Consider the following 56,335-nt stretch of genomic DNA (forward strand, 5'->3'; position numbering starts at 1 on the left):
TTCAGTTACGGCGAATACTGCGGCTACTACCCGCTGCGCGATACGCTGAGCCGCATTCTCAGCGCCCAGGGCATCCCCACGCAGGCCGAACAGGTGCTGATCACCAACGGTTCGCAGCATGCCATCAGTCTGGTGGTGCAAAGCCTGCTGGCGCCAGGTGATACGGTGATCGTCGAAGAGCCGACCTACGCCGAAGCGCTGGGCCTGCTGCGCCAGCACCGCATCAATATCGTCTCCGTGCCCGGCGATCGCCACGGCATGCTGGTCGATCGACTGCCCGAGCTGCTGGAACGCCACCGCCCTAAACTGATCTACACCATCCCCAACTTCCACAACCCGACCGGCCGCTGCCTGAGCGAGGCCCGCCGGCGGCGCCTGCTGGCGATCGCCCAACAGGCCGGCGTGGTGATCCTGGAGGACGACTTCGTCGGCGATCTGCGTTATCAGGGCAAACAGCTGCCGTCGCTGCGCGCGCTGGCGCAGCCGGGCGCGGTGATCTACGTCAGCACCTTCTCCAAAATGCTGCTGCCCAGCATGCGCATCGGCTATCTGGTGGCGGACAGCGAACACTATCAGCGTTTCGCCAGGCTGAAACACGTCGACAGCTTCACCAGTTCCAGCCTGATCCAGCGGGCGCTGGACGCGTTCGTCACCGTCGGCCGTTACGACAAGCAGCTGCGGCGCGCCGGGCGCGTCTACCGCCTGCATCTGGAAGTAATGATCGACGCGTTGCAGCAGCGGTTGCCGCCGGGGTGCCGTTTCGAAACGCCGCAAGGCGGCTTGTTTATCTGGCTGACGCTGCCGGAGACGGTGACCACCGCCGAGCTGATGCCGGTGGCCTGGCGACACGGGGTGACCTTCGCGCGCGGCGAATGCTTCTATGCGCAGGAACAGGTGGGCGCACACGGCCTGAGGCTGAATTTTGCCGCCAACTCGCCGCCGCAGATTGAAGAAGGTATCGCCCGGCTGTGCCGGGCGATTGAGGAAGTGATAGCGGAGAAAAGCGCCGGTTAGACGGCGGCCCACCACAGCCGCAGCTTCATCCCCCAGTAGCTGGTCCAGCCGGTGGTGCTTTGCACCACCTTGCCCTGCGAGATCACCACGAAGGTCGGCGTGACGCCAATCCGCCACTGCGCCGACAGCGCGCCGGCCGGATCGTTGACCACCGGCAGCGCCAGCCGTTTACGCGCCAGCCACTGCTTCACCTGGGCATCATCGCCCGATCGCAGCGCGACGGTCAGCACGTTGCCGCCCGCCGCCTGCAAGCGGGCGACGTCCGGCGTGGTGAAACGGCAAACGCCGCACCAGCTGGCCCAAAAGTAAACCAGCAGCGGCCGCTCATCGCTGAGCTGCGCCAACGACACGCGCTCGCCGTCCAGCGAGGTCAGCGTCTGGGCATCGAAGGCCGGCGGCGCCTGCGGCGCGTTCAGCCAATCCATCACCGTCACCACCGCCAATGCGATCAGCGCCAGCAACAACAACTCGCGCCCCCAGCGCTTGAGCTTAGCCATTGTTAGCCTTCGCCAGCTGCTGTTTCACCATCGCTTCCAGCTCTTCATACGACACCGCCCCCGGCAGCATTCGATCGCCGATCAGCGTCGCCGGCGTCCCTTGTACGCCCAGTTGCTCCGCCAACGCCATATTGGTGCGCAGCGTGGTCATGCTCTGTTCGCTGGGCGCCACCGCCTTGACGCCGGTTTTCTCTTGCGCGGCGGCGATGCTGGCATTGTCGTGGAAGCCCTTTTTCGCCATCAGCCGCTGGTGCAGGGCCCAGAATTGATCCGGGTGCTGTTGCCAGGTGGTGAGCGCCACGCGCGCCGAACTGACCGAGCTTTCGCCCTTGAACGGCAGCAGCTTCACCACCAGCGCCACGTCCGGGTATTGCTTGACGATCTTCTCCAGCATCGGATCAAAACGCTTGCAGTACGGGCAGTTATAGTCGGTAAAGGTCACCAGCGTCAGTTTGGCGTTGGCGGCGCCCAGGCGCGGGCTGGCCGGATCCTGGTACAGCGTTTTGGCGTTCTGCTTGATAGCCTGGCTGATTTGCTCGCCGGCGGTTTGCTGCTGCCAGGCGTCCACCGCCTGCGCCAGAATGTCCGGGTTGGACACCAGCGTTTCGCGGATCATCTCTTTGATGCGCGCCTCTTGCGCCGGGGTGAAAGGCTCGGCGGCCCACGCTGGGGCGGCGATGATCATCAGTAAAATCAGTAGTTTTTTCATTGTTCGGTTCCTTTGGCATGGGAAAGCGTTTGCAGCACGGCGTCACGGGTCAACAGCGGGGATAACACCTCGCCGTCCGGGCTGCCGGGGCCATAGACTTGGTTGAAAGGCACGGCGACGCTGCCGCGCTTTTGCAGGAAGGCGCTGATGTCGGCCGACGGACGGCTCCAGTCGCCGCGCAGCGCGACCACATCGTCGGCGCTCAGCGCGCGCTGTACGTCATCACGCAGCAGCACATTGAACTTGTTGGCTTTACAGGTCACGCACCAGTCGGCTGTCACGTCGACGAACACCCGCTTATGCTGCGCCAGCGCCTCGGCGATCGCTTGCTCGCTCAGCGGTTGCCACTGCACCCGATCCTGCAACGGTTGGCGCCACAGGCCGGCGGTCAGCGATCCGGCCAGCAGAACCACGCCCGCCAGCACCACAGTGCCTGCCGCCAGCTTGGCCGCCAAGCGTGCCCCCTGTTGGCGCCACACCGCCAGCAGCAACGCCAGCAGCGCCAACGCCCCCAGCCACAGCGTGGCCTGCACGCCGATATGGTTGCTCAGCAGGCTCAGCAGCCACAGCGACGACGCCAGCATCAGCAGCCCCATCGCCAGCTTGACGGTATTCATCCAACGGCCGGGGCGCGGCAAACGCAGCGCCAGCGATGGCCAGGCGGCGATCAGCAGCCACGGCAGGCTCATGCCGATGCCAAGCGCGATGAACATGCCCCACAGCACCGGCAGCGACGCCGCCAGCGCGAAGGCCACCGCCGTGCCGAGAAACGGCGCCGAGCACGGCGTCGCCAGCAGCGTGGCGAACGCGCCCTGCCAGAAATGGCCGCTCAGACCACGCCCGTTATGGGTCGCCAGCGAGGTATTCAGATCGGACGAGAGACGCAAATGGAACAGGCCGAACAGGTTGGCGCTGAACAGCAGCGTCACCAGCACCATAAAGCCGATAAACCACGGATTCTGGAACTGAATGCCCCAGCCGAGCGCGTGGTTGCCGAGCCGCAGCAGCGTCATCAGCAGGGCCAGCGCCATAAACGAGGCGACGATGCCCAGCGACGACGCCAGGAACTGCAGACGAACGCTGCGCCGATCGCGCCGCTCCACCTGCAGGATCGAACCGAGCTTGATGCCCAGCACCGGCAGCACGCATGGCATCAGATTGAGGATCACCCCACCCGCCAACGCCATCAATACCGCCTGCCACAACGGGAACGCCGCACCGGCGGGCGCGGCCAACGGATCGCCAATCGGCAGCGTAATCTGCTGCGCCATGCCGCCGTCGTCGATCACCAGCGTCAGCGTTTTGCCGCGCAGGTCCGGCGCCGCATCGCCCCAGCCATCGCTGACCGGGACTCGCGCCAACAACCGATCGCCGTCGGTTTCAACCTGCGGCTTGCCGAGATCGGCATCCGCCAGCGTATCGAAGAACAGCGCAGGCTGTTGCCAGCCGGCGGCGCGTTCGGCGGAAATCTGCAGCTCGCCGCTGCGATATCCGGCCTTGACGCTTTCCGCCAACCCGGCGGCGATCGGCACCTGCCCCATCGCCTGCGCGAAATCGTGATTAAACTGCGGATCGTTCGGCGCCGTCAGATCCAGACTGAACGGGTAGTCGGTCAGAATGCAAACGTTGCTGCAGGTGGACAGCGTCAGCGTACCCGCCAGCGGGCCGGATACCTGGCCTGACATCACGATCGGCAACGTGATCCGATCGTGATAGCCCTGGGTGGAAATGCCGGCCACCTCGAAACGCTGCGGCGTCGGCCAGTGCCAGGTCGCCGGCGGTGGGTTGCCTTGCCAGACGATAGCCGGCGCGATGCCGCCTTCGCCCGGAGAGCGCCAATAGGTTTTCCAGCCTTTTTGCAGCTCGACCGACAGCAGCAGGCGGGTCTCCCCCGGCTGTGACGTGTCGGCGCGCAGCCGCACCTTGGCATGATCGTTGGCCAGATTTTGCAGCCAGCCGCTGTCCGCCGCCTGCAAGGCAGGCAGCCACAGCATAAACAGGCAAGCGCAGGCCAGCCTGATGATTTTCAACATGTTAATTCTCCATAAATGATTAATTCACCACGAAAAACGGGCGATTAACTCATTCACGGAAGACGCATAATCGAAGGTGCACCCTGAGGGTGGGCGGAGAAATGGCGCGAGGAGGAGGAATGCGCAGACGCGCGGCAATGGTCGGCGCCAACAGCGCCAGCAGCAGACCCAGCCCGAACAGCACGGCTTCGAACATCACCGGCGGCGCGGCCAGCAATGACTTGGCGCTCAGCTCACAGGGCGTCGGCTGCGCTTCGGCGGCCTCATCGCCGGATTGAACGGCGGTGGCGGCCGGGATCCCCAGCGTTTGCTGCAGCGCATGCAGGCCCGCCATGCGCTGGGTCATGCACGTCAGCACCACCAGGCAAGCCAGGCATAAAAACCATTTTGCAATCCGCTGCCGTTTAACCATGCCATCCTCATGTTCAGATCTGGGGTTATCTTAGCGGCGCGGGCGCGATTAGCAACGTTTTGTCGGTAAAGAAATGTCTGAGCGGCGGTATTGATGGCGGCGATTTACAGGTATCATAGTGGGTAAGCCTGCGCTTTTCGCCGGGTATGATGACGATTCTCTCCTCCAGGCATTCTGCGGGGATACACAGCGAAGGACTGGTGATATGCAACCTTTGAGTGGGCCGGGCACCCCAATCGCCGGCGAACGCCCCCCCTCCCCGGGCAAAACGGCGGCCACTGACGATCAACCCCTCTCTCCGGCGCAGCGCACGACGCTGGAAAAACTGATCGTGAAAATCATGACGCTCAGCCCGGTCAAATCGGCGGAGATCTGGGCGTCTCTGCGTCACGATCTCGGCGCCGACAAAGGCGGCGAACTGCTGGCGCGCCATTTTCAACCGGCGGAACAGCTGCTGCAAACGCGCCTGACGCAGGCGCAACAAAACCATGCCGGGCGCCAACTGCTGCAACAGCTGGCCGAATTGCTGCCGCAGGGCAATAACCGCCAGGCGGTCAGCGACTTTATTCGCCAGCAGTTCGGCCATACGGTGTTGAGCCAACTGAGCCCACCGCAATTGCAACAGGTACTTAATCTGTTGCAGACCGGCGGCCTGACCATTCCCCAGCCGCAGCAAACCGCCACCAGCGATCGCCCGCTGCTGCCCGCAGAGCATCAAAGCCTGCAGCAGCAGATCACCAAACTCAGCGCCGCCACCGGCGAAGCGCCGGCTAAAATCTGGCAAACGCTGTTCGATCTGGCGGGCGTGAAAACCAACGATCCGCTGCCGGCGCGCCACTTCCAGCTGCTGAACCAGTTTTTACAGGTGAAGGTGGCGCTCAGCCCGCAGAACGCGCCGACGCTGAACAACCTGCTGGCGGCGCTCAAGCAGCCGGCGGACGAGCGAGAACTGCAGCAGATGAACGACTATTGCCAGGCGCGCTTCAACTGCGGCGCCAATGCGCCGCTGACGCATCCGCAAATGAGCGACGCCATTCATCAGCTGTTTGCCCGCCGTCTGGATAAAGCCGGCCAGGCGCAGCCGATCGCCAGCCACCCTGTCGAACCGCAGCCGCTGCTCAACCCGCTGATCGCCGCCTTGCCTCTGCCGCTGCAAAAAGCGCTGAGCAAGCCGGCCGTAGCGCTGATCCTGCTGCTGTTGGCGTTGGCGATCGTGCTGGCGCTGGTGTTTTAACGCCTCAGGCGCAGCCGCAGTCCTCAGCAGCCGCCCGATCGCGCAACGATCCCGGCTGTTCTCCGATGGCCAATGGATGGCCATCGCGCAGCCAGAAGTCCAGCCCGCCGATCAGCTCCTTCACCCTGAATCCCAGTTTCGCCAGCTTGTAAGCACCTTTGGTGGATCCGTTGCAGCCAATGCCGTCGCAGTAGGTCACATACACTTTCCGGCGATCCAGCTGCGCCGTGCCGGCTTCATCCATCAGGCGATGCGGCAAACTGAGCGCACCGGGGATATGCCCGGCGGCGTACAGCGCCTGCGCGCGGGTGTCGATCACCACCATCCCGTCCACGCCATTGCGCAGATCTTCCGCCACATCCCAGGCATCCGCATAGCGGCTCAGTTTAGCCGCCAGATAGGCCAGGCTTTCTTCCGGCGCCGCCGGCGGAAAAGCCAGCACCAATGATTCTTTCGACATATCACTTACTCCCGTGCATCAAGACAGATGACAATAGTGCCCCATTTTGGTCTTATGATTGATACCCATTATCCACAGATGATAAGACCCATTATGCGGCACACGCTGATCACGCTGTTTCAGCAATCGCCCCAGGCCGTCGGCACGCTGCGCGAACGTCTTTGTGCAGCATTGCGGCAGGCCATCCACCACGGCGCATTGAACATTGGGCAACGCCTGCCCTCCAGCCGAGTGCTGGCTGGGGATCTGAAACTCTCAAGGGTGACCGTCGAAGCAGCGTACGGCCAGTTGGAGGCGGAGGGGTATTTGCAGCGCCGCGTCGGCCAGGGCACATTTGTGGCTATCCGCATCGCCAAATCGCCGCCGCCGCCGCCTCGCACCGCCATGCCGCGCCTTTCGCAACGCGGCCAACAGATCGTGCAAACCGGCGGCTGCCGCGATCCGCAGCAGCCACAGGCGTTTGCCGCCGGCTCGCCGGATCTGCGCGCGTTTCCGCTAGCCTTGTGGAAGCAACTGACCGCACAGCGCCTGCGGCTACAGGGAGAAAGCCTGCTGCGCTACGGCGACCCGCAGGGCTATTTGCCGCTGCGTGAAGCGATTGCCGCCCACGTCAACCAAACGCGCGGCGTAATCTGCGATGCAAACCAGGTTATCGTGCTGACCAGTTCACAGCAGGCGCTGCAGCTGATCGCCACGTTGCTGCTGGACAGCGGCGACAGTGTCTGGATGGAAGAACCGGGTTACGCCGGGGCGAGAAACGCCTTTATCAGCGCCGGCGCCGCCCTGACGCCGGTGGCGGTAGACGGCGACGGCCTGCGCGCTGAGCCCTCCTTGCCCGATCCGCGTTTGATTTATCTGACGCCCTCGCACCAATACCCGACCGGCGCAGCGCTCAGCCTGGCGCGCCGCTTGGCACTGCTGACGCTGGCGGAAAAGCAGCAGGCCTGGATCATTGAGGACGATTACGACAGCGAGTTTCATTACGACGGCCTGCCGATACCGGCGATGCAGGGTCTGGATCGCCGTGGCCGGGTGCTGTACCTCGGCACCTTCTCCAAATCGCTGTTCCCTTCGCTGCGGTTGGCGTACCTGATCGTACCGCCCACGCTGGTTGAAGCGTTCGTCACCGCACGCACGGTGTATGACGGCCACAGCGCGCAGCTGATGCAGGCGGTCACCGCCGAATTCATCCACCAGGGGCACTTCGCCGCGCATATCCGCTACATGCGCCAACTCTACCATAGCCGGCGCGATGTGTTGCTGGCGGCAGTACGCGAAAAACTCGACCACTTCGCCACCCCCGCTCCCGCCACCGGCGGCCTGCAGCTCAGCGTCTGGCTGCCGCCCGGCCAGGAGGCGGCGCTAAGCCGGCAGGCGCGGCGGCTCGGCATCCTTACGCCCGGGTTAACAGCGCAATACCAAACGGTTCAGGCGCAGCGCGACGGGTGGCTGCTGGGCTTTTCGGCCCTGACGCCGGGCGAGATCCGCTGCGCCGTCGAGCGGCTGGCGCGGATCACCGTGGCTTAGCCTGGCCCCAATGGGACGCCGATCGGCTTATTGTTCGGTCAGGCGCATCTCCGCCACCAGCGGCAGGTGGTCGCTTACCGCCGGCCAATGCACGCCGTTCCAGTCGCCGCTGGCGTTCGGCACCGTCAGGCTGTCCAGATGCCAGCGCTGCGCGTTGCCGGTGAAGATGTAATCCACCTTGATCTCGGCGTTTTCCGCCGGCCAGCTGCGGCCGTCCTGCCCGTTGGGCATGATATCGTTCCAATAGCGGCTCAGCTCCAGCCAGGTGACGCTGCCCGGCACATCGTTCATATCGCCGAACAGCAGCTTGATGCCGCGCACTTCGATGGTGCGATCGTTCAGCTCCCGCACCTGATCCAGACGCATCGTCGGATCTTCCTTGGTATCGAGGTGGGTGTTGAACAGGGTGATCGGCGTCGGGAACTCCGGCACATCAACCTTGGCGCTGAAGGCGATGCGCTGTTCGCGCTGGCCGGACGGCAGCGGATAGATCACGGCATCGTGCAGCGGATACTTCGACAGAAACGCCAGGCCGTATTCACCGCCGTCGAAATCGATCGCCCGGCCGAACACCGCCTGCATGCCGGTCAGTTTCGCCAGTTCCGCCGCCTGATCGACCCGCCCGCTGCGGGCGGTGAGTTTATCCACCTCCTGCAGCGCCACCACGTCGACATTCATCGCGCGAATCGCCTTGGCGATGGCGGTCATGTCGCTGACCTTGCCGGCGGCGATATTGAAGCTGGCGACGCGGATCTTCGGCGCCTGCTCCAGTTCGTAGGTTTTGTTCTTCAGGCCGCCCAACGCGCTGGCCACTTCGCGGCTGTTGACGTTGCTGTTGGCGTGCCCGGTATCGGCAGACGACCAGGCGCTGTGAGAGATGCCCAGGGACAGTAAGGTGATAAGCAGAGCGTGACCGGTGTGCATGAATTCTCCTTGAGGGACAGATAAGTGTTATGTGGGCGCTTCCTGGCCCACAGCTAACACCGATTTTGCCGCAGAAACCTGCGACTATTTCCTAGTTGCACCGCTATTTTTCGTTTCTGCGCGATGCTTCGCATTCTGGCGGTTTACGCATTGCACCGTTGGACAAACGGCTGATTTCGTTTTAAAACCGGTAGATTGCCAACCGCGAGGAGTTCCGATGACCAGCCCGATTGCCGAACAACTTACCGAACGTTTCTTCCGCTATCTGGCGGTGACCAGCCAGAGCAACGCCGCCGCAGCCACCCTGCCCAGCACGCCGGGGCAGCATGAGATGGCGCAACTGTTGGCCGACGAGCTGCGCCGGCTCGGCCTGGCCGACGTGCAGATCGACGAGCACGCCACCGTCACCGCCCGCAAGCCCGGCACCCAACCCGGTGCGCCGCGCATCGGCTTCATCACGCATATCGACACCGTGGACGTCGGCCTGTCACCCGAGATTCGCCCGCAGCGCCTGCGCTTCACCGGCGAAGATTTATGCCTGAACACCGAGCAAGGCATCTGGCTGCGTACCGCCGAGCATCCGGAGATCCTGCCCTACCGAAACGAAGAGATCCTGTTCAGCGACGGCACCAGCGTGCTGGGCGCCGACAATAAGGCGGCGGTCACCGTGGTGATGACGCTGCTGGCCAACCTGACCGCGGCCGATCGCCACGGCGATATCGTGGTGGCGTTCGTGCCGGACGAAGAGATCGGCCTGCGCGGCGCCAAAGCGCTGGATCTGCAGCGTTTCCCCGTCGATTTCGCCTACACCATCGACTGCTGCGAACTGGGTGAAGTGGTGTACGAGAATTTCAACGCGGCGGCGGCGGAGATCCGCATCGAGGGGGTGACCGCCCACCCGATGTCGGCGAAAAACGTATTAATCAACCCGATACGCATCGCCAACGACATCATCAATCGATTCGACGTGCAGGATACCCCAGAGCACACCGAGGGGCGCGAGGGTTATTTCTGGTTCACCGATCTGGCCGCCAACGCCAATCAGGCGACGCTGAAGGTGTCGATTCGCGACTTCGATCGCGCGGCGTTCGAGGCGCGCAAGGCCCGCCTTGAGGAGACGGTGCGCCAGGTGGCGGCCAACTATCCGCGCGCCAACGTCAGCTGCAGCGTCAGCGACATCTACAGCAACATCAGCAACGCCATCGGCGAGGACCGGCGCGCTATCGATCTGATCTTCGGCGCCCTCGCCGCCCACGGCATCCCGCCGAAGGTGATCCCGATGCGCGGCGGCACCGACGGTGCGGCGCTCTCCAGCCGCGGCATCCTGACGCCCAATTACTTCACCGGCGCGCATAACTTCCACTCGCGCTTCGAGTTTTTACCCGTCAGCGCCTTCGTGAAATCCTATCAGGTGACCCGCAGCATTTGCCTGCTGGCCGCGCGGCAAAGCGGCCAACCGGCTTAGCTCATCACCCAACCGAGCAACGCGGCCCATGCCAACAGCGGCAGCGAATAATAGTGGAAGCGCAACCAGATCTTGCGCTCCCCCGCCATGCGCAACGCAATCAGGTTGGCGAGCGATCCGATCGCCAACCCGAAGCCGCCGGCGTTGACCGCATAGGCCAGCTGAGCGCTGGAAGGCACATAGTTGAGCAACAGTATGGTGGCCGGCACGTTGCTGACGATCTGCGACAGCCCGACGCCCAACGCATACACGCTCCCCTCGCTCAGCCCGGCGATGGCGGCGAACGCCGGCTGAAGCGGCGGCAAACGGGTAAACAGGCCGACATCGATGAACATGGCGGCGAACACGAAAATCAGGCTCCAGTCGATCTGCAACAGCACTCGGCGCGCCAGCAGCAAGAAACCGGCGAACACCGCCAGCAGCCCATACAACGGCAGATCGAAATCGAGACACAGCAGGAAAACCGCATACAGCCCTACACAGCTCAGCAACAGCGGCCGCTGGTAGGGATAGCCCTCGGTATTCGGCGTTTTCACGATGTCGCGCGCCGGGAAGCTGAACCAGGTCAGCGCCAGCAGGCTCAACATCATTGCGGCGCCAAACGGCGCCATCTGGCCGATGAAACCGAGGAAAGAGAGGCCGGAACGGCTCCACAGCAGGATATTTTGCGGGTTGCCGATCGGCGTCAGCAGCGAACCGGCGTTCACCGCCAGCGCCTGGAAGATGATCAGGCGGCCGACCGGCAGCGCCGACAGCTTTTTCAGCGTGATGGTGAGCGGTATGACGATAAACAGCGCTACGTCGTTAGTCAGAAACGACGACAGCAGCGCGGCGGAGAACACCAGGAACAGCGCCAGCCGCCGTTCGCTGTGCAAGCGGTTGATAATCTTGCGGCCGACAAAATCGAAGTAGCCGCTGACCTCCACCCCTTTGGTCAGCAGCATCAGCCCCAGCAGGGTGATGAGGGTACGGCCGTCGATAAAACCACCCAGCGCTGCCAGCGGCTGCGGATGAAAGGCGAACATCGCCACGCCGGCCAGCAGCAATGCATGCAAGAAACGGTCTTTGGCAAAGGGATGGATGAGCCGGGAAATGGCGGTTGAACTCATAGCGGCAGTGTGAACCTCACCGAAAAGAATGGGCAGACGTTAGCTCAGACGCGGCTTCAGCGCCAGCAAAATGCTATTTTACCTTTATCCGCTTTCCATTTGCCGCGCTTTACTTTATTTGTAGCGGCTTTCACGGTTTCAAAGGACATGTTATGGCTTCCCTGTTCGCCAAAGGAGCGCTGTTGAGCGCCTTATGCGCCCTGCTCGCCGCCTGCGACGACGCCTCCTCCCGCCCGCAAATCGATATTGACGGCAAAACCATGGGCACTTTCTACAGCGTAAAAGTCAGCGGTGACGTCGCGATCGGCAAACAAGAATTGCAGCGGCAGATCGACACGGTGCTCGAACGGGCCAACGACGACATCTCGACCTACCGCGCCGATTCGGTGCTGTCGAGGTTTAACCGCAATGTTAGCCTCGAACCGCAGCCTATCCCGCGCGGCATGGCGGACATCGTGTTGATGGCCCAACGCATCGGCCGCGATACCGGCGGCGCCATGGACATCACCGTCGGCCCGCTGGTGAACCTGTGGGGGTTCGGCCCAGACAAGCATCCGGTCAAGGTGCCGGAACAGGCGCAGATCGACGCGGCAAAGCAGCGCACCGGCCTGCAGCACCTGAAGCTGATCAGCGACAACCGCGGGGAGTGGCTGCAAAAAGATCTGCCGGGCATGTATGTCGATCTCTCGACGCTGGGCGAAGGCTATGGCGCCGATGAGCTGGTGCGCCTGATGAACCGTCACGGCATTACCAACTACCTGGTATCGGTCGGTGGTGCGGTCTCTTCACGTGGCGTCAACGGCCAGGGCAAGCCCTGGCGGGTGGCGATCCAAAAGCCGACCGACCGTGAAAATGCGGTACAGGCGCTGGTGGATCTTCACGGTTACGGCATCAGCACCGCCGGCAGCTATCGCAACTACTTTGAACAAAACGGCCAGCGCTACTCCCATGTCATCGATCCGACCACCGGCAGGCCGATCAATCACCGGCTGGTTTCCGCCACGGTGATCGCCCCGACCGCGCTCGAGGCCGACGGCTGGGATACCGGTTTGATGGTGCTGGGCCCGGAGAAAGCGTTGCAGCTCGCGGAAGAGAAAGGGCTGGCGGTCTACCTGATCAGTAAAACCGACGACGGCTTCAGCGCCGTGATGACGCCGCAGTTCAAAGCGTTTTTGGTGCAGTGAGATAAAAAAAGCCCGGCACGCAATGGCCGGGCTTGGTCCTGTTCCGCGCCGATCACTTGGTCAGCGCGATGATGCCAAGGGTCAGACCGGCAACCGCCGCCGCGCCGCCGGCGATCGCGCCCGCGGTTTCCCAGTTATCCTGAGTGGTACCCTTCATGCAGGTGTTGGTGTGCACCAGACGCCCCTGGTCATCATAGACCGGCACGCAGGGAGAATCGGTGGCGCATCCGGCCAACACGGCCGACAGTAACCCAACCGCAATTAACTTTTTCATACTTCTTGCCTCAATGTTCGATCACTTTAGAAAGCTACGCCGAGCGATAATCATGCTACCAGGCTATTGTATGCCCAACGCATGTAATGGCGAGGTAATGATGTGTCAGGGGATGTGATTTGGGAAAACTCCGAGCGCCCGTCAAGTGGGCTTAGCGCAGTAAAAAGCCCGCGAAAACGCGGGCTTGATGGCGAGGTGAGGCTCAGGCGGAATTATTTCGCCAGTTTGCGCATCACCAGGGTGGCGTTGGTGCCGCCGAAGCCGAAGCTGTTGGACATCACGGTGGTCAGCTCGCGTTGGGTCGGCTGAGTCACGATGTTCATGCCGACCGCCTGTTCATCCAGGGTTTCGATGTTGATGCTCGGTGCGATAAAGCCGTGCTCCAGCATCAGCAGGCTGTAGATCGCTTCCTGCACGCCCGCGGCGCCCAGCGAGTGGCCGGTCATCGCCTTGGTGGAGGAGATGGCCGGGGTATTGTCGCCGAACACTTCACGAATGGCGCCCAGCTCTTTCACGTCGCCTACCGGCGTAGAGGTGCCGTGCACGTTGATGTAATCGATCGGCGCATCCAGATCCTGCATCGCCATCTTCATGCAGCGCACTGCGCCTTCGCCCGAAGGGGCAACCATGTCGGCGCCGTCGGAAGTCGCGCCGTAGCCGACGATTTCCGCATAGATGTGCGCGCCGCGCGCCAGCGCGTGCTCCAGCTCTTCAACCACCACCATGCCGCCGCCGCCGGCGATGACGAAACCGTCACGATCGGCGTCATAGGTGCGAGAGGCTTTTTCCGGCGTGTCGTTGTACTTGGTGGACAGCGCGCCCATCGCATCGAACTCGCAGGCCATTTCCCAGCACAGCTCTTCGCCGCCGCCGGCGAACACGATGTCCTGTTTGCCCAGCTGGATTTGCTCAACCGCGTTGCCGATGCAGTGTGCGGAGGTCGCGCAAGCGGAACTGATGGAGTAGTTCACGCCGTGGATTTTGAATGGCGTCGCCAGGCAGGCGGAAACGCCGGAAGCCATGGCTTTGGTGACCACGTATGGGCCAACCGCTTTCAAGCCGCGCGGGCTGCGCATCGCATCGGCGCCGAACACCTGGAAGCGCGGAGAACCGCCGCCGGAACCGGCGATCAGGCCCACGCGCGGGTTGTTTTGATACTCTTCTTCCTTCAGGCCGGAAGAAGCGATCGCTTCTTGCATCGCCAGGAAGGCATAAATGGAAGCGTCGCTCATGAAACGCACCGCCTTGCGGTCGATCAGGCCGGTAGTGTCGAGCTTAACTTGCCCCCATACGTGACTACGCATGCCGGAATCTTTCAGCTCCTGGGAGAAAGTGATCCCAGAACGTCCTTCCTGCAGGCTTGCCAGGACCTCCTGCTGGTTATTACCAATGCTGGAGACAACTCCCAGGCCAGTAATCACTGCACGTTTCATTCAATACCTCTTCCACTATTTACCTACGGGATTTTGCATCGCACTTTAGCGTACAGATGTAAGCCGAACAAGTCCGATCAGCGTTTTTCAGCTTTATTGTCGTCCAGTTTGCGCCGGGGCGCCAGCGCCGTTAGAATTCGCGGCATCCCTTGAATTTCGAGCCATTGACCGTGAACCACGCCCCCATCCAAACCGCAACGCTAACCTGGAACGAACAGGGTACACCTGTTTCGAAACAGTTTGATGACGTCTATTTTTCCAATCAGGATGGGCTGGAAGAAACCCGCTACGTCTTCCTGCACGGCAATCGGCTGCCGCAGCGTTTCGCCGCCCACCCGCGCTCGCTGTTTGTCGTGGCGGAAACCGGGTTCGGCACCGGGCTCAATTTCCTCACGCTGTGGCAGGCCTTCGCCGGCTTCCGCCAGGCCGGGCCGGACGCGACGCTGCAACGCCTGCACTTTATCAGCTTCGAAAAATTTCCCCTGCAGCAGGCTGACCTGGCGGCGGCGCATGCGCGCTGGCCGGAGCTGGCGCCTTACGCCGACGAACTGCGCGCCCAGTGGCCGCTGCCGTTGCCGGGGTGCCATCGCCTGCTGTTGGCCGAAGGCCGCATTACGCTCGATCTGTGGTTCGGCGACGTCAACGATCTGCTGCCGCAGTTTGACGCCAGCATGAATAACCAGGTGGATGCCTGGTTCCTCGACGGTTTCGCGCCGGCAAAAAATCCCGACATGTGGACCGATCAACTGTTCGCCGCCATGGCGCGTTTCGCCCGGCCGGGAGGCAGCTTCGCCACCTTTACCGCCGCCGGCTTCGTGCGCCGCGGCTTGCAACAGGCCGGTTTTCAGGTCAACCGCTGCAAAGGCTTCGGCCAAAAGCGTGAGATGCTCGCCGGCGAGCTCCCGGCCGATACGCGGCCCGCCGCACATCCGGCGCCCTGGTATCGACGCCCGGCGGCGGACAACACCGCCGACATCGCCCTGATCGGCGGCGGTGTCGCCAGCGCGCTCACCGCGCTGGCCTTGCTGCGCCGCGGCGCCACCGTCACGCTGTACTGCGCCGATGAGCAGGCGGCCGAGGGCGCATCCGGCAACCGCCAGGGCGCGATTTATCCTTTGCTGAACGGCAGCGGCGACGCGCTGGAGAGCTTTTTCAGCGCCGCGTTTCCCTTCGCCCGCCGCCAGTACGATGCCCTGTTGCAACAAGGCGTCGCCTTTGATCACCAGTGGTGCGGCGTCAGCCAGTTGGCCTATGACGAAAAGAGCGGCGCCAAGATCGCCAATATGCTGAAAACCGACTGGCCGCAGGCCTTGGCGATGGCGGCCGACCGCGAGACGCTCAGCGAACGGTGCGGTGTTGATACCGGCTTTGGCGGCATCACCTACCCGCTAGGCGGCTGGCTCTGCCCGGCCGAGCTGACGCGCGGCGCTATCGCGCTGGCGCAGCGTCAGGGCTTGGTCTGCCACTACCGGCACGATGCACAGAGGCTGACGCAGGAAGAAAACGGCTGGCGCATCGATTTCGCCAACGGCGACAGCCGACGCCATGCGACAGTGATCCTGGCCAACGGCCATCGGTTGGCCGAACTGGCGCCGACGGAAGCCCTGCCGCTGTATTCGGTACGCGGGCAGGTGTCGCATATTCCGACCTCGCCGGCCCTCGGTCAATTGAAACAGGTATTGTGTTACGACGGCTACCTGACGCCGGTTAATGCCAACAACGGCCAGCACTGCATCGGCGCCAGCTATCAGCGCGGCGACACCGCCACCGACTACCGCGAGCAGGAACAGCAAGAGAACCGCGAGCGTCTGCTGCGCTGTCTGCCGGAGCAGACCTGGCCGCAGCAGGTGGACGTCAGCGCTCATCAGGCGCGCTGCGGCGTGCGCAGCGCCACCCGCGATCATCTGCCGATGGTCGGCGCGCTGCCGGACTATCAGGCCACGCTGGCGCAGTATCAGGATTTGCAGCGCCAGAACCAGCACGGCGAAACCGTCGCCGATGCGCCGGTCTATCCCGGCCTGTTCACTATCGGTGGGTTGGGATCGCGCGGGCTGAGCTCGGCGCCCCTGGCGGCGGAAATTTTGGCGGCGCAGCTGTTCGGCGAGCCGTTGCCGGGCGATGCGCGCCTGCTGGCGGCGTTGAATCCGAATCGGATGTGGGTGCGGAAATTGCTGAAAGGACGTGCGGTTTAATCAACCTTGAGGGGCGCGGCGACGCGCCCCGGCATGACGATCAGGCGGCAGGGGTTGCAGCCTGATAGAGGTTTTCCCACATGCCGCGCACCAGGATCTGATCCGGCGGCGAGAGTTCCCCAGCGGCGATCGCTTTGTGCAGGCTCTCCTCCACCCGCGCTTTCAGCGCTGCGGCGGTGTGTTCGCCCTGCTCTTCCGCCTCGGCCACCGCCAGCGTCAGATGACCGCGCAGGTAGCCACCGGCAAACAGTTCATCATCGCTGGCGTGCTCTACCATGTCATCAATCAGCGCCAAAATGCGCGCTTCAAATTCTGCGATCATCAAATTTCCTCATTAAATAACGGGCTGTGGCGTCAGTTGAGATCTTCCGGATACGGAAAGTGCTCGGCCGCCAACGGTGGCGTATTGTAGAACGATTGCAACGCCTGAATAAAGCGCGCAGGCCTTGTGGGTATTCCCTGCTCCAGCAGCGCCAATACCCGGGCGCGCACCTTGCGTTGGAACGCGATGCGATCCGGCTCGCAGTCGCCGTTCAGGTTGTCGCAGCTGACGTTGAACGGGAAACCGGCCGCCACGCAGAACATCCATTCCAGCGCCTGCGGTTTTATCTCCACGGCTTCGAATTCGCTCTGGGTCTGCGCGTCCCGTCCATCCGGGCAATACCAATAGCCGAAGTCCACCAATTGACGGCGCGCGTCACCGGCGATGCACCAGTGCGAAATTTCATGCAGGCCACTGGCGTAAAAACCGTGGGCGAACACGATGCGGTGATACGGCAGTTCGTCGTCGGCCGGCAGGTAAATGGGTTCGTCGTCGCCCTTCACCAGGCGGGTGTTGTAGTCATCGCTGAAGCAGCGATTGAAGATCGCGATCAACTGCTCATAGTGATGACGGGTCTGCGTGTCTGACATAAAAATTCTATAACCACAAAAATAAAGAGGCCATTATACCCGATAAGACAGGGCGCGTAAGCAGCGCACCCTCTTCATCTTTAACCGTGCACGAAGGCGGCCAACCACTGCTGAATCTCTGCGCCGTGATTGTCGTACAGCAGCTTGAGGCTCATCACCAGTGAGACGATCACGATCATCGGCCGAATCAGTTTCTGCCCGCGGGTCAGCACCATGTGCGCGCCCAAACGCGCCCCCAGCACCTGCCCCACCAGCATCACCAGACCGATGCTCCACACCACCTTGCCGCCGATGATGAACAGCGCCAACCCGCCGACGTTGGAGGTAAAGTTCAGCACTTTGGCGTGCGCCGTAGACTTGGCGAGGTTGAAACCGCACAGCGTCACATAGGCCAGCGCGTAGAATGAGCCGGCGCCGGGGCCGAAGAAACCGTCGTAAAACCCGACGCAGCCGCCGGCCACCAGCCCGAACGGCAAGGCGCCGAGGCGGCGTTGACGATCTTCCTCACCCAGTCGCGGCATCAGCAGGAAGTAGAGACCGATGCCGATCACCAGCAGCGGCAACATCTGCCGCAGCACATCGGCGCGCATATGCTGCACCAGAATGGCGCCGGCGATCGAGCCGATCAGCGTCAGAAAAATCGTCAGCTTCTGGTCATTGAGGTTCACCGCTCGCCGACGAATGAAGTACAGACTGGCGGAGAAGGAGCCGCCGACCGACTGCAGCTTATTGGTCGCCAGCGCCTGCGCCGGAGGAACCCCCACCGCCAGCAAGGCCGGCACCGTCAGTAATCCGCCGCCGCCGGCGATGGAGTCGATAAACCCCGCCAGCAGCGCTACCGCAAACAACACCCCGAGCATCTCGGGGCCAATGACGAACCAGTCCATGAGTTATTCCGCTGAGAAATGGTGATCCAGCAATGCCTGACAGGTCGGCGGTAACGGCGGCGGCACGGATTTGCCCGGCTTCGCGTTAGGCTGATGCGGCACGAACCAGCTCGCCAGTTCGGCGCCGCAGCCGTCGCCCGGCGGCGGCGTATCCTGCTCCTGGCACTCCAGGCTGCCGGCCGGGCAACGCAGGCGCACGTGCATGTGCGCACGGTGACCGAACCACGGCCGCACCTTGTGCAACCAGGCGCGATCGGCGCCGGCGTCCAGACACAGACGCTGCTTGATCGCCGGGTTGACGAAGATACGCGTCACCTCCGCATCCTGCGCCGCCAGCTTGATCAGTGACTCAATTTGCGGTTGCCATTGGCGCGCCACCACCTGCTTGCCGTCGCCCGACACCAGGTCGATCGGCTGCGGTTTCAGCAATTGCTGCGCGCTCCAGCGCTGGCGCGGCAGCTGCAGCCAGATGTCGACGTCGAGCCCCGACTGGTGGCTGGCGTGGCCGCTGCTGAAGCGCCCGCCGGCCGGCATCGCCATGTCGCCAATCAGCACCGTGCCCAGCGCTTTCTGGTTCGCCTGGCTGCTGAGGCGCTGAATGAACGCCAGCAGATCCGGGTGGCCGAAATAGCGGCGCTGGTCGGTACGCATCACCTGATAATCCGGTGAATTCAGCGGCAACGGCTGCGCGCCGATGACGCAGCCGTTGGCGAAACCGCCCACCGCCTGCGGCGCGCCGGCCACCGGATGATCGATTTTCTGCCACGGCGTCAGCGCCATGGCGGAGGCGGAGGCCGTCAGGGCCACCAGGCCCAACATCCAGTTTTTCATGGCGATTACCAGCGCGGTACGTCGGAAACCACATCACCGTTTTGCGCGCGCTGGCGCAGCAGGTGATCCATCAACACGATCGCCATCATCGCTTCGGCGATCGGCACGGCGCGGATGCCCACGCACGGATCGTGGCGACCGCGGGTGACCATTTCCACCGCTTCGCCCTGGCGATTGATGGTGCGCCCCGGCACCATAATGCTGGAGGTCGGCTTCAGCGCCAGATGCGCGATCACCGGTTGGCCGCTGCTGATGCCGCCGAGAATGCCGCCGGCATGGTTGCTCTGGAAGCCTTCCGGGGTGATTTCATCGCGGTTTTCGCTGCCGCGTTTGGTCACCACGGCGAACCCGTCGCCGATCTCCACGCCTTTCACCGCGTTGATGCTCATCAGCGCGTGCGCCAGATCGGCATCGAGGCGGTCAAACACCGGCTCACCCAGGCCAACCGGCACGTTTTCAGCAATCACGCTGACCTTGGCGCCGATGGAGTCACCCTCTTTTTTCAGCGCGCGCATCAGTTCGTCCAGCGCTTCCAGCTTGTCCGGATCCGGGCAGAAGAACGGGTTCTGTTCGACCTGATCCCAATCTTTCAGCTCGCAGGTCACGTCGCCGATCTGCGCCAGATAGCCGCGCACCTGCACGCCGAACTTCTGCTGCAGGTATTTCTTGGCGATAGCGCCCGCCGCGACGCGCATGGCGGTTTCACGCGCCGAAGAGCGGCCGCCGCCGCGATAGTCGCGCAGACCGTATTTCTGTTCGTAGGTGTAGTCGGCATGCCCTGGACGGAACACGTCTTTGATGGCGCTGTAGTCTTGCGAGCGCTGATCGGTGTTTTCAATGATCAGACCGATGCTGGTGCCGGTGGTCACGCCTTCAAATACGCCGGAGAGAATGCGCACCTGATCCGGTTCACGGCGCTGGGTGGTGTAACGCGAGGTGCCCGGACGACGACGGTCCAGATCGTGTTGCAAATCGGCTTCGGTGAGCGGGATGCCGGGCGGCACGCCGTCGACGATACAACCCAGCGCCACCCCGTGAGATTCACCGAAGGTGGTGACGCGGAAAATCTGCCCAATACTGTTTCCTGCCATCACGGCTCCTTACCGTTAGTCTTTTATCGTTATGCGGCCCGCCATGCGGGCCTTGGAAATGCGGCTTAGCTGCGATAGAGGCTGAAGTGTTCCTTGCAATCCACCAGCTGCTGCTTGGTCAGCATGAACACGCCGTCGCCGCCGTTTTCGAATTCCAGCCAGGTGAACGGGATGTCCGGATATTGTTCCATCAGATGTACCATGCTGTTGCCCACTTCACAAATCAGCACGCCGTCGTCGGTCAGGTAGTCCGGCGCGCAGGCCAGAATGCGGCGCACCAGCTTCAGGCCATCGCTGCCCGCCGCCAGGCCCAGTTCCGGCTCGAAGCGGAACTCCTGCGGCAGATCCGACATGTCTTCCGCATCGACGTACGGCGGGTTGGTGACGATCAGATCGTACTGGATCGCGGGAACGTCGCGGAACAGATCGGAACGGATCGGGATCACCTGATGTTCGACGCCGTGCGCCTGAATATTGCGCTCGGTTACCGCCAGCACTTCGCTGGAGATGTCCACCGCGTCCACTTCCGCTTCCGGGAAAGCGTAGCCGCAGGCGATGGCGATGCAGCCACTGCCGGTGCACATGTCGAGGATATGGCGCGGCGGGTGCGGGATCAGCGCGCTGAAACGATCGTTGATCAGCTCGCCGATCGGTGAACGCGGCACCAGCACGCGCTCGTCGACGTAAAATTCCATGCCGCAGAACCAGGCCTTGTTGGTCAGATAGGCGACCGGGATGCGTTCGTTGACGCGGCGGATCACGCGCTCAACGATGCGATGGCGCTCGCTGGAAGTCAGACGGGCGGTGTGCATGTCCTCCGGTATGTCCAACGGCAGGAACAGGCTTGGCAGCACCAATTGCACCGCTTCGTCCCACGGATTATCGGTTCCGTGACCATAATAGATATTGGCGGCGTTGAAGCGGCTTACCGTCCAGCGCAGCATATCTTGAATGGTGTGCAGTTCGTTCACTGCTTCGTCGACGAAAATTTTGTCCAATTTGCCCTCCGGCAGGCGCTGTGTTTCATGATTTAGCCGCATAGTTTGCCATGAAGCCCGCGACAAATCACGCTTGCCCCTCGCGCTTTTCACTCTGGCCCGAGTTTTGCGTCGACAGCGCTCATTCACAAGGTAAACTAGCGAAATAAACGATTTCCGGTGAATGAAGCATGAAGAACAAGCCCCCTCTGAGCAAAGACGAACAACAGCTCTTCAGAGAGTCGGTGGCGGGCGCGAAAAAGCTGCGCCAGGACACCATCGTCCACCGCCCGCCGAAGCCCAAGGTCAAACAGATTGCGCCGCAGAGGCTGCTGCAGGAGCAGGTCGATGCCAGCTATTATTTTTCAGATGAATACCAGCCGCAGCTGGAAGAGGAAGGCCCGACGCGCTACGTGCGCCCCGGCAGCAGCCCGTATGAGCTGAAGAAGCTGCGGCGCGGCGATTACTCGCCGGAGCTGTTTCTTGATTTGCACGGCCTGACCCAGCTGCAGGCCAAGCAGGAGCTGGGGGCGCTGATCGCCGCCTGCAAACGCGAGCACGTGCACTGCGCCTGCGTGATGCATGGGCACGGCAAACACATCCTCAAACAGCAAACGCCGCTGTGGCTGGCGCAGCACCCCGACGTGCTGGCGTTCCACCAGGCGCCGAAGGAATGGGGTGGCAACGCCGCCATCCTGCTGCTGGTGGAGCTGGCCGAGTAGCCCCCCTCAGAAACGACTCAGGGCGATGTCAGACATCGCCCTGAGTTTATTCCGCACCGCATCCGCGGTTCACACTTTGGCCATCACCTGCGATGGGCTGACCTGCCATTCAAACTTGCCGTAGCTGCCGTCCGCCGGCAGATCGACGTTGGCGATCGCCGAGGTCGCGAACATCGGCGGGCACTCGCCCGGACACAGTTCCGCCACCAGATACCCCACCAGCGGCAGGTGCGACACGATCAGCACCGAGCTCACCCCTTGCATCGCCAGCGCCTGCAGATAGCTGCCGACCTGTTCGGCGTTGCCGCCCGGCGTCAGCTCGGGCAGCACTTCTTCGCCCTCCGGCAGCGTCAAGGCTTCACGCACCGTCGCCAGCGTCTGTTCGGCCCGCAGATAGGGGCTGACCAGCACGCGTTCAATATCCACAGACTTGGTGTTCAACCAGGCCGCCATCTGACGGGACTCGTCGCGGCCGCACAGGGTAAGGGGCCTTACCGCATCGCTGGCTGCCTCGAGCGCCGCCTCTCCGTGACGCATAATCAAAACTTGCATATTGCACCGCTGTTGTTGACAAAGTAACGCTATACAGAAACGCCGTGCGTGCTGTACCGCCGAGTTTTCCAACCCAAAGCCAAAGCTTTAAAACGATAACGCGCCGTCTCTTTATGGCGGCCGGGCATTTTGCCTGAAAGTTTGCCTAAAGAAAACGCTGTTTTTTACAGCAACCCTCCCCGGGCAAACCTCGATTGCTCACAGAACAATCAATTCAACGGGTTAAATTTTAACCTTGCCGCCATGAAATTTATTGATGGCGGTCAAGCTAACTTACCGCTGCCTCAGCCTCGCTGTACAGCCTCACCGGCTGACGCTGTTGCAAGGAGTGATGGCGATCACAACGCGGCCCTGTTGCAACTATAGTGCAAATCGGGCCGCCCTGCGTTCAGCTCCCCAGCGGGTAAAAGCGCTCGCCCTGCTGCGCCATGCGCTGCAAGCGCTCGCACGGCGCGAAGTGCTCGCCGTGCTGCTGGCGCAGGTAGTCCAGCGTCTTCACCACTTTCTCGGCGCCGAGCTCGTCCATATAGCGGAACGGGCCGCCGAGGAACGGCGGGAAACCGATGCCGAACACCGCACCGATATCGCCGTCGCGCGCGCTGCGGATCACGCCTTCATCCAGGCAGCGAGCCGCTTCGTTCAGCATCATCATCACGCAGCGCTGGGCGACGGTCGCCGGCAGCATGTGCGCCTTCGGCGTGACGCCAAGCAACGTATACAATGAGGTATCCGCGCGTTTACGCCGCTGCCGCTGCTGCCCTTCGCTCGGGTAGAGATAGAAGCCGCGGCCGTTCTTGCGCCCTTTGCGCCCGTCTTTCAGCACCGCATCGAACGCGGCCGGCGCGGCGAAACGCGGCCCCAGCGCCTCAACCAGCACCGGAATGATCTTGGTGCCGACGTCGATGCCCACTTCGTCCAACAGGGTGATAGGGCCGACCGGGAAGCCGAAGTCCACCAGCGCTTTGTCCAGCGATTCAATGGGCTCGCCTTCCAGCAGGCAGCGCGCCGCTTCGTTGATGTACGGCGCCAGGATGCGGTTGACATAAAAACCGGCGCTGTCGCCCACCACGATGGCGGTCTTGCCCTGCTTGTGCGCCAGCGCTACGGTGGTGGCGATGGTTTGTTCGCTGGTGCCGGCGTGCGGGATCACTTCCACCAGCGGCATTTTATCCACCGGGCTGAAGTAGTGCAGACCGATCACCTGCTGCGGCCGCTGGGCCTGTTCGGCGATGTGGCCGATAGGCAGCGAAGAGGTGTTGGAGGCGAACACGGTATGCGGCGCGCAGTTCGCTTCGACCTCGGCCACCATTTTCTGCTTCAGCGCCAGATCCTCAAACACCGCCTCGACCACGATATCCACCTGCTCGAAGCCGGTGTAATCGGTGGAGCCGGAGATCAGCATCATCTGCTTTTGCCGCTCCGCCGGGCGCATGCGCTTGCTGCGTACCCGTTTGCCGAGCACGTCCCAGCTGTATTTCAGCGCATGATTGATGCCGGTTTCATTGATGTCTTTGATGCGCACCGGCAAACCGCCGCGCGTGGCGGTGACACAGGCGATGCCGCCGCCCATCAGGCCGCCGCCGAGAATGCCGACGCGATGCAGGGCATGCGGCTGAGCATTGCCGCCCCGCTCTTTTTTCAGCGCGGTGGAGGCGAAGAACAAGCTGCGCAACGCCGCCGACTGCGGCGTCATCGCCAGCTCGCCAAAGGCGCGCGCTTCGGCCTCATAGCCGCTGGCGCTGCCGTGATCCAGCCCGGTGCGCACCACCTGAATAATGCGCTCCGCCGCCGGGTAGTTGCCGTGGGTTTTCGCCAACGTTTTCTTGCGCACGATGCTGAACAGCAGATTTCTGCCCAGCGGGCCATTGAGCAGGCGATCCTGCCACGGCAGCTCGCGCTGATGTTTCCAGCCCTGTTTCACCCGCTCGATGGCGGTCTGCAACAGGATCGATTGCGGCACGGCGTCGTCCACCAGCCCCATGCGCAGCGCCTGGCGGGCGCGAATGTGCTTGCCGGTCAGGATCATGTCCAGCGCCTTGGCGGCGCCTATCACGCGCGGCAGGCGCTGAGTGCCGCCAGAGCCCGGCAGCAGGCCCAGCTGCACTTCCGGCAGACCGAGCGCGGTTTTGTCATCCAGCGAACAGACGCGGCCGTGGCAGGCCAGCGCCAATTCCAGGCCGCCGCCCAGGCAGGCGCCGTGGATGGCCGCGACCACCGGCACCGGGAAAGCGGCGATCTGCGCCAGCGTGCTCTGCCCTTTCTTGGCCAGCGTTTCCGCCTCTTTGGCGCTGGTGCAGGCGGCGATCATGGTGATGTCGGCGCCGGCGATAAACGAGTCCGGCTTGCCGGAAACGATCACCAGCCCTTCCAGCGCAGTGTGCTGCTGCGCCCGGATCAGCACGTCGTTCACCTGTTCGACGAACTCGGCCTTGAGCGTATTGACCTTGTCGCCCGGCACGTCGATGGTGATCACGCCGATGTTGTCGGGGCGGATCGTCAGTTGAAAGGCCGACGGTTTGGCGCGCTGTTCATGCAATGCGTTTTCGAAACTCATTATTCCACCTCCACGATCATCGCGGCCCCTAACCCGCCGGCGGCGCAGGCGGTGGTCAGGCCCAGCCCGCCGCCGCGGCGTTTCAGCTCACGCAGCGTCTGGGTGATCATGCGCGCGCCGGTGGCGGCGAACGGGTGGCCATAGGCGATGGAACCGCCCAGGACGTTGAATTTGTCCATGTCCACTTCGCCGATCGCCTGGCTGCGGCCAAGCTTCTCGCGGGCGAACGCTTCGCTGGCGAACATCTTCAGGTTGGCCAGCGTTTGCGCGGCGAAAGCTTCATGCATATCGATGAGCGTCAGATCGGCCAGACCGATGCCGGCGCGATCCAGCGCCAGCGGCGTGGCGTAGGAAGGCCCCAGCAGCATGTCTTCCCACACGTCGATGGCGGCGAAGGCGAAGCTGCGCAAATAGCCCAGCGGCTGCAGGCCCAGCTCTTTGGCGCGCGATTCGCTCATCATCAGTACCGCCGCCGCGCCGTCGGTCAGCGGCGTGCTGTTGGCCGCGGTGACGCTGCCATGCTTGCGATCGAACGCCGGTTTCAGCTTGGCGTAGGACGCCAGGCTGGAGTCTTTACGGATGTTGTTGTCTTCGGAAAGCTGCGCGCGGTATGGCGGCACGTAGGCGGTCATCACCTCATCGCGCAGCCACCCCTCCCGCCAGGCCTTGGCCGCCAGCTCGTGGGAACGGTGCGCCAGCGCATCCTGCGCCTCGCGGGTGATGCCGTGGCTTTTCGCCATCTGTTCGGCGGTATCGCCCATGCGCAGGCCGGTGGAATACTCCGCCACCGCCGGCGGCACCGGCATCAGATCGCGGAATTTCAGCCGGCTGAACAATTTGAGGCGCTGCGACAGCGTGCGCGCCTTGTTGACGTCCACCAACGTGCGCGCCAACGCCTTGCTGACGCCGATCGGCAAGACGGAAGAAGAGTCCGCCCCGCCGGCGATGCCGACGCTGATGCTGCCGGCCATGATGCTCTCCGCCACGTTGGCGATCGCCTGGAAGCTGGTGGCGCAGGCGCGCGACACGCTGTAGGCGTCGGTATGGACGCTCATGCCGGTGCCCAGCACGATTTCACGCGCGATGTTCGGCGCCTCGGGCATTTGCACCACCTGGCCGAACACCAGCTGCTCGATAAGCTGCGGATCGATACCGCTGCGCGCCAACAGCTCGCTCACCGCCGTTTTCCCTAAATCCACCGCCGGAATGCCGTGATAGGCGGTCGCCTGTTTGGCAAAGGGGGTACGCAGTCCATTCACAATCGCAATGCGGTCACCATGACGGGTCACCAACGGCAGTGCCTTACTCATAAATGCTCCTGAAGAAAATAACGTCAGCGCAATGGGCAGAAAGAGGTCTGACCTGATGAGGTCATTGTTAACCAAACGGTTACATTTGGCAAACCGGCAGAGATCAAAACTGCGAGCAGGCGCACTTTCTATCGGGAGGGGGTACGGGAAAGGAAATCCCCGGCGCACAACAGGCGGCACCGGGGGTAAAGCCGGGATTAACGCAGGCCGAGCTGGAAGATCAGAGTTTCCGCCTGGCAGGCGAAGGTGAAATCGGCCTCCAATTGCACGCCGCCGTCAACCGGTTTAATGCTACTGCTGATGTCACAAGGGTCGGATTCGACCGCGCGCGCCTTTTCGCTCAGGGCCGCCAACATCGCCTCCGCATCGTGTTGATTACTGAACACCTGGCTGTAGGATGCGGTGCAATCGGTGTTATCCATTACGGTGCCGACATCCACGCAGCAACACGCGGCGGTTTCCTGGGCGCTGCATTTATTAATTGCATCTGACATGATTGGTTCTCCTCAAGGGCCTCGGTTATCAGCCCAAATTGCCGTTTCACTCACCGGCACAAAGCCACAAAATTCTGCAGGTATTTTACGCTTCCGCGCCGGCAATCACTAGCACTTACTTTTACTGGGTGTTTTAAGTGATGGAAATCACAAATAAAAATGAGCGACTGCTAAGGAATGGTAAGAATTTTGTTATTTACCGCTGGCTTTTTGTTAAGCAGATCTCTTTTTTGATATCAGGTTGGAAATATTTCAAAAACAAACTTGCAACATTTTCACAGGTCAGACCTATACTTCAGCCACTGGTCTGATTTGTCTGAACGATAACGGACCCTACAATCCCGCGCTCCTTGTTACTTCGTGTAACAATAGTTTAAATAATAAACACATAATGAGGTTTTGGTCATGAGCCAGAAAAACCTATTGACTAAATCAGCTCTCGCAGCTGCAGTGGCAATTATTTCTTCAAACGTGTCTGCCGCAGGATTCCAGCTGAATGAGTTCTCATCAGCTGGTTTAGGACGTTCGTATTCTGGCGAAGGCGCCATGGCGGATACGGCGGCCTCCGCAAGCCGCAACCCGGCGTTGCTGATGATGTATACCCGCCCGGAACTCTCTTTCGGCGCAGTCTTCATCGATCCGGACGTCGATATCAGTGGCCAATCCCCTTCCGGCGCCAGTCTGGATGCGAAAAACATCGCGCCGACCGCCTGGGTGCCGAACCTGCATTATGTTCACCCGATTAACGATCAATTCGCCGTAGGCGGCTCGGTCACCAGCAACTTCGGTTTGGCGACCGAATACAACGACGGTTACGCGGCGGGTTCCATGGGCGGCAAAACCGACCTGGAAACCTTGAACCTTAACCTGAGCGGCGCTTATCGCCTGAACAAGAACTTCAGCTTCGGTCTGGGCTTTGACGCCGTTTATGCCAAGGCCAAACTCGAGCGCTATGCCGGCGATCTGCCAAAACTGATCGCCGGATCGGGCCAGTTACCGCCACAGTTGGCCGGCCCGGTTTCGCAGATCCCGGCAGATACCCAGATTTCGCACCTGAAAGGCGACGAATGGGGCTTCGGCTGGAACGCCGGTATTCTGTACGAAGTGGATGAAAACAACCGTTACGGCTTCACCTATCGCTCAGAAGTGAAAATCGACTTTGACGGCGATTACAAAAGCAGCCTGCCTTCAGCCTTCAACCCGTTGCTGGCCTCTAAAGGTCTGCCGTGGGGCACCAACGGCACCACCATTCCGGGTTCTCTGAGCCTGCACCTGCCGGAAATGTGGGAACTGTCCGGCTACAACAAAGTGGCGCCGCAGTGGGCTATCCACTACAGCCTGGCCTACACCAGCTGGAGCCAGTTCCAGGAGCTGAAAGCCACCGGCAACAACGGCCAGACGCTGTTCCAGAAGCATGAAGGCTTCAAAGACGCTTACCGCATCGCGCTGGGCACCACCTACTTCTACGACGATAACTGGACCTTCCGTACCGGTATCGCCTTCGATGACAGCCCGGTGCCTGCCCAAAACCGTTCGATCTCCATTCCGGATCAGGACCGTTTCTGGCTGAGTGCCGGTACCACCTATGCGTTCAACAAAGACGCCTCGGTTGACGTCGGCGTGTCCTACATGCACGGCCAGAAAGTCACCATCAATGAAGGTCCTTACACCTTCACCTCCGAAGGCAAGGCCTGGCTGTACGGCGCCAACTTCAACTACCGCTTCTAATCTCGCCTGAGATGGATGCCAAAGCGCCCCGCGGGGCGCTTTTTCTTTGCCTGCCGCTCGCCGCGGGCGTAAAAAAACCCGCCAGACGACGGGTTTTCATGGGCATAAGGCCGGTGGTTACTGCGAGTCGATCTCGTCCAGATCGCCCTGAATCGCCTTGGCGTTCGGGTTCTCTTCCGGCTTGAGCGAACCGCCGTTGGCGATGAAGTCGTGGCGCTGGAAGTAAGCTTCGCGCACCATGACATAAGGATCGGAGGAGTTGCGCAGCAGGCCGTCGGAATCCAGCAGTTGAGCGCGGGTTTCGATACCCTCGACCACCCATTTGCCCGCCGACATCCAGAAGGTCAGGTAACTCAGCATCGGATACAGCGTATCCGCAAAATCGCCGCCTTCGTCACGCAGCGTGAAGCTGCCGTAGCCCGGCAACATCACGTACGGGCCGTAACCCACATCGTAATGGCCCAGCGTGCTGCCGAAGCGGTTCGGTTCTTCGCGCGCCAGTTTCGGGTTGGCCATGCCGGCCACGTCGATCAGGCCGCCCATCCCGAGCAGGGTGTTCAGGAAGAAACGGTTGAAGTGGATCATCCCGCGGTAGGGATCGCCCTTCAGGAAGGCGTTGACCATGCTGGCCGGCTCTTCCAGGTTGGAGGTGAAGTTGCTGATGCCGTTACGCGCCGGCATCGGCACGTAGTCGCGCCAGGCCACCGCGACCGGACGCAGGATATAAGGATCCAGGACGTTGTAGTTGAAGTCGAACATCGTCCGGTTAAATCCTTCCAGCGGATCGGAACGCCCTTGCGGATCGTTGTCTGGCGCGCTGGCACAGCCCACCAGTAATACCGTTGCGAATGCCACCCCAGTCAGGCGAAAGTTCATATTTTTCTCCATAAAAACACGTTCGGTCTTATTTTTCAGGGACCTGCTTGTTTATCTGAACGCTAACCTGCTCTTTACCGCTGAATGTCTGCAGCGAGCTTTCGCCGAACCAGTCCCCCGGCTGCGGCGTGGCCAATCCGTCCTGTGAGAGGCGCACACGCACCTGCACCTGATGCTGCGCCGAGAGCAGACGCTCGGGCATCATGGCGTTGCTGTCATCCAGTGAGAAAGACAGCGGAAAACGGCTCAGCGGCAATTGTTTTACCGCGACCGGCACCGGGCTGACGCCGTCGGTGACCGAAATGACCAGCGTCCCCCGCGGCGGCATGGCTTTCGCCGCCTGCGGTGACAGCGCAACGGTCACATTCAGTTTAACATTTTCTCCGCCTGCCTGGGCTTTTGCTTGTGCAATACTGCGCTTTATCACTTCCGCGCGCGGATCGTTGGCCGGCAGCAGCTGCAGCATCACCTGCCAGGCGCCGATCGCCTGCTTGAAATCGCCCTGTTCGAAGGCATTGAACGCCAGCAGGCTCAGCACCCGCGGATCGCCGTGGTTTTCCGCGATCATGCGCCGCAACAGCTGTGCCGCCTGCTTGTTATCCTCCGGATCGTTGGAGCGCGTCAAGACCTCGGCATAGCCGAGCCGCACTTCCAGACTATTCGGATCCAATTGATAAGCATGAGCAAACGCCTGCGTAGCGGTGGTGGCATTATTCAGCGCCATGCCGACGCGCCCCAGCATCATCCAGTCACTGATGTTGCGATCGTCCTGTTGCAGCGCGGTGCGCAGCCCCAGCCCGAGGCGAGCAATCTCTTCCATGCTCAGCGGTTTGGCCCGCTCATTGGCAACGCGCTCGCGCAATTCCGGCATTTGCGCCTGCACCAGACGCCAGTCCAGCACCTGCGCCAGCCCGCCGGTTTTCAGATAAAAGCCAACGGTCACCGCCAGCAGTAACAGCACGCCCGGCACCAGCGCCCAGCGGTTGATCGGCTTCGCCTGCGCCATCTGCTCGGCCGGGATGTCGTTCAACAGGTTCTGTTGCAGCTCTTTGACCAGTTCCGGGCGCTCGGCTACCACGCCCTGCTGCTCATCCTGCTCCAACTCGCTGAGGCGATCCTGATAAAACGCCTTGTTCAGCGCATCGCGCGTGGCGGCGCTCTGCTTGCCGTGGCGCATCGCCGGCACCACCAGCGTTGCTGCGGCGCCGGCCAGCAACACGCAAATAATCAGCCAAAAAGCCATTAGGATTTCTTCCTGTCAGTCTCTTGCAACAGCGCCGCCAGGCGCTGCCGTTCCCGTTCGGAGAATGCATCGTCCACCGCCGCGTCGGGCTTGCGACGGGTGCGCAGGACCACCACTGCCCCGCCGATCAATACGAACAGCAGCGGGCCGATCCACAAGATCAGCGTCGCCGGCGTTACCGGCGGCTCGTAAGTGACGAAGTTGCCATAACGCGCCACCATGTAATCGATGATCTGCTGCTTGCTTTGCCCCTGCATCATCAGCTCGTACACCTTGGTGCGCATATCGGCGGCGATAATGGCGTTGGAATCGGCAATGCTGTTGTTTTGGCATTTCGGGCAGCGCAGCTGTTCGGTCAACTCGCGATACTGCTGCTCCTGCTCGACGGAGTTGAAGCGATAGGTATCGATCGCCGCGGCGGCGCTCCAGCTCAGCAGCGCGGCGCACAGCAGAACAATCAGCCTCATGCCTCACCCCCGTACTTTTTATACAGCGGCAGCACTTCCTGCTGCCAGACCCGCTCATTCATGTCGCCGGCGTGGCGATAGCGAATAATCCCCTGGCCGTCGATAAGGAAGGTCTCAGGCGCGCCGTACACCCCGAGATCCAACCCCAGCATGCCGTCGCCGTCGTACAGACTGAGGGCGTAGGGATTGCCGAGAGAGTTCAGCCAGGTCACCGCCTTGGCGCGATCGTCTTTATAGTTCAGGCCGACCACCCGCACGCCGCGCGCCGCCAGCGTATTGAGATACTGGTGCTCCGCGCGGCAGGTCGGGCACCAGGTCGCCCAGACGTTGAGCAATATCGGCTTGCCGTCACGCAGCACCGCCTGATCGTAGGTTTTGCCCGGCTGATCCAACGATTCCAGCCTGAAGGTCGGCACCGGTTTGCCGATCAGCGCCGACTCCAGCATGGTCGGATCTTCGCCGCCGGCGTTGCGCGTGAGCTGCACCATCAGGGCCGCCACCAGCAGCAGGAAGAGCGCCAACGGGATAAACAGCAGCTTACGCTTCATGATTGCGCCTCCAGTTTGCCTTCACGCTTGAGCTTTTTGCTCATGCGATAACGCGGGTCGAGAATGCACAGCAGGCCGCCGATCGCCATAAAGACACCGCCGAACCAGATCCAGCGCACGAAGGGTTTGTAATACAGGCGCACCGCCCAGGAACCGTCTTCCAGCTCCTCGCCCAGCGCCGCGTACAGATCGCGGCTGAACCCGCCGTCGATCGCCGCCTCGGTCATCATGCTGCGCGCCACGCTGTAGTAACGTTTCTCCGCGTGCAGCGTCGCCTCCGGCTTGCCGTTGCGCGTGACGTCGATGATGCCGACGCCGCCGCTGTAGTTCGGGCCGCGAATGTCGTGCACGTCGCGGAACACGAAGTGATAATTGTGGATGTCCACGCTGTCGCCGGCCTTCATCCGCACGTCGCGCTCCACGCTGTAGTTCTGGCTGAAGGCAATGCCGATCACCGTCACCGCCACGCCGAGGTGGCCGAGCACCATGCCCCAATGGCTGCGAGACAGCTGCCGCAGACCGCGCCAGAAACCGTGGCGGTGGGTGGCGCGCTCATGCAGCTCCATCAGCGTCAGGATGATCACCCACAGCGCCATGATCAGGCCCACCACCGTCATGCCGGCGATGCTGTCCTGCAGCAGCCACGGCAGCAGAATCGACAGCACCAGCGTCACCAGCAGCGCCACGCCGAGGCGGCGCCACAGCTTGCGCGGCTCATCGCGGCGCCAGCGCACCAGCGGCCCAATGCCCAACAGCAGCGCCAACGGCGCCATCAGCCAGGTGAACATGGTGTTGAAGAACGGCTCGCCGATCGAAATGCTGCCCAGCCCCAACTGTTTGTGCACCAGCGGCAGCAGCGTGCCCAACAGCACCACCAGCATGGCGGCGATCAGCAACACGTTATTGCCCAGCAGGAAGGTCTCGCGCGAGAAAGTCTCGTGCTGCACCCGGCTGCGCACCTGGCCGCCCTTGACCGCGTACAGCAGCAGCGAACCGCCGATGACGATCACCAGATAGGCGAGAATAAACATGCCGCGCGCCGGATCGGAGGCGAAGGAGTGCACCGAGACCAGCACGCCGGAGCGCACCAGGAAGGTGCCCAGCAGGCACAGCGAGAAAGCGGTGATCGCCAGCAACACCGTCCAGGCTTTGAACGTCCCGCGTTTCTCGGTCACCGCCAGCGAATGCATCAGCGCGGTGCCGGCCAGCCACGGCATAAAGGAAGCGTTCTCCACCGGATCCCAGAACCACCAGCCGCCCCAGCCCAGCTCATAGTAGGCCCAGGCCGATCCGAGCACGATGCCGAGCGTGAGGAACACCCAGGCGGCGGTGGTCCACGGGCGCGACCAGCGCGCCCAGGCGGTGTCGAGCCGGCCGGCCATCAGCGAGGCGATGGCGAACGCGAAGGCGACCGAGAAGCCGACATAGCCCATGTACAGCAGCGGCGGGTGGAAAATAAGGCCGATATCCTGCAGCAGCGGGTTGAGATCGCTGCCGTCGATCGGGAAGTTCGGCAGCGTGCGGGTGAACGGATTGGAGGTCATGATGATGAACAGCAGGAAACCGGCGGTGATCATGCCCATCACCGACAGCACCCGCGCCACCGCATCCTGCGGCATCGCCCGGCTGCACAACGCCACCGCCAGCGACCAGCAGCTCAGCAGCAGCACCCACAGCAGCAGCGAACCTTCGTGCGCCCCCCAGGTGGCGGCGATGCGGTAATACACCGGCAGTTGGGTATTGGAGTTGGTGGCCACGTAAGCGACGGTAAAGTCATTGACCACGAAGGCGTGCACCAGGCACAGGAACGCCAGCGCAATCGCCGCGAACATGCCATAGGTCAGCGGCCGGGCCACCGCCATCATGCGGCTGTCCTGGCGCGCCGCGCCCCACTGCGGGTAAATGCTCAGCAACAGCGCGATCGCCAGCGCCAGGCACAGCAGAAAACTGCCCAGTTCCGGCATCATGACTTGGCGCCCTCCGCCTGCGGCGCGTTATACGCTTCCGCCGGCCCTTTGTGATTCTCTTTCATCGCGTCGGCCACTTCCGGCGGCGTGTATTTCTCGTCGTGTTTGGCCAGCACTTCGCGCGCGTTGACCACGTTGCCCTCGCCCAGCACCCCTTGCGCCACCACGCCCTGCCCTTCACGGAACAGATCCGGCAGAATGCCGGTGTAGGTTACGCCGATCGCACCGCGCGCGTCGTAAATCTTGAAGCTGACCTGCAGCGTATTGGGATCGCGTTTCACCGAGCCGGGCATCACCATGCCGCCGATGCGCAACCGTTGGCCGACCTCGGGCTTCTCGTGGTTTTCGCCTTTACCCTGCAGGATTTCACCCGGGGTATAGAACAGATCGATGTTGGAGCGCAGCGCGTACAGCATCAGGGTTGCGGTCAGCGCGATGCCGATCAGCACAACGATCGCCAGATAAAGGCGGCTTTTACGACGTGGATTCACAATGATTTCTCCCGCGGTGCGGCGGATTTTTGTTTTGACTGTTGCGCATGGCGAATGCGCCGTTCGCGCGCCTGACGGCGGCCGATCTCGGCGAGCAACTGCCGCCGCTGCCAGACGGTGTGCGCCACCAGCCCCAACAGCGAAATCAGCGTGGCGGCGACCGCCAGCCAGACATAAAAGGCATAACCGCCCATGGCGAAAAACGCCGACCAGGAATCAAACGCGGCATTCATGACTGACGCTCCTTATTCACCAGCCCGGCGACCCACGGGCGCTGGCGCTCCTGGAACAGGATCAGATTGCGCAGGCGCATCAGCGTCAGCGTGACGAACAACAGCAGGTAGCCGAGGATTGCCCAGCGCAGCGGGGTGCGCATGCTTGGCGCGATGGATTGCTGCATATTGGTCGAACCCTGATGCAACGTATTCCACCATTCGACGGAGAAATGGATGATCGGGATATTCACTACGCCCACCAGCACCAGAATGCCGGCGGCGCGGCCCGCCAGGCGGCGGTCTTCGAAGGCGTTATACAGCGCGATGACGCCCATATAGAGGAACAGCAGCACCAGCTCGGAGGTCAGCCGCGCGTCCCATACCCACCAGGTGCCCCACATCGGCTTGCCCCAGGCGGAGCCGGTCACCAGCGCGATAAAGGTGAACACCGCGCCGATCGGCGCCATCGCCGCCACCACGGTATCGGACATTTTCATCTGCCACACCAGGCCGATAAACGCCGCCACCGCCATCGAGGCGTAGATGCCCATCGACCACATGGCCGCCGGCACGTGAATATAAATGATGCGGAAGCTGTCGCCCTGCTGATAATCCTTCGGCGCGAAGCCAAAGCCCCATGCCCAGCCAAGCAGCAGGCAGGCCGCCGCCGCCAGCCCCAGCCAGGGGATAAAGCGGCCGCAGACGTGATACAGCCGTTCAGGCCGCGCCAGTTGATGTAACCATTTCCACATTGTCGTCAGTGCTCACGGTAATTTTTATGCGTCGACCGCCTCGAGCGTTCGAAACGGCGAAAATCTTCTGCGGGGTACGCTCTTGCCGGCCTTGCCCCGTCTGTTCATTCAATTTGTTAGCTAGTGCACGCTCACTCGCAGCGCCGCTGCGGCGGCAAACGGCGCCAATGTCACGCTGCCCGCCAGCATCGCGCCGAGTATCGCCAGGTAACCATCAATCGGCATACCCATCGCGGCGGCGTCGATCGCGCCGGTGGCGAAGATCAGCACCGGGATATACAGCGGCAGCACCAGCAGGCTGAGCAGCACGCCCCCTTTGCGCAGGCCGACGGTCAGCCCCACGCCGATAGCGCCGATCAGGCTCAGCGTCGGCGTGCCGAGCAGCAGCGTCCCCGCCATCGCCAGCCAGGTTTGCATATCAAGCGACAACAGCAGCGCCACCAGCGGCGACAGGATCAGCAGCGGCAATCCCGTCACGACCCAGTGAGCACACACTTTTCCCAGCACCGTCATCGGCAGCGGCGTCGGCAGCAGCAACAGCTGCTCCAGCGAGCCATCGAGGAAATCGTCGCGAAACAGCCGCTCCAGCGACAGCAGCGAGGCCAGCAGCGCCGCCACCCACACGATGCCCGGCGCAATGCGCGCCAGCAGCTGCGGTTCAGGGCCAATCCCCAGCGGGAACAGCGTGATCACAATCAGGAAAAACCACAGCGGGTTGACGATCTCCGACCCTTTACGGCAGGCGATCTTCAATTCGCGACGCACCAGAGTCAAAAACATCACAAACTCCCCGCGTCGTGTTCCGCCAAACGAATTTTGCCCACCGTTTGGCTGACGCCGGCCAAATCCTGATGCGTGGTCAACAATACCATGCCGCCCCGCTGCGCATGTTGTTCAAAAAGGCTAATCAACTCGGCCACGCCCTGTTTATCGATTGCCGTCAACGGTTCATCGAGGATCCACAGCGGCGCCGCGCTGAGCCACAATCGCGCCAGCGCCACCCGTCGCTGCTGCCCGGCCGAAAGCTGCGCCACCGGCAGATCTTCGTAGCCCACCAACCCCACCTGCTCCAACGCGCGCCAGATGGCCTGCTGCTCGGCCGCGCCGCGCACCGCCTGATAAAACTGCAGATTTTCGAAGGGTGTCAATACGGCTTTGATGCCCGGTTGATGGCCGATAAACAGCAAATCTTGCTGATACGCCGCGCGATCGCGCAGCGTGTTGCGCCCGCGCCAGCACACCTCACCGCCGTCCGGCCGCGCCAGACCGGCGAGGATGCGCAGCAAACTGGTCTTGCCCGCGCCGTTCGGCCCTTCTACCTGAATGATATCGCCCGGCTGAACTGAAAAGCTTAGCTCGCTAAACAGGATGCGTTCATCGCGCACGCAACTCAGACTTTTGGCTTCCAGCATCGGGGAACTCATATTTTTCTTTGGGATAGCGAATCATAGCATAAGCCTTTCCCCACACGCAGCCTGCGGCGGGCGCGCCGGGGGGCCAATATGGCGAGCAGGATCAAGAATGCGCGGAAAAAAGCGGCGGATTTTAACTCTTGTTACCTTTTTCTGTATTTCGCCGCATTTAGGCTGGGCAACTACGCTTAATGACGTGACCTCACCCTTATTGAGCAGGAGCGACAGCATGAACGAACAGCAACGCCAGGAGCACGAGCAGGATGAGACGATGCGGGTAGAGAGCGAAGAGCAGGAACAGGGCAAGCGCGAAATCGAAGTCAGGGAAGAAAATCTGCCGTCGCGCGCGGCGGCGGTGCATGAACAGATCCGGATGGAAGGCGAAAAAGAGCTGGAGCGCGACGGGCTGGCATTGCTGTGGTCGGCGATCGCCGCCGGGCTGTCGATGGGCGCCTCGCTGGCGGCGAAGGGCATTTTCCACGCCCGCCTGCCGGACGATCCCAGCCGTTTCTTCCTCGAGAACCTCGGCTACACCTTCGGTTTTATCATTGTCATCATGGCGCGCCAACAGCTGTTTACCGAAAATACCGTCACGGCGGTATTGCCCATCATGCATAAACCCACGCCGCGCAACCTGCTGATCCTGCTGCGTCTGTGGGGCGTGGTGCTGCTCGGCAACCTGATCGGCACCGGGCTGGCGGCGCTGGCGTTTACCCATATGCCGCTGTTCGACGCCGGGACGCGCGGCGCCTTCATCAGCCTGGGCGAAGAGGTGATGCGCCATACGCCGGGAGAAATGTTCGCCAACGGCATCCTGGCCGGCTGGATCATCGCCACCATGGTGTGGATGATCCCGGCCGCCGGCGCGGCGAAAATCTGGGTGATCGTCCTGATGACCTACCTGGTAGCGATTTGCGATTTGACCCATATCGTGGTCGGTTCGGTAGAGATCCTCTATCTGGTGTTCAACGGCGCGATTGGGTGGCAGGAATTCGTCTATCCGTTCGCCCTGCCAACGCTGGCGGGCAACATCATCGGCGGCACCTTTATCTTTGCGTTGATAAGCCATGCGCAGATCCGCAACGATTTGAGCGCCCAAAAACGGGCGGAGCGGCAGCAAGAGGAAAAACGGCGCCACAGCGGGGAAAAACCGTGATCGCCGTCGGTCAGGCGAGGAAATTTCGGCGCTAACTGGCGAGGTATTGAGCAAACGCACCGCTAAGCGCTTATTCTGCGGGTAAAAAAAGGTATAATGCCCCGGCAGCTTCGGTTGCCAGCCCGCAGCGTCCCCGTAGTTAAACGGATATAACAAGCCCCTCCTAAGGGCTAGTTACTGGTTCGATTCCAGTCGGGGACGCCATTACCACATCTCAACACGTCCAAATAGTTCTATAAAATCCTTTTACAACACCAGTTTACCCAATGTTGTCTATGGTGACGTTTCACTTGCCGAAGCCCGATAAAAGCGTGATGAGGCCCGAAATCAATTAACTAATGGCATCAACCCTAGCGATGCACGTAGAGCAAATAAAATTGCCCTCGCCCACACCACCAACAATACCTTCGAAGCTATCGCGCGGGAATGGCACACTTCAAAATTTCCGATTTGGTCAACAGATTACGCCGATTATGTAATGCGCGGCTTTGAAAACAACGTATTCCCTTACATCGGTAAACGGCCAATCGATCAAATCGCCCCGTTGGAGTTGCTTACCGTTTTGCAAAAGATAGAAAGGCGTGGTGCACTGGAGCTAACAAGTAAGGTCAGAAGGCGCTGTGGTGAAGTTTTCCGTTACGCTGTAGTAACCGGTCGAGCTACCTATAATCCGGCACCAGATCTGGCTAGCGCGTTGAATAAGCCTAAGAACGGTCATTATCCTTTCTTAACTGAAAGCGAATTGCCAGAATTTATGCACGCACTCAATAGCTACCAAGGTAGTAAGCTCACGAAATATGCACACAACTGCTAATCCTAACCGGCGTTCGCACTATAGAACTACGCGCTGCCGAATGGTCAGAATTCGATTTTAAGAATGCATTGTGGGAAGTGCCAAAAGAACGGATGAAGAAACGTCGCCCCCACCTGGTACCGCTTTCAACCCAAGCTTTAGAGATCCTTGAAAAACTAAAAGTGCATACCGGACGCTATACGCTCTTGTTTCCTGGCCGTAACGATGCCCGTAAACCGATGAGTGAAGCCAGCATCAACAAAGTTATAAAGATGCTCGGTTATCACGGCCGGGCTACTGGACACGGTTTCCGCCATACAATGAGTACCATCTTGCATGAGCATGGTTTTGAGAGCGCTTGGATTGAAATGCAACTTGTGCACGCTGATAAGAACTCTATTCGTGGAACTTATAACCATGCGCAATATTTGGAAGGGCGTAGAAAAATGTTGCAATGGTATGCATTGTTCTTAACGAAAAAATAACTAGCCGATGTATTTTTGTATGCTAACAATCAAATCATCACCATATTTTACTTTCATTCTTTCTAAAAAAATAGGCTCAATATAATTAGCAAACCCCAATAATCCCTTTAACTCCAAAATATCATCATTGTTTAATAAACCTAATGAGTAGTAGTGGATTCTTGAACTTAAAAAACGTTTCTTATTGCGACCTAAAGATATATCACCGTTATTATTTAAAGTAATACCAGTAACATGTCGATTGAATTTCTTAGAAGAGAAAACAGTTTTCGAATTATTAATCTTGATCGTTTTAAGATCATTCATCTCAAGTGCTTTTTTAACCAATAAAGGTATATCCTTAAGAATGCCCTTAGTTTTCGTGCTGAATGTCAGATCATCCGCATATCGAGAATAATCCACGTCTATTTTTTTACACTCGGCACTCAAATATGAGTCAAAGAAATACATAGTAGCATTTGATATAAATGGTGATGATGGTGCACCAATGCTTAATCTTAAAGGGCTATTTCTTCTCAACTTCCAGAAAAATAGATTTGCTATAGAAAGTGCATCATCTTCACTAACAGCTATGCCATGCTTTGATAGCACATTTAAAAAAACTTCCGGCTTTATTGATAGGAAGAAGTTTTTAAAATCCATCTTTAGCAAATAGCTATTTTTTGCATGTAACAACGCATTTGCTTTTATATTCCTGCCACTTTGGTATGCATAAGCACATTCATGTATTGGTATGTATCTTTTCAATTCACTCAATACACTGACTTGCAATGCTTTAACTTGCTTAGCCGGCTGTGCAATTAAGCGCGGCTCTCCATTTCTTTTATCTATTGTGAATTGTTTATAACGTCTAGGCACTGTACGCAAGTAGTTCCGAACCTCTTGCTCTGGCATAAAAAATTTGTCAGATATAAAACTTACGATTTTCATGCCTGCTCCTTTCTCTGATTTGTTATTCTTGAAAGGACATTTCTTCTTTTTTTCTCATTTTCTGCCATGTCTTTATCATCAAATTTTATATAAGACTGAATGATAGCAATTCGCATATTTGGTGCATCCTTGATCTTGCCATTTTTAGTTCGACCAAATTTTAATTTACTTTCATTTTTTTTAGCATAGTAATAAGTTGCCTTGCTATATATAATACTTGAAATCAAGCCCATAGCCTCTAGTAAATATAGCAACCTTGACAAATCACTTTGAGCCAAATGAATATCCAGGCATAAAAGAACCCACTCTATTTCTGTTATTTTTATTGGTTCAGACAATAATATAATTTCGAAAATCAACATTGCTACGTGACCAGTATTTTCATGTCTGAATTTTTCAGTTTTTTGAACTGATCGTAACTTTTCGTCAATATCCCTAACAACATGCTCAATCTCTGGGTAGTCTATTTTAGACTTATCTGGCCAAGGATATACGCATACGGATGAATCATCACTTCGGCGTAAACTTTCTAGTGGCCCAAGAAATATAAATGATGAACGTGCTGGAACCTCATTTTCTTCATCCCCCTCTAACTCTTGGGCGGGAACAAATACTAAAAGCCTATGCCTCAATGCTGTTTTATTAACAAAAAGACCTAATTCAACTAAAGAACCAGCACTTTCTAAAAAAATAACAATTAGAGTTGATATATTAGCAATATCATCCTCAAACTGCATTAAATCAGCATATGCACCTTGCTTAAAATAGTCTTTGAAGTTTTCAGCAATAACTAATGAAGTATAAAGCTCCTCATTATTTTCAGATGAGTATCGAAAAACTCTTTCACGTAGACTTTCTGCGATTTGTACTGTTGGACCGCCGCAAACAAATACCATAGGGGGAATATATTGAACGGTAAAATTAGCAGGATTCAATTCCCCCCACTGTTCCAGAAGTGCGTTCCAAAAGTCTGAATCGTTATCCGAATCGCTCAACGTTATCACTCCATTGAAAAAAAACACCAAGGTGAGTTAACTCACCTTGGCATCTCATCTCTTTACCTAGAGGATGCGCTAAATACTTTTGGCGCGCTCCTGTGCTTGCTCAGGATCGTGCCAAAAGTATTTAGCGCAACCCAATTATTCGCAATAAGTTAGAGTCTGGCTAATCGCCCGACTAGGATAACAAATAATATATCCCACGCGTAAAGAGCCTTTTTATGATAGCAAATGATTACGCGACGTCAAGTGGTTCAAGTTCATTCATGTAATGCCGATCTGGCGGAAATGGCACTACACCGCACCCGCCTGCGCAATTTGGATCAGGAAATTTTTTCAGTTCTGATTTTCTACAAAACACCCCGCCGGGCCGTGCCACGCCTGAGGCTTTGTGAGCAATCCCAAACTGAAAAGATTGAAAAGAATTTCAGTATTTTTCAGTAAACCTCTCAAGTTAACCTCCCCCGCGAAATCACAACGATATGATTAAATGGATTTTTTTATTTTACGTGAGATAGCGCCTTTAAAATTACCTCCCGCAGCACAATGACGAAAAACGCAAAAGCCGCGCAGGGCGCGGTTTCGCTAGGTGTGGACGTAAACTATCCAACTGAAAAAGCTGTAATCTAAACTGCCGATGCAGCTCCAATGCCGTGGCTTGTAGTGACAGCCTGAGCCAGGCGTGCCGCCAACAAAGCCGCGTAATCAAACACACCATACTTGCCGGTGTCACTGGGGATCTGGATCACCCTGACCTCACCTCAGCGTAAGTTCGTTCCGCCACATTCACCGCATTTCAACCTGGGATAATTCACCGTTTGTACACCTTCATATCCTATGAGAGTTTTGAAGTGTTTAGACCAGAGACCTGTATATGCCACAACATGGAGCCTTTCGGGAGCAAGCCCCTCAGCAGCCTAAAAAAAACCCACGTTTATCTATGCGTCTGGAGTAACATCTCCGCGGCACTCCGGCCGATTTTTGTCGGCCAAAATCTCCTTCCACAATGCTCGAAACCGCCCCAATAAATCCGGCGATTTATCGGTAGTAACGCTCGCCTAAAACAGATTAAATACCGATAATTTTCTGTGCATGCATATGCATGGTTTTTCATGCCAGTTTGCACAATTTTAATCTCTTCGAGCACCAGTGCTGGCGTGGCCTCGGTGAGGTCATGTAGGTGCATTAAAAGCGTCCTGCGAAACGGGCAGGCGTGGCGGGGATAGCATTGCGCGCGAAGTCATAATTGAAGTGCGGAGCAAAGATGTTCCATGAGTTTATTTGATGCTACTATTTTTCACTGAAGGGGCTCTTAGACATCTCAAATGGCATAACGAAGCGACACCTCACGACCACGAACAACGAGGAAAGAAATATCGTGAAAAATGATGATGAAAACTATGTTAAATTGCTTACAGAGCGCATTTACCTTATAAAAGAAAAATTAGAGTCTGGTGAGTTAAAAATAGCGGCTCATCTATGGGAAGGTTTCAGAAAAAGTTTTGACTCTATAAGACTAAGAGACGATGGGTTGGTAGATCCAAATACTGTTGATGGTCGACTGAGGGCGATGGGAGCTGGGCTACATGGATTTGAAGAACGTAAACAATTAAAAGAAAAATTCTCAATCCATCAACTCCAAGAGGCTTACTTTCGAATTCTATTTAATGATTTCGGTGAAATATATGAGATGATGGTTCGTGCAGATAAATCCCCTCATCACGTTTCACAATTTTTATCCACGCAAAGTGAATTCGTTAATGATATAACAAACAACGCTAATGAGCTATATACACTTATAAAGGAATTTTGGGACACTGCTGCTGACATAGGTGTTTTTCATTTACAGGATGGGAAACAACTAAAAGCTACATTTGCCGGTGACTTATTCCCTGCATACTCAGAGAATGCGGTTTCAATTGGTGGGCTTTATATTGACACCATTGTATTACCTTGTCCAATACTTAGAATATTCCCATTAAAAGATCATATGAGCAAAGAGGCCTTTTCCGCTCTACTCATGAAGCATATTCTAACTTGCATGACTTACAGAGATGTAATTTTAGAGGAAATAGAAACACCAATAGCAATGATACTCCCACATGTCACAGATATTTCCCTAGATAAAAAACGGGACTTATTCGATACAACAACTCCATATTTATTAAAGCATATTGATAATATGTTTGGTGTTAGACTTGGAGGCATGGAAGAGTTAGAAGAGTATTTCAGCACTTTAACCACAGCCGACGCTGTATTAGATGCATTGGTTAAGCCAAGCCTACTAATGTTTGCTACCGAGTGGGGTAGGAGCGCAAAAGAACAGCTAATTCACCTATTAAAAAAAGAACATGATGTTAAAATATCCGATGATAACACACCAGTAGGGTTACAAGTTTTATATAATCTATCTGGAAGGTTTCCTCAAGCGTACGCTGCAAAAGAAAATGCCCTTACATTAGGAGGGGTACCATTCATCAACGCAGAGACTTCATGGATATATTACAATTGGTTACTTGAATATGATTCAAAAACAAAAGAAAAAGATCCCGGTTTAATACAAAGCTTACATGTTTCGCATGCATTATCTATTGACAACCAAAGTCAAATCTCTTGGCTTGGAAATGTCCCTGTAAAAACAGTTATTGAACTAAGAAGAAGGGATATGATGAATGAAGTAAGAGATTTGTTATCAAGCGGAATTAATGAGTTGATAGCAAATAATGAAAATGGTTATATTGAAACAACAAATAGGGTTATAGATAACATTGACAATGCATTTAAAAGACACCAATTGTTTATTAAAAAAGCGAAAAAAGATAAACTTAAAATTCTTGGTATTGACATTGGGCTTATGGTTGTTTCTGGTTCAATTGGCCTCGCTGCTGCCTACAAAGGAGATCCATCATTAGGGGTACTCTCTACTGGATTAGGGCTATATGGATTCCCCAATATCAAAGACATCAAATCAGAATGGAAAGAGCAAAAAATGCGAATGGATGCTTATAGAAATAGCCCCGTAGGAGTGCTTTTTAATCACATAAAGGTGTGATGTCTTCATCGAGCCTTGCTACAGATACCCACCACGTAATTTCTTGATAGTCAAAAATCACGTGGTGGGTACAAATACGGGTACATAAAAAAATCGTAAAAATACCAAATAAAAACAATCAATTGATATTAAATTCGATTCCAGTCGGGGACACCATTATTTATTATCAAGCCATTCCCCATCATCGGCACCCGCAATCCCCCTTCTCCACGCCTCAGATCCGATTTCCCCCGCGCGTTATGATGGGCGTTAATTAAAAAACTTAATATCCGTCGGCGTAGCAATCGTCGCCGCCTCGCCTCTGGCCTTCAACTCGCCCGTCTCATCATCGAAATCGAACAGCGTAACGGTATTGGTGAACACATTCGTGACATAAAGATGCTTGCCGGTGGCATCGAAAGCGAGCGCACGCGGTTCAATGCCGCCGGCCTCATAGCGCCTCGTCTCCCCTGGCAGCCCATCCCCACCAATTTTTAATATCAGCAAATGGTTATCGGCACCGCGATTGGTGGCAATAAGATATCTGCCGCTCGGGCTGAGGATAATGGCTCCGCCGCTTTTCGCCTCCGCTGAATCCTGCCCGCCGTTCAGTTTCACTTTCCCTTGTTGCGTCAATCGATGGTCGCTGACGGTAAACACCTCGATTTCACCCGCCATTTCGGTGATGACATAGGCATACTCGCCTTTCGGCGAGAACACCATGTGCCTTGGGCCGGCGCCTGGCGCAAAGCTGACATCGCGCGATGCGTCCGCCTGCAGCGGCTGTGCGCTATCCGAGCGATAGCGATAGGCGTGCAGCTTGTCCCCGCCGAGATCCGCCGCATACAGATATTTACCATCGCGGCTGAAGGTGGTTGAGTGCGCATGGCCCCCTTCCTGACGCCCCTGCACGGCGCCAGAACCTGATATAAACGGATAATGCTGCACCTGTTCACCCAGTTTGCCGTCACTGCCAATTGGCAATACCGTCATCCCCGCGCCGCCTTTGGCGACGGAGTAGTTGGCGACAAACAGAAACTTGCCATCCGGACTGAGGGTGGCATGCGTCGGCTGCTGGCCCGCACTGCTCACCGTATTCAGCACCCGCACGCTGCCAGCTTCGTCTATTGCCAAGGCGGTCACCGTTCCCGCGTTCTCCTCATTGGTGGCATAGGCGAAACGGCCATCGCGAGATTTTACGATCCACGATGGGCTGTTCATTTTAACCACGTCGAGCAGCGTTAACGTGCCGTCGCCATTAACCGCCAGGCGATAGAGCCCTTCACTGGGTCTTGCCGGTTTCTGCACCGCAGGCGCATTCGGAATATGGGTCCAGGTACCGACTAACGCTATTTGCTGATGTTCCCGATTATTGGCCATCGCATTTCCTGAAAACATGAGAGAAATTAACACCGCAGTTAATTGAATGGCTTGCCGGCCTGAGCCGGCAACGATTGTTCGACCAAGTTCAGACAATATAGAAGGTAGCATAAAGCGAGCTGGATGGCGCTTATTAATCGAGTCGAGAGTTTTTTCTCTATTCATGATGTCTTCTTGCCTCATCACTATGTCACAGGAATAAGTATATCGACATTGACAACCTTGCCATTTAGATCCTCTTGCCTATATAACTCTATAAAAAAACTCTCCCGCATTTTGACATTGATGGCAGGCAGATAAGCGTCATACATTACATCGAAAAAGTCAATATATTCTGAAAACTCCCCCGTAAAGGGGATGACAATATATTTACCCATAGGGATATAGAAGTTAAAGATGGAATGAAAAACCTCTTGCCCCTTGCTGTTGGAATGCCATTTATTACTCCTGTTCTTTTCCACATTACATGCCCCCCGCTGCTTGCTTAACCATTTCTCATTGGTCTGTGCAATGTCGCCGGCATCTCTGAATTTTCTTATAGAATGAAAAATCAGTGATTTGTAATGCTTTAACATCTCAATGTCATCCGGCATGACCGTGTGGTAGAAGTAGGGTTTCTTATCGTTGCCATACGGCGGGATCTGCGTGGAAAAATCCCATCCGCGGCTGTTTCTAAAGCTGTTGGGCGTTTCGCCAAAGAAACGTTTGAATGCCCGCGTGTAACATTGCTGAGAGGCAAACCCGGATGCCAGGGCGACATCCAATATGTTCCCTTGGTGCTGTTTAAGCAGAATAGCAGAGCGACTCAGTTTTCTATTCCTTATATAAGTCCCTAGCGTTATACCAAAATAATGCTTAAACAGCCGTTGCAAATGCCATTTAGAGTAACCTGATATAATGGAAACCTTTTCAACTGTCAGCCCCTCGACAATATTCTTTTCCATATACTCCAACACCTGCAAAAGAATATCTTTTCTGTAATCCATATGTGCTCCTTGCTTTTATAAGATTCGCGTCCTTTTTATTAAAATCGTTAACCAACCAAACCAAGTCATTAAGATTAATCCTAAAAAAAACCAGCCTGTCAATTCATTTTTTTCGGCATAGGAAAAACTATCGCATAAATAACTGAAAATGATCATGTTATATAAATCTCTCCGCAAGAAACCCATAAAACAAAATCAACTCGCGTAAAGTGCACTCATCAAAGATGCACTTGACACACCAGGCAGAATCACACTTTTTGCTAATTGTTTTACCTTAAAGTGTTTTTTTACAGCCAGATTGCATGGCCGAATAGGAATTTCATCATCACAAATGAAAACGCATTTTATATGCTTGGCCCGCCGATAAAACGTACTGCGAAAGAGATATAAAGTATGACCGACAGTAAAAGAAGACGGGAGGGATAAGCTCAAGGCTGAACATCGGTCTCAATAATCTCGCGTCGCAATAGCGCGTTTCTTTTTTATCGTTCCTGCGCAGAGAAAACGGATATTTTAACAAACCTTGCTCGATGCCCTGTTTTACAAACCACACCCATTGGGAACCCTGCCAACTCCCATGAATCGCCCATCTCTCCCCCGGTAAAATGCCGAGCCGACTCGCCCGCGCCTTGTTGTCAGAACGGCCTGCGGCCGCAAACAAAAAGCCCAGCACGCGAGGCTGGGCTTTTCATTAACGGCCTGATTAATCAGCCAGGTTGTCGATCTCTGCGGACCTGTGCTTGCGCAACAGGTACAGCAGCAAAGATACCCGCCGCTCGGTGCGTTCCGGGGTATCCGGCGGCAGGTTGTAGCGCAAGGTATAACGCTCGTTGTTCTCGTTGCAGAAATCGATGACGAGCACGGGAGCAGAGGCCCCCGCTACTTTTCGATAATTCAGCGAGATGCACGACAGGTTTTTTTTCATCTCAACTTACCGCGACAGTGCGGCGGGTTGATTCGGCAATCCGCCCCACGCCGGCGCTCAACGCAGCGCCCAACAGCAGCACCAACAGTGAACCCCACGCGGCGCGAGACAGCTGTTTGGCCGCTTCATCGGCCGCTTCACGCGCTTTCTGCTCGGCCTCGGCCTTGAGTTTTTCCACCTTCTGCACCGCCTGCTGGTAAGCCTGGGCGTAGTTATCGACGATTTGGCTCGCTTCATCGCGGCTCTTGCCGGTGCGTGCCGCAACGATACTCACCAGCGCGTCCTTATCGGCGGCGCTCAACGCCGGCTCACCGGACTGCTTGACGCGCTCGAACCACTGCTTAAGCTCGGTGGCGGTCTGCGTCGGATCGGCCGCGGCATCCACGGCCGACTGTTTGCCGTCGGCGGCCGCCCGATTGGCTTTCTGCTCCAACCGAGCAGGATCCAGCTCCGGCTTACCGGTCTGCTTAAGGGTGGCGTTCAACTGATTTTCCAGGCTTCCCCAGTCAAGGCTGATGCCCTTTTTATCCAGCTGTTGCTTGAGGCCTTCGCCTACGTTTGGCGCTGCCGCCGCCAGGCCGCTGCCTGCCAGCGAAAGCCCTTTACCCACCGCGCTTCCCGCCAGCCCCACTACGCCGCTCGCCAATGAAACCATCAGCCAGGTGGTCAACAAGGTGGTGATCGCCCAGCTCAGCAAGCCATGCAAGCCGCCGCGATTCGGTGCGGAGCGGCCGGCGACGAACGCGCCTGCGGCCAGCGATGCCAACGTTGAAACCAGCAGCCAGATCCCGGTGCCGGTGCCAAAGCCGCTCAGCGGGTTGCCCTTTTGCATCATATCCACGGCCTGGGCACCAATAGCCGTGCCCAGCACGCTGAAGGTCAGATAAGTCACCAGCGCCACGGCACTCCCGGCCAATATCGAGCCCCATGACACCTGAAACGCTAAGCGATTTGATTCATAGACAGTGGTCATCGTTGTTCCTTATATTTTCTGGACAAGTGATTGCACGCACGGCGGGTAACCGCGCAGACAAATTCAGTCTGCCGCGCGGCGTCGTCGGCCGTCCCGGTTCATTTGCATCAGAATGCCTGGTGCATTCACACCCTGCGAATACGCACGTTATGCACTAAGCTGCTCAGCGAATAGCGTAACCCGCGGCCCCCTTAAGAGGCCGCCCCCCCTTCTGTCTAGCGGAGAACACATGAGCCAATCCGTTTTGGCCAGCGAAACCCACAGCGGCCACCTGCAGCAAATCATCTCCGGCTTGTCCGACGGCGTGATCCTGACGGATACCGATCAAACCTTGCTATGGGCCAACGAGGCCGCGTTGACCATGCATGGCGTGAGTCATCAGAAAGCTCTGGGGGCCAATGCCGGCGAGTACGCGGCGCGTTTTGCCCTGCGCTATCGCAACAATCATCCGCTGGTTTTGGAACAGTACCCGCTGAACCGGGTTGCCGAAGGCGAAACCTTCACCGATGTGGTGGTGGAGGTTCGGCAGGTCGACGATCCGGACAGCTTCTGGGTGCACCGCCTGCGGAGCCTGATTATCACCGATGCGCAGGGGCAACCGGAGCTGCTGGCGCTGATCCTGAGCGACGCGACGGAGTGGGCCAGCGCCGAACAGCGCTTTGAAAAAACCTTCAACGCTAATCCGGCGCCGGCAGTCATTTGTCGGCTAAGCGACCTGCGTTACGTCAAGGTCAACCAGGGGTTCCTTGATATGACCGGTTACCAACGTGAACAGGTCATGGGGCGTTCGGTTTATGAACTCGACGTTTTGGAACAGGCGGAGCACAAAGAACTGGCCGTTCAGCGCCTGGGGGAAGGCGCTACCATTCCGCAGATGGAGGCCGAGCTGAAGCTGCCCGGCGGCGGAAGCAAGCTGGTGGTGGTTGCCGGCCAACCCTTGGATATCAATGAAGACGACTGCATGCTGTTCACGTTTACCGATCTCGAACCCCGGCGCCAGGCGGAATCGGCGCTGCGAGAAAGTGAAGAACGGTTTGCCAAGGCGTTTCGCCTGAGCCCGGTGCCGACGTTGTTATGTACCGCGCACGAGCGGCGCGTGCTGGATGTCAACGAAGCCTTCACCCGCACCACCGAGTACGACGCCGAAGACTTGATCGGCAAGACGGTCGGAGAGATCCCGTTTATTGACGATCCGGAGGCGAACCGCCGTTTGTTTGCCGCCCTGGAAAAAAGCGGCAACGTCGAAGGGCTGGACATCCGGGTGCGCAAGAAAGGGAGCGAGTCGATTGACTGTGTGGCCTCGGCGGATGCCGTCAGCATCCACAATGCGCCCTGTTATCTGCTGGTGCTCATGGACATTACCGAACGCAAACGCTCGGAGCTGGAGCTGGTAAGCGCCATCGAAGAAGTGATGCAGGACGCCTCCTGGTTCAGCCAAACCCTGATCGAAAAACTGGCCAACGTGAAAAGCATCAACCGGCCCGACCAGGCTGGATTTACCGCCAGCGACCTCACGCCACGCGAGCGCGATGTGCTGGAATTGATCTGCGAGGGGCTGCCGGACAAGAAAATCGCGGCGCGTCTCAATCTGGCGCTCAACACCATCCGCAACCATGTCGCGACGGTCTATTCCAAACTCGGCGTGCATAGCCGCAGCGAAGCCATCGTCTGGTCCAGAGAACGCGGGCTGTTTACCGGTGGGCTGGCCTTCAGGAATGGCAAGTAGCCTGCAAATGCACTACCCAAACCGATGCAAACGCCCCTTATAGGCCAAAAGTGAAGTGCATAACATGGCGGTGCAAATGCAGGCTTCCGTCCTGTGCGGAAGCCAAACGGATCGAACCTTAGGAGCGCATCACAATGAACAGCGAAAAAGCCAATGGCATGATGGAAAAAGTGGCGGGCAAGGCGCAGGAAATCGCGGGCGACGTCACCGGCAACGAACGTTTGCAGGCCGAAGGCGCCGCGCGCCAGGCAGCGGGCGTGCTGCAAGAAAAATACGGCGATGCCCTGAGCTGCGCCGGCAACATGATGAAGAAAAACCCCCCCGCCGCATTGGCCCTCATTGCCGGCGCAGGCCTGTTGACCGGCCTGCTGCTGCGCCGCCGTTGATACGCGCCGACAAACAAACCGCTTTTCCCTGAATGCCGCGCCCGGTGGGTAACCACCGGCCGCGGTTCTATCGGCCTGAGGGACGCAGTATTATCGATTGATGCCTCCGCTCGTTTGCCGCTGGGATTAACGCGTATTCTGTGTCGCCATGCGACGAATTGTTGCGGCGAAACCGCTATATCCCGCAGGGAACATGAGCCTTTATCGTTCAGGCTGCCGCACACCGTCTTTACTCGCTGCTTATACGGCACATCTTTTTATTATATTCGCCCTATTGCAGATTATCATCACCCTCTCACTCAACGCGCCCACCGCCTGTTATTTCCGGTTGTTATGCAAGCCAGTTAATTTCCCTTCAACATAACGATATTTCTCAGTGTAAAAACTGAATATATCAATCAGCCTGGGTTTATCCTCCGCGCCATTAAATGTTAATATTGCCGTATTATGCGCATGGAGAAATAGCATGTTCCCCAGTAAAAAACATTCGCAGCGGGCGACCCCGCTGACCAGCTATCAATTTTCCCGGCTGCATACTTTCGAATGCGTCGCACGTCATTTATCTTTTGCGCTGGCGGCACAAGAATTGTCGATCACCCCCAGTGCCGTGAGCCACCGCATTAATTTGCTCGAAAAGGAATTGGGGTTTCTGCTATTCCAACGCTTTCATCGCAGAATTACGCTGACGCCGGAGGGCGAGCGCATGCAATGGGCGCTGGACAGCTCCTTCAACACCTTGAATCAGGAAATCCTGGACATCAAAAATCGCGAGTTGACGGGGACCTTGACCCTCTACTCGCACCCGTCCCTGGTGCAATGTCTGCTGCTGCCGCGCATCGGCGACTTTATCGCCCAGCACCCCACCATTCACCTCAATATTCTGACCGGGCAGGAAATCATCAACCTGGCCAACCGCGGCGTGGATCTGGCGATGTACTTCGGCAAACTGCCCTCGGGGCGGCATCTGGACGAAGCCTTTATGCAGGAATCAATGGTGCCGATCTGCACGCCGCAGTACGCCGCCACGCATAACCTGTACGATGCGCCGGAAAACCTGGCCCACTGCACGCTGCTGCACGATCGCTACAACTCCGGCGAAGATGAGTGGCAAACCTGGTCGCAACACTTTGCGCTGGGGCTGGATACCGACAGTAAAAGCATGGAGTTCGACCGTTCCGATCTTGCCGTGCTGGCCGCGACGCGGCACCTTGGCGTCGCCATGGGGCGGCTCAATCTGGTGCAGGACTGGATCAAAAGCGGCGAACTTATCATTCCGTTCACCGACATGACCGTGCCCTGCGAGCACTGCTATTTTACCTCGACCATCTCCGAACGGCAGTGGCCGAAGATCCTCGCATTTAAGCAGTGGATCATGAAAATCTCCCCTCTGGTCTGATGGCCAGAGGATTATCGCCATACTTTGGGGGAATAAGAAAAATGCAGCGCGCAGGCGTAGAGCCGGCCGGCCTTTGAATAAGAGATATTTTTGCGGTTTTTATCCCAGGTCAGCAGAGAATTATTGGCAAAATAATAAACCTCCAATTGCATCCCATTAGCCAACCTCGACCAACCTCGGCTTCTTATCACGGTAAAATCACCGTTATCGCTGAGCGTAATCAGCGGCACGCCCCAGGCATAGCGGGATATTTGCAGCTGAATAATGAATTGGCTTTCGCAGCTTATTTGGTAGTTCTGTACATCAACATCCATAATTTATATTTTTGGTGCCACCCTTCGGTCAACATAAATAAGATATGAACAACTCACTACGACTAACCCCAGTACGATCAACACAGCACCCAATACAAATTCAATTTGCAACGGTTCGCCGAGAATGACGGCCCCCGCCAGGATGCCGAATACCGGCGTCATAAAGGTGAGAATGCCCAGCGAGGAAGCCTGATAACGGCGCAACAATGAAAACCAGATCAGGTAGCTGAAAAACGACACGATCACCGTTTGGAACAACAGGCTGCTCCACGCCACGGGGCTCAGGACGACGTGCAAATTGTCCGTCGCCAGCGCCAGCAGCGACAGCAGCACACAGGCGCCCGTCAACTGGAACAGCAGCGTCTGTTTGGCCGGGCACTCCGCCAGGCGCGTGGTACGGATCACCAGGGTAGAACCGCCCCAGGCGATCCCCGCCAGCAGGCCATAGAAATCGCCTTTCAGCCGATCGGTCCCGCCGCTGCCCTCGGCCATGCCCGATATGGCCAGCACCACACCGCCAAAGGCGATGAGCATGCCCAGCCACTGCACCGGCGACAGACGCTCCTGACGATTCAGGAAATGCAGGCCAAGGGCAGAAAACAGCGGCGCGGTGTACAAAAACACCGCCATATGCGAGGCGCTGGTATAGCGCAGCCCTTCGGAGACAAAAAAGAACTCCAGCGCGAACAATGCTCCCACGCTCAGACCGGCGCTCAGCGTGGCGCGATCCCAGGTGAAACACTCGCCGCGGCAACGCGCCAACAGGTATACCCCCAGCGCGGCGAGCCCCGAACGAATGGCAATTTGCAGCACCGCCGACACATCCGCCTCGGCAGCCTTGATCGCCACCTGCTGCATTCCCCAGATAGCGCAAAGCATCACCATGGCGGCGGCAGCCCTGCCGTCAATACCGATTCTTGCATTCATAATAGGGTTCTCGTCGCCGTTGAAATAATAACAGGCTGCCGTCGCGTTATTCTTTATACACCACGATTTCCTGATAAAGTTTAATAACCTCGCCGTCGCTGTCGACAGAGTCGGTATATTCAGTTTGCTGCGCCAAATGAATCACCTTCCATCCTTTGCGCGCCAGTTCCGGGATCGTCAGGCGCCCCACGCCGCGGCAGGAAAACAGGGTGTCGTCAGACAATCTGAGCTTACTAACCTCTGCATAATCATAAGCTTGAGAATGACAAACGTGCGATTCCGCCGCCATCGCCGGTAATGAAAACAGCCCCACCAACAACATTAACAGATTCCTCATGGCGACCTCCCAATCGCTTATTCCTGCCGACCGATTACGCAGAAAGCGGCTAACGTTAATACGGCGGTGACAGGCTTTAATTAATTATCTCTTGCACGGATAAAATTACAGGCTGACGCCGATGACTGACAAATGAAAAATATAAACCTTGGCGTTAGATGAATTCATCCGAATCGAAAGGCATGAAAAGCGGCCCTTTTCACCGCACGAAATGGTCAAAAACCGGCCAATAATTAGCAAGAAAAGTAATTATTTATTTTACCGTTTATGTTACAAATGCCGCCCGCCGCTAAAACACCAAAAAAACCGTCAAAATGCGTGAAAACGCAGCGTTCTGCGCAAAACATCGGCATGGCGGCGCTGATGGGGGCGGTCATACATAAAACAGGGATAACACATGGCAATGAAATTGCGCGTATTGACTCAAGCGGTGGCGCTGGGTCTGGCGATCGGCAGCGCGTCGTTCGCCGCTCAGGCGGAAATCACCCTGCTGAAGCAGGATCCGCAGGCTGGCGATCCGCTCAGCCGCCTGAACTTCACCGTTGGCGGCAGTATCCGTCCGCAGTTCAACAACATGACGGGCGACGGTGACAAGGGCTCCTACAAGCGTAACGGCTTCGACGGCGGCACCCGCTTCCGCTTCGCGGCGGACTACTACCTGTTCGACGATATCAGCTGGATCAGCTACTACGAGCTGGGCGTGAACATTCCGGCGCTGTTCGACTGGGATCACCACTATGCCGACGGCGCGAGAAACACCAGCCGCCGCATGCTGTACACCGGCCTGAAAAGCAACACCTGGGGCCAGATGACCTTCGGTCAACAGAACAGCGTTTATTATGACGTGGTGGGCGCCAAAACCGATATCTGGGACTACGACATGCTGGCCCAGGCACCGGGCAACGGCATCAACGGTGACTACGACGGCTCTTACCGCTCACGCAAAATGCTGAAGTACAAGAACCGCTTCGGCGATGCGGACGTTTACGCTTCGTACCTGTTCAGCGACAGCGACTATCTGCCGGGCAACGGCCTGCGCTACAAGCGCAAAGGCGGCGGCTCACTGGGCGTGGATTACCACATTACGCCGGACCTGACCTGGGGCACCGCCTGGAACTACACCCGCGCCGAAATGCGTAATCCGTCCACCAGCGGCAGCAAGAGCTATGACCAGAACATTTTCGGTACCGCCATCAGTTGGAAACCGGACAACTGGACCCTCACCTTCGGCGGCGGTTACTACAACGACTTCCTGACCACCAAGAAAGCCGACATCAATAATTACTTCGCCGGCGACGCATGGGGTATCGAATACCTGGCCGGTTATACCGTGCCGGTTGGCCAGTACGCGGTGAAATCGGTGATGCCGTACTTCATGGGCGACCGCCTGGAATACATCACCGGCCGCAACTACCAGCGCATCGACAACGGCCTCGGGGTTACCGTGCAGTTTGACTACGGTTTCCGCGTTGACGTGGAGCACGTGCTGACATCGAGCACCGACAACCTCGGCGATATGACCGTGGTGCGCCTGCGCTACGATTTCTGATTGCTCAGAACGCAAAAAAGGCCGCGCAAGCGGCCTTTTTCGTTTATTGACGCAGCGTCAGAAGCCGCCGCGCGCCGAGCGCCCGACCGCCTCGCCCAGCTGCCATACCGCCATGGCGTAATGGGTGCTGTGGTTATAGCGGGTGATGACGTAGAAGTTCGGCAGGCCATACCAATACTGGTAGCCGGTGCCGATGTCCAGCCGCAGCAGGCTGGCTTCCTGATTATCGCCGAGCGAGCCCTGCGGGCTTAGGCCGGCTTCCGCCAGCGCGGCAACCGAGTAGCGCGTCTTGAAGCCGTTTTCCAGCCCCGGTGCCTGGCCGTTGGCCTGAATGGCGACCGGTTCGCCTTTGGACCAGCCGTGCGCCTTGAAGTAATTGGCCACGCTGCCGATGGCATCGACCGGATCCCACAGGTTGATATGCCCATCGCCGTTGAAGTCGACCGCATAGCTTTTGAAGGAAGAAGGCATGAACTGCCCATAGCCCATCGCGCCGGCAAAGGAGCCGCGCAGTTCGAGCGGATCGTCGCCTTCGGTGCGCGACATCAGCAGGAAGGTTTCCAGCTCACCGGCGAAGTAATCGGCGCGGCGCGGGTAGTTGAAGGCCAACGTCGCCAGCGCGTCGATAATGCGGGTTTTACCCATTACGCGGCCCCAGCGGGTCTCCACGCCGATAATCCCCACGATGATCTCCGGCGGCACGCCGTACACCTGCCAGGCACGCTGCAGCGCATCCTGATATTGATTCCAGAACACCACGCCGTTTTGCACGTTATCCGGGGTGATGAACTTGTTGCGGTAGCGCAGCCAGGAGCCATTCGGCCCGGTTGGCCCCTGGGTAGACGGCGTCGGCGCCTGCCTGTCCATCAGCCGCAGCACCGAATCCAAACGCCGTGCCTGCGCCAGCACGTCGTGCAGCTGCTGCCGATCAAAGCCGTGTTCCTGCACCATCTTATCGATAAAGCGCGCGGTATTCGGGTTATTGGCGAAATCCCCCCCCAGCGGCGCGCCGCTGTGCGCCGGGCTCAGCAAAAAGCCGCCCTTTACCGGGGGGCTCTGCGGCGTAGCGGTGGTACTGGGTTTCGGCGTGCTGCTACAGGCAGCAAGCAAGGTAATCAGCGGTAAAAGCGCAACCAGGTGACGCATCGGATATCCATATAGCCATGCAAGAGATAAGTGGGAGTTATGTTAATGCATTGTTCAACGCGAACAAACAGGATTATGCCGCCAATTACCGCGCCAGGTAGCCAAACGTGCCAAATTGTGACGTTTTGCACGGTGAAGGGACGCCCGATGCGGCCGCGTGGAATCTCAACCGCAACTAAATGAGAAAAATTATCACCTTGACGCCCGCATTTACCCCGATAAAATGCCCGGCTGCTTGCCATCCGGCCACCGCCGGGCGGTCAATGATTATGACAACGGATTGTGATGGACTCTCTCGGACAACTCGCCAAAGACCTTTATCGTGGGCGCATCTCGCGCAAACCCTTTGTTTTTTCGCTGGCGATCTTCGCCGTTGGCATCGTGCTACTGTCGTTTCTGTC

The 56,335-nt window shown here is 58.2% G+C and carries 55 protein-coding genes, 1 tRNA gene and 1 pseudogene (2 of these 57 cut by a window edge); 18 read left to right on the forward strand and 39 right to left on the reverse strand.

The window, feature by feature from the left end; genetic code table 11:
- Positions 1 to 1,014 carry the 3' portion of a PLP-dependent aminotransferase family protein gene (locus tag MMS95_RS02845; RefSeq protein ID WP_242141368.1) on the forward strand. Its footprint begins 453 nt before the window's first position, so 1,014 of the gene's 1,467 nt are visible here — the last part of the coding sequence; its start codon lies off the left edge, out of view; its stop codon occupies positions 1,012 to 1,014.
- Here the strand turns inward: MMS95_RS02845 and MMS95_RS02850 are convergent.
- From MMS95_RS02850 to MMS95_RS02865, 4 genes are read right to left on the reverse strand one after another with little or no spacing between them, the layout of a single operon-like run.
- Entirely contained in the window at positions 1,011 to 1,511 is a 501-nt protein-coding gene (locus tag MMS95_RS02850; protein WP_033632487.1) for a protein disulfide oxidoreductase, read from the reverse strand. The two genes, MMS95_RS02845 and MMS95_RS02850, sit on opposite strands and share 4 nt — an antisense overlap.
- Complete coding sequence (locus MMS95_RS02855) at positions 1,504 to 2,220, reverse strand: DsbA family protein (RefSeq protein WP_015378605.1); 717 nt, start codon at positions 2,218 to 2,220, stop codon at positions 1,504 to 1,506. The genes MMS95_RS02850 and MMS95_RS02855 overlap by 8 nt, the downstream gene beginning before the upstream one ends.
- The gene (locus MMS95_RS02860) at positions 2,217 to 4,253 is read right to left on the reverse strand and encodes a protein-disulfide reductase DsbD domain-containing protein (RefSeq protein ID WP_242141369.1); all 2,037 of its coding nucleotides are present in this window, start codon (positions 4,251 to 4,253) and stop codon (positions 2,217 to 2,219) included. The genes MMS95_RS02855 and MMS95_RS02860 overlap by 4 nt, the downstream gene beginning before the upstream one ends.
- A 49-nt stretch (positions 4,254 to 4,302) precedes the next feature.
- A complete protein-coding gene (locus MMS95_RS02865; RefSeq protein ID WP_021505578.1) occupies positions 4,303 to 4,665 on the reverse strand; it encodes a hypothetical protein in 363 nt (120 codons plus the stop codon).
- A 205-nt stretch (positions 4,666 to 4,870) separates the two neighbouring features.
- Here MMS95_RS02865 and flk point away from each other — a divergent pair, with 205 nt between their 5' ends.
- Positions 4,871 to 5,899 (forward strand): flagella biosynthesis regulator Flk, encoded by a 1,029-nt coding sequence (gene flk, locus MMS95_RS02870; RefSeq protein WP_044030780.1) that lies wholly within the window; start codon positions 4,871 to 4,873, stop codon positions 5,897 to 5,899.
- Positions 5,900 to 5,903: 4 nt separating this feature from the next.
- Here flk and MMS95_RS02875 read toward each other — a convergent pair whose 3' ends face one another.
- Positions 5,904 to 6,359 carry a rhodanese-like domain-containing protein gene (locus tag MMS95_RS02875; protein WP_021505580.1) on the reverse strand — a complete coding sequence of 152 codons (456 nt, stop codon included), beginning with the start codon at positions 6,357 to 6,359 and terminating at the stop codon, positions 5,904 to 5,906.
- Positions 6,360 to 6,452: 93 nt separating this feature from the next.
- Between MMS95_RS02875 and MMS95_RS02880 the strand changes: the two genes are divergently transcribed.
- Entirely contained in the window at positions 6,453 to 7,886 is a 1,434-nt protein-coding gene (locus tag MMS95_RS02880; RefSeq protein ID WP_242141370.1) for a PLP-dependent aminotransferase family protein, read from the forward strand.
- 27 nt (positions 7,887 to 7,913) lie between these two features.
- Here MMS95_RS02880 and MMS95_RS02885 read toward each other — a convergent pair whose 3' ends face one another.
- Positions 7,914 to 8,810, reverse strand: coding sequence for an endonuclease/exonuclease/phosphatase family protein (locus MMS95_RS02885; protein ID WP_242141371.1), 897 nt, complete (start codon positions 8,808 to 8,810; stop codon positions 7,914 to 7,916).
- A 217-nt stretch (positions 8,811 to 9,027) separates the two neighbouring features.
- Here MMS95_RS02885 and pepT point away from each other — a divergent pair, with 217 nt between their 5' ends.
- Positions 9,028 to 10,275 (forward strand): peptidase T, encoded by a 1,248-nt coding sequence (gene pepT, locus MMS95_RS02890; RefSeq protein WP_242141372.1) that lies wholly within the window; start codon positions 9,028 to 9,030, stop codon positions 10,273 to 10,275.
- Here pepT and MMS95_RS02895 read toward each other — a convergent pair.
- Positions 10,272 to 11,384 (reverse strand): SLC13 family permease, encoded by a 1,113-nt coding sequence (locus tag MMS95_RS02895; RefSeq protein ID WP_060559993.1) that lies wholly within the window; start codon positions 11,382 to 11,384, stop codon positions 10,272 to 10,274. The genes pepT and MMS95_RS02895 overlap by 4 nt on opposite strands.
- A 152-nt stretch (positions 11,385 to 11,536) precedes the next feature.
- Here MMS95_RS02895 and apbE point away from each other — a divergent pair, with 152 nt between their 5' ends.
- Positions 11,537 to 12,568, forward strand: coding sequence for an FAD:protein FMN transferase ApbE (gene apbE / locus MMS95_RS02900; RefSeq protein WP_060559994.1), 1,032 nt, complete (start codon positions 11,537 to 11,539; stop codon positions 12,566 to 12,568).
- Positions 12,569 to 12,620: 52 nt separating this feature from the next.
- Here apbE and MMS95_RS02905 read toward each other — a convergent pair whose 3' ends face one another.
- Together MMS95_RS02905 and fabB are read right to left on the reverse strand one after the other, a co-directional pair.
- Positions 12,621 to 12,842 (reverse strand): hypothetical protein, encoded by a 222-nt coding sequence (locus MMS95_RS02905; protein ID WP_004936201.1) that lies wholly within the window; start codon positions 12,840 to 12,842, stop codon positions 12,621 to 12,623.
- A 212-nt stretch (positions 12,843 to 13,054) separates the two neighbouring features.
- Entirely contained in the window at positions 13,055 to 14,275 is a 1,221-nt protein-coding gene (gene fabB, locus MMS95_RS02910; RefSeq protein ID WP_004936203.1) for a beta-ketoacyl-ACP synthase I, read from the reverse strand.
- 170 nt (positions 14,276 to 14,445) lie between these two features.
- Between fabB and mnmC the strand changes: the two genes are divergently transcribed.
- Complete coding sequence (gene mnmC, locus MMS95_RS02915; protein ID WP_103085551.1) at positions 14,446 to 16,467, forward strand: bifunctional tRNA (5-methylaminomethyl-2-thiouridine)(34)-methyltransferase MnmD/FAD-dependent 5-carboxymethylaminomethyl-2-thiouridine(34) oxidoreductase MnmC; 2,022 nt, start codon at positions 14,446 to 14,448, stop codon at positions 16,465 to 16,467.
- 40 nt (positions 16,468 to 16,507) lie between these two features.
- On the opposite strand, the gene MMS95_RS02920 is transcribed toward mnmC, so the two are convergent.
- The 6 genes from MMS95_RS02920 to prmB form a co-directional block, all read right to left on the reverse strand.
- Positions 16,508 to 16,789 (reverse strand): YfcL family protein, encoded by a 282-nt coding sequence (locus MMS95_RS02920; protein WP_004936209.1) that lies wholly within the window; start codon positions 16,787 to 16,789, stop codon positions 16,508 to 16,510.
- A 32-nt stretch (positions 16,790 to 16,821) separates the two neighbouring features.
- Positions 16,822 to 17,379, reverse strand: a complete 558-nt coding sequence (locus tag MMS95_RS02925; protein WP_033632477.1) for an elongation factor P hydroxylase — start codon at positions 17,377 to 17,379, stop codon at positions 16,822 to 16,824.
- An 80-nt stretch (positions 17,380 to 17,459) separates the two neighbouring features.
- The gene (locus MMS95_RS02930) at positions 17,460 to 18,266 is read right to left on the reverse strand and encodes a sulfite exporter TauE/SafE family protein (RefSeq protein WP_048324550.1); all 807 of its coding nucleotides are present in this window, start codon (positions 18,264 to 18,266) and stop codon (positions 17,460 to 17,462) included.
- 3 nt (positions 18,267 to 18,269) lie between these two features.
- A complete protein-coding gene (gene mepA, locus MMS95_RS02935; protein ID WP_166730216.1) occupies positions 18,270 to 19,097 on the reverse strand; it encodes a penicillin-insensitive murein endopeptidase in 828 nt (275 codons plus the stop codon).
- Between the two features lie 5 nt (positions 19,098 to 19,102).
- Positions 19,103 to 20,188 (reverse strand): chorismate synthase, encoded by a 1,086-nt coding sequence (aroC, locus tag MMS95_RS02940; protein ID WP_004936219.1) that lies wholly within the window; start codon positions 20,186 to 20,188, stop codon positions 19,103 to 19,105.
- 65 nt (positions 20,189 to 20,253) lie between these two features.
- On the reverse strand, positions 20,254 to 21,186 hold the full coding sequence (prmB, locus tag MMS95_RS02945) for a 50S ribosomal protein L3 N(5)-glutamine methyltransferase (protein ID WP_028127753.1): 933 nt from the start codon (positions 21,184 to 21,186) through the stop codon (positions 20,254 to 20,256).
- A gap of 170 nt (positions 21,187 to 21,356) precedes the next feature.
- On the opposite strand from prmB, the gene smrB reads away from it, so the two are divergent.
- On the forward strand, positions 21,357 to 21,887 hold the full coding sequence (smrB, locus tag MMS95_RS02950; protein WP_004936226.1) for an endonuclease SmrB: 531 nt from the start codon (positions 21,357 to 21,359) through the stop codon (positions 21,885 to 21,887).
- 69 nt (positions 21,888 to 21,956) lie between these two features.
- Here smrB and sixA read toward each other — a convergent pair whose 3' ends face one another.
- The 4 genes from sixA to MMS95_RS02970 form a co-directional block, all read right to left on the reverse strand.
- Positions 21,957 to 22,439, reverse strand: coding sequence for a phosphohistidine phosphatase SixA (gene sixA, locus MMS95_RS02955; RefSeq protein WP_004936230.1), 483 nt, complete (start codon positions 22,437 to 22,439; stop codon positions 21,957 to 21,959).
- Positions 22,440 to 22,827: 388 nt separating this feature from the next.
- Positions 22,828 to 24,993: a fatty acid oxidation complex subunit alpha FadJ gene (gene fadJ / locus MMS95_RS02960; protein ID WP_242141373.1), complete on the reverse strand. Its 2,166-nt coding sequence runs from the start codon at positions 24,991 to 24,993 to the stop codon at positions 22,828 to 22,830.
- Positions 24,993 to 26,303, reverse strand: a complete 1,311-nt coding sequence (fadI, locus tag MMS95_RS02965) for an acetyl-CoA C-acyltransferase FadI (protein ID WP_004936237.1) — start codon at positions 26,301 to 26,303, stop codon at positions 24,993 to 24,995. Before fadI ends, fadJ begins: the two co-directional genes overlap by 1 nt.
- A gap of 197 nt (positions 26,304 to 26,500) precedes the next feature.
- Positions 26,501 to 26,797: a YfcZ/YiiS family protein gene (locus tag MMS95_RS02970; protein WP_004936240.1), complete on the reverse strand. Its 297-nt coding sequence runs from the start codon at positions 26,795 to 26,797 to the stop codon at positions 26,501 to 26,503.
- Between the two features lie 405 nt (positions 26,798 to 27,202).
- On the opposite strand from MMS95_RS02970, the gene fadL reads away from it, so the two are divergent.
- Complete coding sequence (fadL, locus tag MMS95_RS02975; protein ID WP_033632473.1) at positions 27,203 to 28,525, forward strand: long-chain fatty acid transporter FadL; 1,323 nt, start codon at positions 27,203 to 27,205, stop codon at positions 28,523 to 28,525.
- A gap of 117 nt (positions 28,526 to 28,642) precedes the next feature.
- Here fadL and mlaA read toward each other — a convergent pair whose 3' ends face one another.
- The 10 genes from mlaA to ccmA all read right to left on the reverse strand — a co-directional run bounded on the left by mlaA (position 28,643) and on the right by ccmA (position 36,496).
- On the reverse strand, positions 28,643 to 29,401 hold the full coding sequence (mlaA, locus tag MMS95_RS02980; protein WP_044030769.1) for a phospholipid-binding lipoprotein MlaA: 759 nt from the start codon (positions 29,399 to 29,401) through the stop codon (positions 28,643 to 28,645).
- A gap of 28 nt (positions 29,402 to 29,429) precedes the next feature.
- The gene (ccmI, locus tag MMS95_RS02985) at positions 29,430 to 30,644 is read right to left on the reverse strand and encodes a c-type cytochrome biogenesis protein CcmI (RefSeq protein WP_242141374.1); all 1,215 of its coding nucleotides are present in this window, start codon (positions 30,642 to 30,644) and stop codon (positions 29,430 to 29,432) included.
- On the reverse strand, positions 30,644 to 31,111 hold the full coding sequence (locus MMS95_RS02990; protein ID WP_156865818.1) for a cytochrome c-type biogenesis protein: 468 nt from the start codon (positions 31,109 to 31,111) through the stop codon (positions 30,644 to 30,646). The genes ccmI and MMS95_RS02990 overlap by 1 nt, the downstream gene beginning before the upstream one ends.
- Entirely contained in the window at positions 31,108 to 31,659 is a 552-nt protein-coding gene (locus MMS95_RS02995; protein WP_048324567.1) for a DsbE family thiol:disulfide interchange protein, read from the reverse strand. Before MMS95_RS02995 ends, MMS95_RS02990 begins: the two co-directional genes overlap by 4 nt.
- A complete protein-coding gene (locus MMS95_RS03000) occupies positions 31,656 to 33,626 on the reverse strand; it encodes a heme lyase CcmF/NrfE family subunit (RefSeq protein WP_016926841.1) in 1,971 nt (656 codons plus the stop codon). Before MMS95_RS03000 ends, MMS95_RS02995 begins: the two co-directional genes overlap by 4 nt.
- Positions 33,623 to 34,117 carry a cytochrome c maturation protein CcmE gene (gene ccmE / locus MMS95_RS03005; RefSeq protein WP_004936264.1) on the reverse strand — a complete coding sequence of 165 codons (495 nt, stop codon included), beginning with the start codon at positions 34,115 to 34,117 and terminating at the stop codon, positions 33,623 to 33,625. The genes MMS95_RS03000 and ccmE overlap by 4 nt, the downstream gene beginning before the upstream one ends.
- Entirely contained in the window at positions 34,114 to 34,350 is a 237-nt protein-coding gene (gene ccmD / locus MMS95_RS03010; protein ID WP_004936267.1) for a heme exporter protein CcmD, read from the reverse strand. The genes ccmE and ccmD overlap by 4 nt, the downstream gene beginning before the upstream one ends.
- On the reverse strand, positions 34,347 to 35,084 hold the full coding sequence (locus MMS95_RS03015) for a heme ABC transporter permease (protein ID WP_004936270.1): 738 nt from the start codon (positions 35,082 to 35,084) through the stop codon (positions 34,347 to 34,349). The genes ccmD and MMS95_RS03015 overlap by 4 nt, the downstream gene beginning before the upstream one ends.
- A 120-nt stretch (positions 35,085 to 35,204) precedes the next feature.
- Positions 35,205 to 35,864: a heme exporter protein CcmB gene (gene ccmB, locus MMS95_RS03020; RefSeq protein WP_015378625.1), complete on the reverse strand. Its 660-nt coding sequence runs from the start codon at positions 35,862 to 35,864 to the stop codon at positions 35,205 to 35,207.
- Positions 35,864 to 36,496, reverse strand: a complete 633-nt coding sequence (gene ccmA, locus MMS95_RS03025; protein ID WP_004936275.1) for a cytochrome c biogenesis heme-transporting ATPase CcmA — start codon at positions 36,494 to 36,496, stop codon at positions 35,864 to 35,866. Before ccmA ends, ccmB begins: the two co-directional genes overlap by 1 nt.
- Before the next feature lie 229 nt (positions 36,497 to 36,725).
- Here ccmA and MMS95_RS03030 point away from each other — a divergent pair, with 229 nt between their 5' ends.
- The 3 genes and pseudogenes from MMS95_RS03030 to MMS95_RS03040 all read left to right on the forward strand — a co-directional run.
- Positions 36,726 to 37,652, forward strand: coding sequence for a formate/nitrite transporter family protein (locus MMS95_RS03030; RefSeq protein ID WP_044030764.1), 927 nt, complete (start codon positions 36,726 to 36,728; stop codon positions 37,650 to 37,652).
- 129 nt (positions 37,653 to 37,781) lie between these two features.
- Positions 37,782 to 37,856: transfer RNA gene (locus MMS95_RS03035), tRNA-Arg, on the forward strand.
- Between the two features lie 67 nt (positions 37,857 to 37,923).
- Positions 37,924 to 38,930: pseudogene (locus MMS95_RS03040) on the forward strand (tyrosine-type recombinase/integrase); the annotation flags it as partial.
- Here MMS95_RS03040 and MMS95_RS03045 read toward each other — a convergent pair.
- Together MMS95_RS03045 and MMS95_RS03050 are read right to left on the reverse strand one after the other, a co-directional pair.
- Positions 38,931 to 39,860, reverse strand: a complete 930-nt coding sequence (locus MMS95_RS03045) for a retron St85 family RNA-directed DNA polymerase (RefSeq protein WP_242141375.1) — start codon at positions 39,858 to 39,860, stop codon at positions 38,931 to 38,933.
- Entirely contained in the window at positions 39,857 to 40,855 is a 999-nt protein-coding gene (locus MMS95_RS03050; protein WP_079450318.1) for a retron St85 family effector protein, read from the reverse strand. The genes MMS95_RS03045 and MMS95_RS03050 overlap by 4 nt, the downstream gene beginning before the upstream one ends.
- A 234-nt stretch (positions 40,856 to 41,089) precedes the next feature.
- On the opposite strand from MMS95_RS03050, the gene MMS95_RS03055 reads away from it, so the two are divergent.
- Both MMS95_RS03055 and MMS95_RS03060 read left to right on the forward strand, forming a co-directional pair.
- A complete protein-coding gene (locus MMS95_RS03055; RefSeq protein ID WP_079450319.1) occupies positions 41,090 to 41,302 on the forward strand; it encodes a hypothetical protein in 213 nt (70 codons plus the stop codon).
- A 934-nt stretch (positions 41,303 to 42,236) separates the two neighbouring features.
- A complete protein-coding gene (locus MMS95_RS03060; protein ID WP_135638429.1) occupies positions 42,237 to 43,910 on the forward strand; it encodes a hypothetical protein in 1,674 nt (557 codons plus the stop codon).
- 249 nt (positions 43,911 to 44,159) lie between these two features.
- Here the strand turns inward: MMS95_RS03060 and MMS95_RS03065 are convergent, their stop codons facing one another.
- The 4 genes from MMS95_RS03065 to MMS95_RS03080 all read right to left on the reverse strand — a co-directional run bounded on the left by MMS95_RS03065 (position 44,160) and on the right by MMS95_RS03080 (position 48,153).
- Positions 44,160 to 45,434 (reverse strand): lactonase family protein, encoded by a 1,275-nt coding sequence (locus MMS95_RS03065; RefSeq protein WP_242141376.1) that lies wholly within the window; start codon positions 45,432 to 45,434, stop codon positions 44,160 to 44,162.
- A gap of 20 nt (positions 45,435 to 45,454) precedes the next feature.
- Positions 45,455 to 46,255 (reverse strand): helix-turn-helix domain-containing protein, encoded by an 801-nt coding sequence (locus tag MMS95_RS03070; protein ID WP_048324580.1) that lies wholly within the window; start codon positions 46,253 to 46,255, stop codon positions 45,455 to 45,457.
- A 703-nt stretch (positions 46,256 to 46,958) separates the two neighbouring features.
- Positions 46,959 to 47,180: a hypothetical protein gene (locus tag MMS95_RS03075; protein ID WP_004936288.1), complete on the reverse strand. Its 222-nt coding sequence runs from the start codon at positions 47,178 to 47,180 to the stop codon at positions 46,959 to 46,961.
- Position 47,181: 1 nt separating this feature from the next.
- Positions 47,182 to 48,153 (reverse strand): hypothetical protein, encoded by a 972-nt coding sequence (locus MMS95_RS03080; RefSeq protein WP_060559999.1) that lies wholly within the window; start codon positions 48,151 to 48,153, stop codon positions 47,182 to 47,184.
- Between the two features lie 229 nt (positions 48,154 to 48,382).
- Between MMS95_RS03080 and MMS95_RS03085 the strand changes: the two genes are divergently transcribed.
- From MMS95_RS03085 to dsdC, 3 genes are all read left to right on the forward strand, one after another.
- Positions 48,383 to 49,879 (forward strand): helix-turn-helix transcriptional regulator, encoded by a 1,497-nt coding sequence (locus MMS95_RS03085; RefSeq protein WP_156865815.1) that lies wholly within the window; start codon positions 48,383 to 48,385, stop codon positions 49,877 to 49,879.
- Between the two features lie 134 nt (positions 49,880 to 50,013).
- Positions 50,014 to 50,265: a CsbD family protein gene (locus MMS95_RS03090; protein WP_242141377.1), complete on the forward strand. Its 252-nt coding sequence runs from the start codon at positions 50,014 to 50,016 to the stop codon at positions 50,263 to 50,265.
- 466 nt (positions 50,266 to 50,731) lie between these two features.
- Positions 50,732 to 51,661 (forward strand): DNA-binding transcriptional regulator DsdC, encoded by a 930-nt coding sequence (gene dsdC / locus MMS95_RS03095; RefSeq protein ID WP_004936301.1) that lies wholly within the window; start codon positions 50,732 to 50,734, stop codon positions 51,659 to 51,661.
- Between the two features lie 11 nt (positions 51,662 to 51,672).
- Here dsdC and MMS95_RS03100 read toward each other — a convergent pair whose 3' ends face one another.
- The 3 genes from MMS95_RS03100 to MMS95_RS03110 are packed head-to-tail and all read right to left on the reverse strand — an operon-like array spanning position 51,673 to position 53,239.
- Positions 51,673 to 51,975, reverse strand: coding sequence for a hypothetical protein (locus MMS95_RS03100; protein WP_015378633.1), 303 nt, complete (start codon positions 51,973 to 51,975; stop codon positions 51,673 to 51,675).
- 3 nt (positions 51,976 to 51,978) lie between these two features.
- Positions 51,979 to 52,902, reverse strand: coding sequence for a DMT family transporter (locus tag MMS95_RS03105; protein ID WP_015378634.1), 924 nt, complete (start codon positions 52,900 to 52,902; stop codon positions 51,979 to 51,981).
- Positions 52,903 to 52,948: 46 nt separating this feature from the next.
- Positions 52,949 to 53,239, reverse strand: a complete 291-nt coding sequence (locus tag MMS95_RS03110) for a hypothetical protein (protein ID WP_015378635.1) — start codon at positions 53,237 to 53,239, stop codon at positions 52,949 to 52,951.
- Positions 53,240 to 53,636: 397 nt separating this feature from the next.
- On the opposite strand from MMS95_RS03110, the gene MMS95_RS03115 reads away from it, so the two are divergent.
- Positions 53,637 to 54,788 (forward strand): autotransporter domain-containing protein, encoded by a 1,152-nt coding sequence (locus MMS95_RS03115; protein WP_015378636.1) that lies wholly within the window; start codon positions 53,637 to 53,639, stop codon positions 54,786 to 54,788.
- 57 nt (positions 54,789 to 54,845) lie between these two features.
- On the opposite strand, the gene mltB is transcribed toward MMS95_RS03115, so the two are convergent.
- Positions 54,846 to 55,934 (reverse strand): lytic murein transglycosylase B, encoded by a 1,089-nt coding sequence (mltB, locus tag MMS95_RS03120; protein ID WP_242141378.1) that lies wholly within the window; start codon positions 55,932 to 55,934, stop codon positions 54,846 to 54,848.
- Positions 55,935 to 56,219: 285 nt separating this feature from the next.
- Between mltB and MMS95_RS03125 the strand changes: the two genes are divergently transcribed.
- Positions 56,220 to 56,335, forward strand: partial view of a DUF805 domain-containing protein gene (locus tag MMS95_RS03125; protein ID WP_015378638.1) — the 5' end (the start) only. The gene runs 340 nt beyond the window's last position; 116 of the gene's 456 nt are visible here — the first part of the coding sequence; its start codon is at positions 56,220 to 56,222; its stop codon lies off the right edge, out of view.

The organism is Serratia sp. PGPR-27, from assembly GCF_022678525.1.
Lineage (GTDB): Bacteria > Pseudomonadota > Gammaproteobacteria > Enterobacterales > Enterobacteriaceae > Serratia > Serratia nematodiphila.

Bases quoted from the DNA above. Each gene is read 5' to 3' on its own strand.
- MMS95_RS02850 (WP_033632487.1), bottom strand. From the start codon at position 1,511: ATGGCTAAGCTCAAGCGCTGGGGGCGCGAGTTGTTGTTGCTGGCGCTG.
- MMS95_RS02855 (WP_015378605.1), bottom strand. From the start codon at position 2,220: ATGAAAAAACTACTGATTTTACTGATGATCATCGCCGCCCCAGCGTGG.
- MMS95_RS02860 (WP_242141369.1), bottom strand. From the start codon at position 4,253: ATGTTGAAAATCATCAGGCTGGCCTGCGCTTGCCTGTTTATGCTGTGG.
- MMS95_RS02865 (WP_021505578.1), bottom strand. From the start codon at position 4,665: ATGGTTAAACGGCAGCGGATTGCAAAATGGTTTTTATGCCTGGCTTGC.
- flk (WP_044030780.1), top strand. From the start codon at position 4,871: ATGCAACCTTTGAGTGGGCCGGGCACCCCAATCGCCGGCGAACGCCCC.
- MMS95_RS02875 (WP_021505580.1), bottom strand. From the start codon at position 6,359: ATGTCGAAAGAATCATTGGTGCTGGCTTTTCCGCCGGCGGCGCCGGAA.
- MMS95_RS02880 (WP_242141370.1), top strand. From the start codon at position 6,453: ATGCGGCACACGCTGATCACGCTGTTTCAGCAATCGCCCCAGGCCGTC.
- MMS95_RS02885 (WP_242141371.1), bottom strand. From the start codon at position 8,810: ATGCACACCGGTCACGCTCTGCTTATCACCTTACTGTCCCTGGGCATC.
- pepT (WP_242141372.1), top strand. From the start codon at position 9,028: ATGACCAGCCCGATTGCCGAACAACTTACCGAACGTTTCTTCCGCTAT.
- MMS95_RS02895 (WP_060559993.1), bottom strand. From the start codon at position 11,384: ATGAGTTCAACCGCCATTTCCCGGCTCATCCATCCCTTTGCCAAAGAC.
- apbE (WP_060559994.1), top strand. From the start codon at position 11,537: ATGGCTTCCCTGTTCGCCAAAGGAGCGCTGTTGAGCGCCTTATGCGCC.
- MMS95_RS02905 (WP_004936201.1), bottom strand. From the start codon at position 12,842: ATGAAAAAGTTAATTGCGGTTGGGTTACTGTCGGCCGTGTTGGCCGGA.
- fabB (WP_004936203.1), bottom strand. From the start codon at position 14,275: ATGAAACGTGCAGTGATTACTGGCCTGGGAGTTGTCTCCAGCATTGGT.
- MMS95_RS02920 (WP_004936209.1), bottom strand. From the start codon at position 16,789: ATGATCGCAGAATTTGAAGCGCGCATTTTGGCGCTGATTGATGACATG.
- MMS95_RS02925 (WP_033632477.1), bottom strand. From the start codon at position 17,379: ATGTCAGACACGCAGACCCGTCATCACTATGAGCAGTTGATCGCGATC.
- MMS95_RS02930 (WP_048324550.1), bottom strand. From the start codon at position 18,266: ATGGACTGGTTCGTCATTGGCCCCGAGATGCTCGGGGTGTTGTTTGCG.
- mepA (WP_166730216.1), bottom strand. From the start codon at position 19,097: ATGAAAAACTGGATGTTGGGCCTGGTGGCCCTGACGGCCTCCGCCTCC.
- aroC (WP_004936219.1), bottom strand. From the start codon at position 20,188: ATGGCAGGAAACAGTATTGGGCAGATTTTCCGCGTCACCACCTTCGGT.
- smrB (WP_004936226.1), top strand. From the start codon at position 21,357: ATGAAGAACAAGCCCCCTCTGAGCAAAGACGAACAACAGCTCTTCAGA.
- sixA (WP_004936230.1), bottom strand. From the start codon at position 22,439: ATGCAAGTTTTGATTATGCGTCACGGAGAGGCGGCGCTCGAGGCAGCC.
- fadJ (WP_242141373.1), bottom strand. From the start codon at position 24,993: ATGAGTTTCGAAAACGCATTGCATGAACAGCGCGCCAAACCGTCGGCC.
- fadI (WP_004936237.1), bottom strand. From the start codon at position 26,303: ATGAGTAAGGCACTGCCGTTGGTGACCCGTCATGGTGACCGCATTGCG.
- MMS95_RS02970 (WP_004936240.1), bottom strand. From the start codon at position 26,797: ATGTCAGATGCAATTAATAAATGCAGCGCCCAGGAAACCGCCGCGTGT.
- fadL (WP_033632473.1), top strand. From the start codon at position 27,203: ATGAGCCAGAAAAACCTATTGACTAAATCAGCTCTCGCAGCTGCAGTG.
- mlaA (WP_044030769.1), bottom strand. From the start codon at position 29,401: ATGAACTTTCGCCTGACTGGGGTGGCATTCGCAACGGTATTACTGGTG.
- ccmI (WP_242141374.1), bottom strand. From the start codon at position 30,644: ATGGCTTTTTGGCTGATTATTTGCGTGTTGCTGGCCGGCGCCGCAGCA.
- MMS95_RS02990 (WP_156865818.1), bottom strand. From the start codon at position 31,111: ATGAGGCTGATTGTTCTGCTGTGCGCCGCGCTGCTGAGCTGGAGCGCC.
- MMS95_RS02995 (WP_048324567.1), bottom strand. From the start codon at position 31,659: ATGAAGCGTAAGCTGCTGTTTATCCCGTTGGCGCTCTTCCTGCTGCTG.
- MMS95_RS03000 (WP_016926841.1), bottom strand. From the start codon at position 33,626: ATGATGCCGGAACTGGGCAGTTTTCTGCTGTGCCTGGCGCTGGCGATC.
- ccmD (WP_004936267.1), bottom strand. From the start codon at position 34,350: ATGAATGCCGCGTTTGATTCCTGGTCGGCGTTTTTCGCCATGGGCGGT.
- MMS95_RS03015 (WP_004936270.1), bottom strand. From the start codon at position 35,084: ATGTGGAAATGGTTACATCAACTGGCGCGGCCTGAACGGCTGTATCAC.
- ccmB (WP_015378625.1), bottom strand. From the start codon at position 35,864: ATGTTTTTGACTCTGGTGCGTCGCGAATTGAAGATCGCCTGCCGTAAA.
- ccmA (WP_004936275.1), bottom strand. From the start codon at position 36,496: ATGCTGGAAGCCAAAAGTCTGAGTTGCGTGCGCGATGAACGCATCCTG.
- MMS95_RS03030 (WP_044030764.1), top strand. From the start codon at position 36,726: ATGAACGAACAGCAACGCCAGGAGCACGAGCAGGATGAGACGATGCGG.
- MMS95_RS03045 (WP_242141375.1), bottom strand. From the start codon at position 39,860: ATGAAAATCGTAAGTTTTATATCTGACAAATTTTTTATGCCAGAGCAA.
- MMS95_RS03055 (WP_079450319.1), top strand. From the start codon at position 41,090: ATGATTACGCGACGTCAAGTGGTTCAAGTTCATTCATGTAATGCCGAT.
- MMS95_RS03065 (WP_242141376.1), bottom strand. From the start codon at position 45,434: ATGAATAGAGAAAAAACTCTCGACTCGATTAATAAGCGCCATCCAGCT.
- MMS95_RS03070 (WP_048324580.1), bottom strand. From the start codon at position 46,255: ATGGATTACAGAAAAGATATTCTTTTGCAGGTGTTGGAGTATATGGAA.
- MMS95_RS03075 (WP_004936288.1), bottom strand. From the start codon at position 47,180: ATGAAAAAAAACCTGTCGTGCATCTCGCTGAATTATCGAAAAGTAGCG.
- MMS95_RS03080 (WP_060559999.1), bottom strand. From the start codon at position 48,153: ATGACCACTGTCTATGAATCAAATCGCTTAGCGTTTCAGGTGTCATGG.
- MMS95_RS03085 (WP_156865815.1), top strand. From the start codon at position 48,383: ATGAGCCAATCCGTTTTGGCCAGCGAAACCCACAGCGGCCACCTGCAG.
- MMS95_RS03090 (WP_242141377.1), top strand. From the start codon at position 50,014: ATGAACAGCGAAAAAGCCAATGGCATGATGGAAAAAGTGGCGGGCAAG.
- dsdC (WP_004936301.1), top strand. From the start codon at position 50,732: ATGTTCCCCAGTAAAAAACATTCGCAGCGGGCGACCCCGCTGACCAGC.
- MMS95_RS03100 (WP_015378633.1), bottom strand. From the start codon at position 51,975: ATGGATGTTGATGTACAGAACTACCAAATAAGCTGCGAAAGCCAATTC.
- MMS95_RS03105 (WP_015378634.1), bottom strand. From the start codon at position 52,902: ATGAATGCAAGAATCGGTATTGACGGCAGGGCTGCCGCCGCCATGGTG.
- MMS95_RS03110 (WP_015378635.1), bottom strand. From the start codon at position 53,239: ATGAGGAATCTGTTAATGTTGTTGGTGGGGCTGTTTTCATTACCGGCG.
- MMS95_RS03115 (WP_015378636.1), top strand. From the start codon at position 53,637: ATGGCAATGAAATTGCGCGTATTGACTCAAGCGGTGGCGCTGGGTCTG.
- mltB (WP_242141378.1), bottom strand. From the start codon at position 55,934: ATGCGTCACCTGGTTGCGCTTTTACCGCTGATTACCTTGCTTGCTGCC.